Raw genomic sequence first — 56,889 nt, 5'->3', positions numbered from 1 at the left:
CGGAACAGCACGGGCCGCCCCATCGAGCACCGCACCGCGAGCGCCGCGACCAGAGCCAGCGGGCCGGTCGCCGCCGCAGCCGCCGCAGCCAGCGAGACGTCGACGGCGCGGCGCAGGCCGTCGCCGCCGCGGTAGTGGCCGACCGTCACGGTCATGCGACCTCCCAGCCCAACCCGCGGCGGCGAGCCACCGCGGCGTAGGTACGCAGCGACGAGGCGGCCACCTCCACCTGGTCGAACGCAGCCCGGGCCCGTTCCCCGGCGGCGGCGGCCAGCCGCTTGCGCAGCAGCGGGTCATCGAACAGCCGCGCCAACGCGGCCGTCAGTGCGCCGGCGTCCCGGGGTGGTGTGAGCAGGAGGTGCTCCTCGTGCGTGCCCAGCTCCCGGCAGCCGCGGATGTCGCTGAGCACCATCGGCAGCTCGCAGGCGGCCGCCTCCATCGCCGACCGCGAGAAGCCCTCGCGGTACGAGGGGAGGACGAAGACGTCGAGTGCCGAGTACACCGCCGGCATGTCCGTCCGCGCGGGGATCCAGCGGACGGCGGGGTCGTCGACCGTGACGGCGTCCGGCTTGTCGGGGTCGTCCGGACCGATCCACAGGAAGCGCGCCCGGTCGCTCAGGGCCCGCGCGGCCGCGGTGTACTCGGCGAATCCCTTCTCGCGCACCCTCCTCCCGACCGCGCCGACGACGAGCTCGTCGGCGCCGATGCCGAGCTCCGTGCGCACGCGGGCACCCCCGGCGGGATCGGGCCGGAAGCGCTCGAGGTCGATCCCGTTGCCGACCACCCTCGAGCGCGCCGGCCGCACGAAGGGACGCAACCGGTCACGGTCGGCCGCGTTCTGGTAGAGCTCGGCGTGCGAGGCCTGCGCGGCCACGGCCTCGGCGGCCAGGACGAGCGACCGGCGTCGCCACGGGTCGCCGGGGCCGGCCCACAACCCGTGGCAGGTGTTCACCACGACAGGGACGCCGGCGAGCCGCCCGGCCAGCCGCCCGAGCACCCCCGTCTTCGGGTTGTGCGTGTGCAGGACGTCCAGGCGCAGCCGGCGCAGCACCGACACGAGTTCCCGTCCGGCCCGCAGGTCCTGGCGTGGCTGCCAGGCGCGCGTGAGGCCGGCGATCGGGACGTGGGCCACGCCCAGCTCCTGGACCCTGCCCACGAACGGGCCCGGTGCGCTCAGCCCGAACGTCTCCAGGCCTGCTGACACGTCCGCCTGCAGCTCGCGCGACAGCAGCAGCGCCAGGCTCATGTCGACCGTGGTCAGGTGCCCGACCCGCAGCCGGCGCCCGCCGCGTCCGCGCAGCACCGGGAGGTCAGGCACGCAGGCCGCCCTGCTTGGCCGCCGCCACGATCCCTGCGTAGGCGCGCTCCGGACCGAGCGAGCCACGGAGCTTGGCCCGGAAGAAGCCGATCGGATCGGTACGGCGTACCGGCACCCGCCGCAGGCGGGCGAGGTCCGCGCCGGGGAGGTTGCGGCCGAGCCGGCCGGTGCTGGCCGAGCGGTAACGGCGACGCAGCTCGTCCTCGACGCGCGGGACGGGGATCCCCCACGGATAGGTGAAGTGCCGGGGGCGTGCCCCCAGGGCCGCCTCGATGGCCACGTCGCACTGCTCGAGCTCCCCGAGGGTGAGCCGCTCGGGCCGCACGTGGGAGTGCGTGTGGGCGCCGACGGTGGCCAGTCCGGACGCGGCCATCTCCTCGATCTGGTGCCAGCTCAGTGCTGGGCCGGCGGCCCTGGCGGTCGACCCGTCCCAGTGCATGGTGCCGCCGACGAACGCCGTCGCGAGGTACACCGTGAACGGCAGCCCCGCCGACTCCAGCCGCGGCCAGGCGTGCTCGTGGACGTCCCGGAAGCCGTCGTCGAAGGTCAGCACGACCGACGGACTGGCGTCGCCGCGCTCCAGCCGGTCCAGGGCGTCGTCCAGACCGAGCACCTCGTGCCGGGCCAGCTCGTCGAGCTGCGCCTCGAAGTCAGGGATGGCCACGTCCCGCTCGTCCGTGGACCCACCGCCCACCCGGTGGTAGATGAGCACCGTGCACCCCCGGGCCGGTCGCCCGGACAGGCAGGCCAGCACGTCCTTGAGGGCTCTCCGCACGCGGGCACGGTAGCCGCGGCCCGGTTCGTCGGTGCACCCTTTCGTGCGCCGTCGAGCAATCCGCCGTCGGACGACTGACGAAATGCCACCACTCGCTCACCCGGAGTGGTCGAGCGTTTTCGCGCGGCTCAGGACCTTGGCGTCGGAGGGGCCCGTCGATACAGTGCGCCGCGGAGTGCAGGAATGCACGGAGAAATGGCCGGAATCCCGAGCTCCGGATCACTCGGGCCGACCGATTCCACGTTTGTGTCGGACTGTGCGATCGCCAGGTGCGCCTGGCCCTCATCGCTTCGCCGGACGGGGGGTGGGTGTGCCGGTCTACGAATACCTCGACCCTGCTTGGCGGGCGAAGGCCGCCGGGATCCGGCCACGGCTGGCTGTCGTCCGCTCGGGCGCGTTCTCCGGCACGGCGATCTCCCTCCTCGCCGAGTTCGCCGACTCGTGGACTCCCGGCGCTGTGATCGACGTGGACGTCCAGCGCCTGGCGAGGCGGGTCGGGCTCCATCCGCACCGTGCGCTCGCGCTTCTCGAGGCCCGGGCGCATCGATCCACGACGTGGGCGAAGACGGGGGCGTGGGTCGGGGGACTCCAGCGGATGTTCGCGCGGGACGGGCTCTACGACTGCGAGGCGATGGTCTACGTCCAGACGATCGTCGCGGCGCATCCGCCCTCCGACGTCCCCTACGTCGTGATCACCGATCGGGTCGGCCTGGAGGGCGCAGCGCAGGGGTGGGACGCCTCGGCCGCCACGCCTCGGTGGCTGGCCCGGGAACGCAGGCTCCTGCGGGGGGCGAGAGCCGTTTTCGTCCTCGGCCGCTCGACGCGTGACTGGCTGGTCCAGCGGTACGGGGTGGATCCCGACCGGATCGTCGTCACCGGGGCGGCCCCCAACATGGAGATCCCCGTCCGGGAAGGGCCCGTGCGGCGCTGCCGGGACCTCCTTTTCGTGGGGGTGGAGTGGGAGCGCAAGGGGGGACCGGAGCTGTTCGACGTGTTCCCGTCGGTGAGGGAGCGCCACCCCGAGCTGACGTTGACCGTGGTGGGGAGCTCTCCGGGGACGCCCGCTCCGGACGGTGTCACGGTCCTGGGGAGGCTGCCCCATCACGAGATGGGGCGGGTGTACGCGGCCGCGGACGCCCTGGTCCTCCCGACGCGCAACGAGGCCTTCGGCATCGCCTACGTGGAGGCGCTCACGGCGGGCCTTCCGTGCCTGGGCACCGACGTCGGCAACGTGCCCGAGATCATCGGGGAGGCGGGTGTCGTCGTCAGGGCCGACGACCGCGAGTCCCTCGCATCCGGACTCCTGCGGCTCGTCGAGGACTTCGACCACCTCGCCCGCGAGGCATGGCGGCGCTCCGCCGAGCTGCGATCGGCGCGTGTCTGGGCGACGATCGCCCGTCGTTCCACTGAGGTGCTCCACCCGGCACCGGCACGTCGAGCGGCCGACCGGGCGGGGTGAGCGCCGCATGGTCGCCGACCAGATGCGACCAGCCGGCCCTGGCTCCCCCGGGTCGTGCCGCCACGCAGGGCCGAGGCGGGCCGCGGTCCCACGGTGGGGTCCACCGCTCCGCGAGCACCGGTAGGGGTGCCGCATGAGAGTCGTGGCGGTCATCGTGACGTTCGAGGAGTTCGGGTTCACGGCCCGCCTCGGCCGTGGTGGCTGACAGATGCGGGTCCTGCTCGAGCAGGACGTCGACCGGGCACACCTCGGGGCCGGCACGTCCGGCCGGGGTGCGCCACCGTGGCGGGCGGTGGCGGACCTGCCGCATGGCGATCCGAGAGGTCAGCGGGCCGCATGCGGTTGCTCGGGCCGGCACGGGCTCAGGGGGCGGACGGGCAGGACGATCGACCCGCCGCCCTCGTCGGGCCCTGCTGCCGCGACCCACGGCACGACTGCCGCCGGTCCGCCCTGACCGTCCTCCGCCGGGCGGCCCGGGGGACCGCGGAGGCAGAGCCGGCGCGCGGGCGGGACGGCCGCAGGCGAGCGCGCCGCCGGCCTTCGCCGTCCCACAATTGGCCGGCACCCGAGTTCGGGAACTGATCTGTCTATCACGAACGAATAACGCCTTGCAGATGTCTCCTGACCCAGAGTGGTGGAGGAATGTTTCAACTCTCATGGAGGAATACGACCAACGGCCAATTGCGTTAACCATGGGTGGTGGCTAACCCGCAATTTCGTGACGGAAAGGCTTGGCCCGGACTGGCGTCGTCGCTACAGTCCCCCGGCGTCGCATAGATGTGATTCCACGAAAGTGCCCAAGCAGCGGGGTCGTCGAAAGCAGGGCGTCCCCAAGGGGGACTCATGGCCCTGCTCAGGAAGCGGCAGCCTGCCGATGATGCGTTCCCCGTGACGCTCGTCGGTCGACTGGCGAGCATCCGCCCCGCCGTGGTCCTGGTGCTGCAGGACGCGGTCCTCCTCTCCGCGGCGATGGCCCTCGCGCTGCTGTTCCGTTACGACGGGAAGGTCGTGGAGGGAGCATGGGAGGGGCTGCTGACCTTCCTCCCGATCGCCTGCACGATCTTCGTCACCGTCAACGCCGTCACGGGTGTCTACGGACAGCTGTGGCGCTACGCGGGCGTCGTCGAGGCCCGCCGCGTGCTTGGCGCGGGCTGCCTGTCGACCACCCTCGTGGTGCTGCTCGACCTGGTCCACCGGTTCGTGCCCCTGACCGTCGCCCTGGTGGCCGGGCTGATCGCCACCATGTTCGTCGGACTGGCCCGTTTCCAGACCCGCCTCATCTCCTTCCGCCGGCGGACCGACAGCCGCGAGCGGGGGTCCGGCCTCCACGTCGTCGTCGTGGGAGCCGGCCGCTCCGGTGCCGAGCTGGTCCGGCAGATGGAGCTGCACGAGCAGGGCGGACTGGTGCCCGTGGGCGTGATCGACGACGACCCGCGCACGTGGGGGCGGTCGCTGCACGGCGTCCGGGTGCTGGGCGGGATCGCCGACCTCCCCGCCGCCCTGACCGAGCTCGACGCCCACCAGATCGTGCTCGCCGATGCCGACGCATCCCCGATGGTCGTCGCGCGCATCGCCGGCATCGCGGACCGGGCCGGGGTCCCGCTGCGCGTCCTGCCCGCGGGCGACGACCTCGTCCGCTCCGGCCTGCGGCTGCAGGACGTGCGTGACCTCCAGATCGACGACCTGCTCGGCCGGGAGCCCGTCGGTGCCGACGCCGCGCAGATCGCGTCGCTGCTCCAGGGACGTCGCGTGCTGGTGACGGGGGCCGGGGGGTCGATCGGGGCCGAGATCAGCCGCCAGGTCGCCATGTGCGCCCCCGAGGTCCTGGTGCTGCTCGACCACGACGAGACGCACCTGCACGACGTGCTGGCCACCCTCCCGTACGCGGCGGTGCCCGAGCTGGTCGACATCCGCGACGCCGCGAGGCTGGGCCGGATCTTCGCGCGGCACCGGCCCGAGGTCGTCTTCCACGCGGCCGCGCACAAGCACGTCCCGATGCTGGAGGCGGCCCCCGGCGAGGCGGTGCTCACCAACGTGGTGGGCACGGCGAACGTCGTCGAGGCCGCCGACGAGGTGGGGGTCGCCAACCTGGTGCTCATCTCCACCGACAAGGCGGTCCACCCCAGCAGCGTCATGGGCGCCTCGAAGAGCGTGGCCGAGCAGGTCGTGCTGACCAGCAGCCGGGCGTCCGGTCGCGCCTGGTGCGGAGTGCGCTTCGGCAACGTCCTGGGCTCGCGCGGGAGCGTGATCCCCACCTTCGCCCGGCAGATCCAGGCCGGCGGCCCGGTCACCGTCACCGACCCGCGGATGACCCGCTACTTCATGACGATCCCGGAGGCCGTGCAACTCGTCCTCCAGGCAGCGGCGATGAGCCGGGGCGGGGAGCTCTTCATGCTGGAGATGGGTCAACCGGTGCGGATCCTCGATCTCGCGCACCGGATGATCCGGCTGTCGGGGCGCCGGCCGGGCACCGACGTGGAGATCCGGATCTCCGGCATGCGTCCCGGCGAGAAGCTGCACGAGGAGCTCCGGCTGCCCGAGGAGGGCGTCCGCGAGACCGAGCACCCGAGCATCCTCAGCGTCGAGCCGGTGCTGCCCAGCGCTCCCGAGCTGGCGGCGCGGATCGCGCGGCTCCGCCATCTCGCCGAGGTCGACGACGCAGACGCGCTGCGCGCGGCTCTCGTGGTCCCCGAGGGCACCGTCCCGTGCGATCCCGCCCTGCCGGGCGAGCCGACCGGTCATGGCTGGGCCGACGCGTCGGTCGTCCTGCGCGCGCCCGCGCCCGCGGGCCCGGCCACGGAGGCAGCGCGGCCATGAGGACGCAGCACCTGCAGCGCCGGATCGCGCGGCACGAGGCCGTGGTCGGCGTCGTCGGGCAGGGGTACGTCGGCCTGTCGCTCGCCTCGGCCGCGGCGGTGGAGGGGCTCACCGTGCACGCGGTCGACGTCGACGCGGACCGGATCGGGCACCTCGCCGCCGGCCGCAACGTCGTCCCCGGCGTGGACGACGGGACCTTCGTCGCCGCTGTCGACTCCGGGCACCTGTCGTTCGGCGTCGACCCCGGCGTCCTCGGTGCCTGCGACGTCGTGGTCATCTGCGTCCCGACGCCCGTGGTCGAGCACCGGCCGGACCTGCGCGCCGTCGAGGCCGCCGGGCGGGACGTGGCGTCCCATCTCCGGCGGGGCAGCCTGGTGGTGCTGGAGTCCACGACCTACCCCGGCACGACCGAGCAGGTCCTCCGCCCCCTCCTGGAGCACGGCGGGCTGCGTGCCGGCCGTGACTTCCTCCTGGCCTACTCCCCGGAGCGGATCGACCCCGGGAACCTGAAGTACGGCCTGCGCAACACCCCGCGGGTCGTCGGCGGCATCGACGAGGCCTCGACCCGCACGGCGGCCCTCTTCTACGCGCAGCTGGTGGACGACGTCGAGACGGTGGCCAGCTGCCGCGCCGCCGAGATGGCGAAGCTGCTCGAGAACACCTTCCGGATGGTCAACATCGCGCTGGTCAACGAGCTGGCGACGCTCTGCGCCGAGCAGCGGATCGACGTCTGGGAGGTCATCCGGGCTGCCGCGAGCAAGCCGTTCGGGTTCATGCCGTTCTACCCGGGGCCCGGCGTGGGCGGTCACTGCATCCCGCTGGACCCCACCTACCTGGCCTGGCAGTCACGCCGCGACACCGGGCGCCCGTTCCGCCTCGTGGAGACGGCGCAGGACATCAACGCCCACATGCCGACCTACGTCACCGAGCGGGTCGTCGGGGCGCTCAGCGACCACGGGAAGCCGGTGCGCGGCGCCCGGGTGCTCGCCCTGGGGGTCACGTACAAACCGGACGTGGGCGACCTCCGGGAGTCCGCGGCCGTGGAGGTGCTGGTCCGGCTGGCCGGCCGGGGCGCCCGCATCAGCTACCACGACCCCTTCGTCCCCGAGATCCGGCAGCACGGGCTGAGGCTGCGGCGGTCGGCGCTGTCCGCGGCGGCCCTGCGGTCGGCCGACGTCGTCCTCCTGCTGACCCCGCACTCCGCGTACGACATCGAGTGGGTCGCCGAGCAGGCAGGGCTCCTCTTCGATGCCCGGAACGCCACGGGCGGACGGCCGCGCGCGAAGGTCGTGACCCTGTGACCGCGCCGGTGTCCGAGGAGGTCCTGACCGCCGTCGTGGCGGTGGGGCTGCCGGGCTCGCTGTGCGAGCCCCCTCGGGACGAACTGTCCGAGCAGGAGGCGGCGGCGCTGGTGGCGATCGCGCGACGGCACCGGATCGCCGGGATGGTGCTGGCCTCGGTCAGGGCAGGGGGCCTGCGCCTGCCGCCGGCCGCGGTGCGAGCGCTCCTCGCGCTGCACGGTCCCGAGGTCGCGGGCTCCCGGCGGCTGGAGTCCGAGCTCGTCTGGGTGGCGGGGGTCCTGGACGGGGTCGGGATCGGGTCCCGCGTGCTCGGCGACGTGGCCCTGGTCCGCCTCGACTACCGGGACAGCGCGCTGCGGGCGGTCGCCGCGATCGAGCTGCTCGTGCGGCCCGCCGACATCAACCAGGCCATCCAGGTGCTCCGGGGCAGGGGGTGGCAGGCCCACCCCGACCGGCACGGCGGCGCGATGCTGGACAGTCCCGCCGGACTGCGGCTGGAGTGCCACACCACGGTGCACCCGATGCCGCCCGGGGTCACCGTGGACGGGCAGGCGCTGTGGGGCGACCGGCGCGAGCTGCGCATCGGCGACCGCAAGCTGGTGGCGCTGGGGGAGGAGCAGCGGCTCCTGCACGCCTGCTGCCGCGCCGCGGGCGACGATCCCGGGCCGGCCCGCCTGCTGCGGCAACGCGACGTCGCCGAGGCGGTCCTCTTCGGCGCCTGGGACCGCGCGCGGCTGATGAGACTGGCCGTCTCGTGGAATGCCGAGGAGGTCCTCGCGCACGCCGTTCGGACGGCGTGGCAGCGGCTGGCGATCGCGGACGTGACCGGCCTCTCGGTGTGGGCGGGCGCGGGCCACCAGTGGGCCGACGGACAGCCGCGCCGCGACGGCACTCCCGCGGGGGCCCGTGCCCGCTCGCCGGTCCCGCCGACGTGGCGGCGGAAGCTCCAGGCACGGCCCTCGTGACCCGCACCGGACGACGCTGGGAGGAGCCATGAGCACACCGATCGGCTTGGCGGTGATCGGGGCCGGCTACTGGGGACCCAACCTGGTCCGCAACGCCCAGGCCATCCCGCAGCTGCGGCTCGAGTACCTCTGCGACCTCGACGTCCGGCGCGCCCGCGAGGTCCTGGGCGGCTACAGCACCGTGCGCGTCAGCGACGACCTCGGCGCCGTCCTCGGCGATCCGCGCGTGGAGGCGATCGCGATCGCGACCCCCGCGGCGACGCACGTCGGCATCGCCATGGCCGCGCTGGGAGCGGGCAAGCACGTGCTGGTGGAGAAGCCGCTGGCGTCGACGCTCAGCGACGGTGCCAAGGTCGTCCGCGCCGCCGAGGACGCCGACCGGGTGCTCATGCTCGACCACACCTACTGCTACACGCCGGCGGTCACGCACCTGCGGCAGCTGGTGCGCAGCGGCGAGATCGGCGCCCTGCAGTACCTCGACTCGGTGCGGATCAACCTGGGCCTGGTCCAGTCCGACGTCGACGTCGTCTGGGACCTCGCCCCCCACGACCTCTCGATCCTGGACACGCTGCTGCCGGACGACGTCGTCCCCGTCAGCGTGTCGGCCCACGGATCGGACCCGCTGGAGTGCGGACAGGTCTGCGTCGCGCACCTGACCATCGAGCTGTCGAACGGGGCGATCGCGCACGTGCACGTGAACTGGCTCTCGCCGACGAAGGTCCGCACCACCATCGTCGGCGGCTCCCGCCGCACCGTGGTCTGGGACGACCTGAACCCCTCCCAGCGGCTGGCCGTCTACGACCGGGGCATCGAGCCCCGCGATCCGGCCGCCCTCGGCATCGAGGCCCGGAACCAGACCCGGGTCTCCTACCGGATCGGCGACATGGTCGCGCCCGCCCTCCCCGAGCGGGAGGCCCTGCGCTCGATGATGTCCGAGTTCGCCGCCGCCATCTCGGAGCGGCGGCCACCCCTGACCGACGGGGCGTCGGGCCTGCGCGTCCTCGCGCTCCTGGAGGCCGCCAGCACCAGCCTGCGCCGGCACGGGCTGTCCGTCCCGGTCGAGGCGGCCGCGGCGTGAGCGCGGCCGTGGAGATCGCCGGGAGCCGCGCGCTGGTCACCGGCGGCGCCGGCACCATCGGCTCGCACGTGGTGGACCACCTCGTGGCGGCCGGCGCCGCTGAGGTCGTCGTCCTGGACAACCTCGTCCGCGGACGGGTCTCGAACCTCGAGGCGGCTGTCCAGCGGGCCCCGGACGTCGTGCGCCTGGTGGAGGGGGACATCCGCGACCGCGCGCTGCTGGGGCAGCTGACCCGCGGCAGGGACCTGGTCTTCCACCTGGCGGCGCTGCGGATCACCCAGTGCGCCGAGCAGCCGCGGCTGGCGCTGGAGTCCCTCGTCGACGGCACCTTCGACGTCCTCGAGGCGGCGGTCGAGCACGACGTCGGCAAGGTGATCGCCTCGTCGTCGGCGTCGGTCTACGGCCTGGCCGAGCAGTTCCCCACCCCGGAGCGGCACCACCCGTACAACAACGACACCTTCTACGGCGCGGCCAAGGCCTTCAACGAGGGCATGCTGCGCAGCTTCCACGCGATGTACGGCCTGGACTACGTCGCGCTGCGCTACTTCAACGTCTACGGCCCGCGGATGGACGTCCACGGCCTGTACACCGAGGTCCTCATCCGCTGGATGGAGCGCATCGCCACCGGGCAGCCGCCGCTGATCCTCGGCGACGGACGGCAGACGATGGACTTCGTCCACGTCGCCGACATCGCCCGCGCCAACGTCCTGGCCGCCCGGGCCGACGTCACGGACGCGGTCTTCAACATCGCGTCCGGCGAGGAGACCAGCCTGCTGGAGCTGGCCCACCGGCTGCTGCACGCGATGGGGTCGGAGCTGACGCCGGTGCACGGGGAGGCCCGGCGGGTCAACGCGGTGACCCGGCGGCTGGCCGACGTGTCGGCGGCCCGGGAACGGCTGGGCTGGCAGGCCGGGATCGGCCTCGACGAGGGGCTGCGCGGCCTCGTCGAGTGGTGGCTGGGCGAGCGGGCGCCGGCGGCGCCGAGCGTCGCGTGAGCAGCGGCGCGGGCGGGGGAGGCGCGGTGTGACGACGCTCGGGGCGCCGCCCACCATCCCGGTGACCAAGCCGTGGCTCGGCAAGGAGGAGGCCGCGGCCGCGGCCGACGCCGTCGCCTCCGGCTGGGTCGCCCAGGGTCCGCGGGTCCGGGCCTTCGAGGAGGAGTTCGCCCGCCGGGTCGAGGCTCCCGAGGCCGTCGCCGTCTCGAACTGCACCACGGCGCTCCAGATGGCGCTCCACATGCTCGGGATCGGTGCCGGGGACGACGTGGTGGTGCCGTCGTTCTCCTTCATCGCGACGGCGAACGCCGCACGCGCGGGAGGAGCGGAGCCCGTGTTGGCCGACGTGGACCTCGTCACCGGCAACGTCACGGCCGCGACTGTGGAGGCGGTCCTCACCGAGCGGACCCGCGCGGTGATCGTCGTCCACCAGGCCGGCGTCCCGGCCGACACCCGGCCGCTGTACGCCCTGCTCGAACCGCTGGACATCCCGGTCGTCGAGGACGCCGCCTGCGCCATCGGCAGCACGCTGTACGGCCGGCCGGTCGGCGCGGACGTCGACCTCGCGGCCTTCTCCTTCCACCCGCGGAAGCTGGTGACGACAGGAGAGGGCGGCATGCTGGTGACCCGTCGCCCGGAGTGGGCGGCGCGCGCGCGGAGGCTCCGCGAGCACGGGATGAGCATCAGCGCGGCCGACCGGCACGCCGGCGGGATCGTGGCGCCCGAGCAGTACCTGGAGCCCGGCTTCAACTTCCGGATGACCGATGTCCAGGCGGCCATCGGGCGCGTGCAGCTGACCCGCCTGGACGCGATGGTGGCCCGGCGTCGCGAGTTCGCCGGGCGGTACCGGGCGCTGCTGGCCGACCTCCCCGGGCTCCGGATGGTCGCGGACCCGCCGTGGGGGACGACGAACTACCAGTCGTGCTGGGTGCTGCTGCCCGAGGACTCACGAGTGGGCCGCGACGCCCTGCTCGAGCGCCTCTCCGAGGCCGGGATCTCCGCCCGGCGCGGCATCATGGCCGCCCACCTGGAGCCCGCCTACCGCGACCGGCCACGGGTCAGCCTGCCGGCGACCGAGCGCCTCACCGCCGACAGCCTCGTCCTCCCGCTGTACCACCAGATGACGGACGCCGACCAGGACCGGGTCGTCGCGGTGCTGCACGAGGCCCTGCGGTGACGCTCCGTCCCGGTCGGCTGGTGCGGCTGATGCACCGGGCCGTCGACCGGTGCCGCCTCGACCTGACCGGCCGGCGTGTCCTGACCGAGGCGGCGACCGGCGCCTACGTGTCGACGGCGGTCCTGGCCGCCCTCGCAGGGGCTCAGGTCACGGCGCTGACCCGCGGGACGAAATACGGAACGGTCGACGAGGTGCGGGAGTGGACCGACCGGGTCGCCGCCGCCGCCGGGGTCACCGGCGCGATCGAGGTCGTCGAGGAGCTCTCCCCGGCGATCATCGGCCGCGCCGACGTCGTCACCAACAGCGGACACCTGCGTCCGCTGGACGCGGCCTTCGTCCAGCGGCTCAGCCCGCGGGCCGTCGTCCCGCTGATGATGGAGGCCTGGGAGATCGGTGCCGGCCGGGTCGACGTCGACCTGACCGCGCTGCGTCGTCGCGGGATCGCCTTCGCCGGCACCAACGAGCGGGAACCGGCCGTCGGGGTCTTCGCGTACCTGGGTGTCATGGCCGTGAAGCTGCTGGTGGACGGCGGGATCGCCGTCCACGGCAGCGACGTCCTCCTGCTCTGCGACAACCCCTTCGCGGAGCACGTAGCCGGAACGCTGCGCGCCTGCGGGGCGAACGTCACGGTGGCCCCGTCGACGAGGGCACTCCGGCGCTGCGAGCCGGTCGACGCGGTCCTGGTGGCTCTGACGCCGGCCGAGGTCCCGCGCGTGACGGCGGAGGACCTGGCGGCGGTCGCCGAGCGCATGCCCGACGCCGTCGTCGCGCAGTTCTTCGGCGACGTCGACCGGACCGCCGCGGAGGCACTCGACGTCAACTGCTGGCCGGACCGGCCGCCGCCACACGGCCACATGGGCGTCCTCCCGCACGAGATCGGGCCCGAGCCCGTCGTCCGCCTGCAGTCCGGCGGCCTCAAGGTCGCCCAGGTGCTGCTGACTCCGGAGGACGACCGGACCGACGCGGACCGGGGGTACCTCGATGTCCTGTGACCGGCGTGCCCGCGTCCTGCTGGTCGGCCAGGGGCCGACGGCCGCCGCGGCCCTGCGGTCCCTGCTGGCCGCCCACGAGGTGGTGGCGCTCGTCCGGGAGGCGCCCCCCACCGACGCCGCGGTCGCCGAGGCCGCCCGGGCCGGCGTCCCGGTGCACGCGGCGGCGTCGGTGGAGGGCGTGCGGGCGCTGGTGACCGACGAGCGACCGGACTGCGTCGTCGTGTCCTCGTTCGACCGGGTCCTGCCGCCGGACCTCCTGCGGTCCTGTCCGTTCGTCAACGTCCACTACTCGCCGCTGCCCCGGTACCGGGGCCGGGCGAACGTGAACTGGGCGGTCATCAACGGGGACGCCGAGGCGGCGATCACGATCCACGAGCTCGTGCCGGACCTCGATGCCGGCGGCGTCCTCCACCAGGAGGCGGTGCCGATCGCCCCGCGGACCACGGTCACGGACCTGTACGCCCGGCTCGACGACCTGCAGGAGCGCGCGCTCGGCCGGGCGGTGTCCCGCCTGCTCGGCGGACAGCGCGGCGCGCCGCAGGACGAGGCGGCGGCCACCTACGGCTGCGCCCGGGTGCCGGACGACGGCGAGCTGGACTGGTCCCGGCCGACCGAGGTGCTCGACCGCCTCGTCCGGGGCCTCACCGCTCCGGCGCCGGGCGCGTACACCTTCCTGGGCCTGCGGCGGCTGTGGGTGGACCGCGCCGAGCCGGTGCCCGACGCGCCGCGCTACGAGGGCCGCGTCCCCGGCCGCGTCGTCCGGAGATCCGTGTCGGAGGGCTGGGTCGACGTGCTCACCGGTGACGGCATGTTCCGCCTGCACCAGGTCCGGGTCGAGGAGGGGCAGGCCGTGCCGGCGGCCGAGGCGGTGCGGTCGGTCCGGGCGACGCTGGGCCTGCGGACCGCCGACCTCGTCCGGGAGATCGTCCAGCTCCGGGCCCAGCTGGCCGTCGCTGCGGCGGGGGCGGACGGACCGCCGGAGCCGGGCCCGGCGTCCCCGCCCGCTGCCCGGCTGCGGGCCACGCTCCCGGTTCCCCGGCCGCACGAGGGCTCCTGGTGACCGCCGTCGAGACGGCCCTGGCACGGGTTCCGCTCGTGGACCTCGGGATCCAGCGCGACCGCGTCGCCGACGAGGTGGCCGAGGGCTTCGCCCGCGTGCTGGCCACCACCGCGTTCGTGCACGGCCCGGACGTGGCGGCGTTCGAGGAGGAGTTCGCCGCGGCCAGCGGGCGCAGGCACTGCGTGGGGGTGGGCAACGGCACGGACGCGCTCGAGTTCGCGCTGCGCGCCGCCGGGGTGAGGCCGGGGGACGGTGTGGCCCTGCCCGCCAACACGTTCATCGCCTCGGCGGAGGCCGTGCTGCGGGCCGGTGGCCGCCCGGTGGTGGTCGACGTCGACGACGAGCACCTGCTGCTGGACCCGGCCGCCCTGGCGGAGGTGGCCGCGCGGTGCCGCGCCGTCCTGCCGGTGCACCTGTTCGGGCAGATGGCACCCATGGAGCGGATCGCGGCGGTCGCCGCGCGGCACGGCCTGCTGGTCGTCGAGGACGCCGCCCAGTCGCACGGCGCCACGCACCGGGGCGCTTCCATGGGCGGGTGGGGGCTGGCCGCAGGCACCAGCTTCTACCCGGGCAAGAACCTGGGTGCCTACGGGGACGCCGGCGCCGTCTGCACCGATGATCCCGAGGTGGCCCGGCGGGTACGGCAGCTGGCCAACCACGGCAGCGAGGTGAAGTACCAGCACCCGGTGCTCGGGTTCAACTCCCGGCTGGACACCCTCCAGGCGGTGGTGCTCCGGGCCAAGCTGCGCCGGCTCCCGGACTGGAACGCCGAGCGGGTCGGGGCGGCGGAGCGCTACGCCGCGCTGCTGCGCGACGTGCCGGGGGTCCGGCTGCCGGCGGTGGCGCCGGACAACGAGCACGTGTGGCACCTCTTCGTGGTGCGGGTCCCCGCCCGCGACGCCGTCCTGGCCGACCTCGGCGCCGCGGGGATCGGAGCCGGGATCCACTACCCGGTGCCGGTCCACCTCACCGGGGCGTTGGCGGACTGCGGACACCGCCCCGGGGACTTCCCCGTCGCGGAGCGGGCGGCGGGGGAGATCCTGTCGCTGCCGCTGTTCCCGGGCATCACCGCCGCCCAGCAGGAGCGGGTCGCCGAGGTCCTGGCCGCGGCGGTGGGCCGTCATGGGTGAGCCGGCCGGCGTGCAGGTCCACCCGCTGGGTCTCTGCGAGAGCGACACCGTGGGGCCCGGGACCCGCATCTGGGCCTGGGCACACGTCCTGCCCGGCGCGCGGGTCGGGGCCGGCTGCAACATCTGCGACCACGCCTTCGTCGAGGGCGGCGCCCGGCTCGGGGACCGGGTGACGGTGAAGAACGCCGTCCTCGTCTTCGACGGCGTGACCGTCGGGAACGACGTCTTCCTGGGGCCGAACGTGGTGTTCACCAACGACCTGCGGCCGCGGGCCCACGTGCGGAAGGGGCCCGCGGAGCTGCTGCCCACGGTGGTCGAGGAGGGGGTGACGCTCGGCGCGGGCACCGTGGTCGTGTGCGGTACCCGGATCGGCCGGCACGCGTTCGCCGCCGCCGGCTCGGTGGTCACCCGCGACGTCGCGCCGCACTCCTTCGTGGCCGGCAACCCCGCACGCCACCGCGGCTGGGTCTGTGAGTGCGGGGAGCGGCTGCCCGAGGACCTGCGGTGCGCCTGCGGGCGGGCGTACGAGCACGCCGGCACGGGCCTGACGCCGGTGCCGGCGGTCGCCCCGGCGGGGAGGGAGGCCTCGGCGGGATGACGACGCGCCGCCGCCCCCGGCCGCTCAGCCGTCCGGTCCCGATCGCCTCCCCACCAGCGAAGGGCGGTTCACGTGCGTGTCCTCGTCTACCCGCACGACATGGAGCTGGGCGGCAGCTCCATCAACGCGGTCGACCTCGCCGCCTCGGTCCGCGAGCACGGGCACGAGCCGGTCCTCGTCGCACGGCCGGGACCCTTGGCGGAACGGGTCGCCAGCTACGGTCTGCCGCTGGTCACCGTGCACGTCCCGGTTCGGCCGCGACCGTGGCCGGGAGCGATCCGGGCGATCCGTGAGGTGTCGTCGGCGTACCGGGTCGACCTCGTCCACACGTACGAGTTCTGGCCGAGCGTCGAGGGCTTCCTCGCCGTCGGCGGACTCGGCAGCACCCCGGTCCTCGGCACGATCATGACCATGGGGCTCGACCCCTACGTCCCCCGGTCCATCCCCCTCACCCTCGGCTACGGCGACCTGTACGACGAGGCCGCGGCCCGGCAGCGTTCCCCGGTGCACCTGGTGGAGCCCCCGGTGGACACCGCCGCGGACCACCCGGGGATCGACACCACCGAGCTCGTGCTCGAGCACCGGCTGGCGCCCGGCGTGCTGACCGTCGTCATCGTCTCGCGGGTCGCCCAGCACATGAAGCGGGAGGGCATCGAACGGACCGTCGACGCCGTCGAGCGGCTGGGCGCGGAGCTCCCGGTCCAGCTGCTCGTCGTCGGCGACGGCAGCGCGCTCCCGGAACTGCGGGCACGGGGTGCGGAGGTCGATCGGCGTCTCGGCCGGCGGGCGGTCGTCTTCACCGGTGCCCTGGCGGATCCCCGGCCGGCGTACCAGGTCGCCGACGTGGTGGTCGGGATGGGCAGCTCGGCGCTGCGGGCCATGGCCTTCGCCAAGCCGGTCGTCGTCGTGGGCGTCCAGGGCTTCTCGGCGACGGTCGAGCCGGCGGCGATGCCCACCTTCGAGCGGACCGGCTTCTACGGCGTCGGCACCGGCCGGGTGGCGCCCGCCGAGGACCCCCTGGCGGCGCAGCTCGGGGCCCTCCTCTCCGACGCGGACCGACGGCGGGAACTCGGCGAGTACGGCAGGCGCGTCGTCCTGGACCGGTTCAGCCTGCCGGCCACCGCCGCCAAGCTCGACCGCATCTACCGACGGGTGGTCGACGACCGCGTGGGGAGAGTGGCCAGCACGATGGACGCCGTGTCGACCGTGGGTCGCGTGCTCGGCTACAAGGCCCGGGACGGCGGGCTCGTGCGCCGGGTGCTCCCTCGGAGGACCTAGAAGAGCTCGACGTCCCCCAGGGTCAGGCGGAGGGCCTCGGTGGGCGGCGGGTCCCCGGCGATCGCCCGCACCGTCAGGCGGGGTCCCACGAGGGGGACGGGCACACCGGTGGCGCCGGTCCCGTCCGGAACGCTGAGGACGTGCGTGGCCTGCGCCGATCGGGCGACCTCGCGCATCAGCCGCATCCGGGCCGGGCGGGACGGGCCGTGGGAGTCGAGGACCACCGCTTCGACCGCGGCGCCCCGGCGACGGACGCGGAACACGCACACGCCCTCGCTCGCGTCCCGGCCCAGGGTCAGCACCCGGTAGCGCAGCTCCGGCAGCCCCGAGTACCGCCAGCGCAGGTAGGCCGACGACCGACGGGTGGCGATCCCCGCCCGCGGCCGACCCAGCAGGCGCACCACGTCGTCGTCCAGCGCCTCGACCGCCGGCCGCCCGGCCTCCGACGGCAGGGACTCGAGTGCGGCCGGCACGCGGCTGCGCGCCATCAGCAGCCAGTCGCTCGGTCCGGATGCCCAGGCCGAGACCGGCACGCGGCCCCGGGCCTCCCAGCCCATCGACAGGTACCCCGGTCGGGACTGGTCGTTGGGCGTGTTGAACACGAACCCGACGTCGTCGGCGGCCAGGTCGGTGAGCGCCTGGAGGGTCAGACGACGGAACAGGCCCCGGCCGCGGTACGCGCGGGCCGTGACCGTGTCGACGGCCCGGACGGCGCGGTGGCTGCCGCCGTCGGAGGACTCGAACTCCCAGCGCATCAGGATGCGCGCCGCGACGACCCGGCCCCGGTCCTCGGCCACCCACCTCGGTGACGGACCGAACGGGTTCCGCTCGTGCTTCCACTCCCACAGCCGTTCGGCGGTGCGGTCCTCGCCCCAGCCCATCTCGGCGGCGACGAGCCGGCGGATCCCCTCGTCGTCCTGCGGGAGCGCCGGCCGGAGCACCAGCCCGTCGTCGCCACCACTCACCCGAGGACCCCCTTCTGCTCGGCGAGCCACGACTGGAGCACCAGCACGCTCCACAGCCGGTAGGTCCGGTCGGCGCGACCGCTCAGGTGGTCGCGCCAGGCCTGCCGGACGGGTCCGGCGTCCAGCAGCCCGGAGGCGGTCAGCGCGCCCGGGGACAGCCGCTCCTCCGCCCAGGGACGCAGCGGCCCGCGCAGCCACCTGCCCAGCGGCGGGTCGAAGCCGGCCTTCGGCCGGTCGACCAGGGAACGCGGCAGGTGCCGCTCCAGCACCTGGCGCAGGACCCACTTGCCCCGGCCGTCGCGTACCAGGGCCTCCGTAGGGAGACGCCAGGACCACTCCACGAGGCGGTGGTCGAGGAGGGGGACCCGTGCCTCGAGGGCGACCGACATCGTCGCCCGGTCCACCTTGGTCAGCATGTCGGCCGGCAGGGTCACCTCCTGGTCCCGCTGCATCAACCCGCGGACGTCCGGCCGGGGAGGGCGGGGAGGCCGGGCGGCGGTGCCGAGCACGGGAGGCTCGGGCCAGACCGATGCCAGGCGCAGCCACGCCTCTCCCAGGTCCCGGCTCCCGAACACGTCCGCCGCCCGGTGGACCTTCTCCGCCAGCTGGGGCACGTCCCACCGGTCCCGCAGCCGCGCCACCCGCGCGGCGGTCGCCCACGTCCGCAGGGGGATCCGGGCAGCGGCCCGCGCGGCGGCGGTGCGGACGCCGGGCGGGAACCGGCGCCCCAGCCGCAGCACCCGCTCCGCGGCCGCGTACCGGTTGTAGCCCCCGAACAGCTCGTCGCCCCCGTCGCCGCTCAACGCGACGGTGACGAACTCCCGGGTCGCCCGGGACAGCGCCAGGACGGCGACGGCGGACGGGTCGGCGAACGGTTCGTCGTACACGCGGCCCACGTCCTGGACCGCGGCCAGGACGTCGTCGGAGCGCAGGGGGATCGTCGTGTGCTCCGTGCCGAGACGCCGGGCGACGAGGGCCGCCGCCTGCGACTCGTCGAGGTCCCCGTCGCCCTCCATCGCGACCGTGAAGGTCCGCAGCGACGGCGCCGCCCCCGCCGCGAGGGCGGTCACCAGCGCCGAGTCGACCCCGCCCGACAGGAAGGTGCCCAGCGGCACGTCCGACTCCAGGCGCAGGCGGACGGCGTCGCGCAGCAGCTCCTCCGTCCGGTCGACCAGGTCCGTGCCGGAGCCCCGGAACGGCTCGGACCGGCCCGCCGTGACCGCGGCGGAGATGCTCCAGTAGGTCTCGACCGTCGGCTCGGGATCCCCGTAGCCGAGCGTCAGCACCTCCCCGGCCCCGAGCTGGCGCACGTCCTTCCAGACGGATCTGCCCGGGGGGACGAAGGAGAACCGCAGCATCTCCGCGAGGACGTCCCGGTCGAGCTCGCGCGGCACGCTCGGCACCTCGGCGAGGACCCGGGACTCGGAGCCGAAGGCCAGCAGCCCCTCGCGATGGGTCCAGTAGAGCGGCTTCTCGCCGAGGCGGTCCCGGGCCAGGGTGAGGGTGCGCTCCCGGCGATCCCACACGGCCAGGGCGAACATGCCGTTGAGCCGGTCGAGCGTCCCCCTCGCGCCCCAGCGGACCCAGCCCTCGAGCAGTACCTCGGTGTCCGAGTGCCCCCGGAACGGGACCCCCGCGGCCGTCAGCTCCGCCCTCAGGAGGCGGTGGTTGTAGACCATGCCGTTGAAGGCGAGGACAAAACGCCGGTCCCGGGACATCATCGGCTGGTGCCCGGCGGGGGAGAGGTCCACGATCGCCAGCCGGCGGTGCCCGAGCCCGACCGCGACCTGCGGGTCGACGAAGACGCCCGCGTCGTCCGGGCCCCGGTGGTCGACCACAGCAGTCATGGCGCCGAGGTGGTGCCGCAGGCTCTCCCGAGTGCACAGCCCGGCGGAGTCGACCAGCCCCACGATCCCGCACATCCGGCGCCCCTCGTCGTCGCCACCCCCGCCGAGACCGTCGACGCCGCGCCGGGCGCCCGGTCGAGGTCCCGGGATCGTATCCGCGTGCTGTGGGCGATCAAGGGGCTCGGCGCCGGCGGCGCCGAGCGTCTGCTGGTGTCGCTGGCCAGGGTGGCCGACCGGCAGCAGTTCGAGTTCGAGGTCGCCTACGTGCTCCCGCACAAGACCGCCTTCGTGCCGATGCTGGCCGACGCGGGCGTGGTGAGCCACTGCCTGACCCCGGCCGCCCCTGCCAGGGCACTCGGGCGCCTGGCCTGGATCGGCGGGCTCCGTCGGCTCATGGCCGTCGGGGGGTACGACGTGGTGCACACCCACTCGCCGCTCGTGGCCGGGGTCGCCCGGCTCGTCCGGCTGACGATCCCCGCGCGCCGGAGGCCGGCTGCGGTCTCCACCGAGCACAACAGCTGGAGCTCCTACCGGCCGGGGACCCGCTGGCTCAACGCCGTCCTGCACCGGCGGGACTCCCTCCGCTTCGCCGTCTCGGCCGAGGTCCGCGACTCGATGTGGCGGCCCTGGCGGAAGGGGGTCGAGGTGCTGGCCCACGGGGTCGTCCTCGACGACTACGCGTCGGCCCGGTCCAGGCGCGAGGAGGTCCGGCGGCGGCTGGGCATCGCCCCGGGGACGGTCGTCGTCCTCACCGTGGCGAACCTGCGCCGGGAGAAGGGCTATCCCGAGCTCCTCGAGGCCGCGTCGACCATCCTCCGATCGGGGCGGGACGTCCTGTTCCTCGCGGCCGGGCAGGGGGCGCTGGCCGACGCGTTCCGGCGTCGCCACGGCGAGCTGCACCTGGGCGACCGCTTCCGCTTCCTGGGCCAGGTCGACGACGTGGCGGGGCTCCTGGCCGCGGCCGACGTCTTCACGCTGCCCTCGCGGTTCGAGGGCAAGCCGGTCGCCCTCATGGAGGCGCTGTGCGTGGGGCTGCCCGTCGTCGCCACGCGGGTCGGCGGGATCCCCGAGCAGGTGACGGACGGCGTCGAGGGGCTGCTGGTGCCGCCCGGGGACCCCGAAGCGCTGGTCGCCGCGCTCGTGGCGCTCATCGAGGACGGCGGCCTGCGGCGGCGCTTGGGTGCAGCGGCCCTCCGACGCGGCCGGGACTTCGACATCCGGAGGGCCGGGCGGCGACTCGAGCGGGGGTACGCCCGGGTGGCGGGGAGCCGGAGGGGCCCGGGCTGACCGGGAGGCCACGCTGATCCCCGCCGTCGCACGGGGAATGCGCGCGATCGCAGACGCTCCCCATTCCCCACATGGCGTTGCGTCACTCGGCCGTCTCAGAAATCTCCACTCGTACTCCTTTGTCCGCGCACGGTGACCACCCTTCTGCGGACCGTCACCGGACGCGACCGCACGTCGGGAATTTGCCATTACCGCGACCATTCCGTCGCGCCTCGAGAGTTTGCACATCGGCGCCGGAGGGGCTGACGCGGCTGGACAGGTGCCGTACGTTCCTGATTCGGAAAACCCGCCATTGCAGCCAGGGAACGCAGCGGGCCCGCCACGTCGCCTGCCGTGTGCTCAGCCTCAGCACGATCGGACGGTACCGAGGACATGGAATCCACCGATTACCTGAGGATCCTGCGGCGTCGATGGGCGGTCATCGTCGTGGCCGGCGTCCTGGGCGCGCTCGCCATGCTGGTGGTCTCCCCGTTCGACACCTCGGACCTCGGCGCGGACCGGTACCAGGCCACCGCGACCCTGGCCCAGGGACCGGAGGCGCCGCGGTCGCCGGCGTTCACCGCGTTGCTCGTGACGACGGGTCGGGTCCCCGAACAGGTCGCCGCTCGGCTGCGGCTGGAAGGCGATCCCGCCTCCGCGAGCGACCTCGTGGAGGTCGTGTGGGACGACGAGACGGGCGCGGTGACCGTCTCGGCCACGTCCAGCGATCCCGACGAGGCGGCGCGGATCGTCAACACGTTCGCCGAGGAGACGGTGACCGAGGTAGAGCGGAGGGCGGCACCGTTCCCAGCCTGGGTGGAGCTGCTGGGGCGCGGGAACCCGGTCCCAGCCGACGACGGCAGCGTGCTCGAGGGCCCCACGAGCCAGAGCGGCCGGCTCGTCCTGGGCATCGTCGTGGGACTCGTCCTCGGCGGCGCGCTGGCGCTGGTCCTCGAGCGCTTCGACACGAGCGTCCGCGACCGCATCGACGTCCAGCGTGCCTACCGCGTGCCGGTCCTGGCCGAGATCCCGCGGCTCTCCCGCGCCAAGCGCTCCGCTCACCACGTCATCGTCACGGCTCGGCCGTCCTCGGCCGTGGCCGACGCCTACCGGTCCCTCGCCTCGTCGGTGCTGCTCATCCCCAGCCGGATCCTCCGGCCGGCCGGCGCAGCGGAGGACCTGGCCGACGGGATGGTCGACCGGCCGCCGCCACAGGTCTTCCTCATCACCAGCGCCCGGTCCGGCGAGGGCAAGACCACGACGGCCGTCAACCTCGCGGCGGCCCTGGCCACGAGCGGTCGGCGGGTGCTCGTGCTCGACTGCGACCTCCGCCGTCCCGAGGCACACGCGTTCCTCGACGTGCCCAACGGCCCGGGGCTGTCCGACCTCATCCACGCCGAGGCGGACGAGCACCACCTGCCGGCGCTCGTCCGGCCCACAGCCGTCGAGGGCGTCCGACTCGTCACCGCGGGCACCATGACCGACGAGCCGCCTGCGCTGCCGACCAGGGTCGCGGGGCTCCTGGCCGACGCCCGGGAGCTGGCCGACGTGGTCATCGTGGACAGCTCGCCGATGCTCGTCGGCAACGAGGCCATGGACCTCATGCCCTACGTCGACACCGTGCTGCTGGCCTGCCGGAGCGGTCGGCTGACCCACGACCAGGCCGAGCGCACCGCCGACCTCCTCGCGCGCCTGCGCGCCCCGGTCGTCGGCGCGGCGTTCATCGGGAGCCGGTCGGCCGCCATCGACTCGAACCCGTTCGGCGTCCACCGCGGCTCCGACGGCAACTCCGAGCGCCGGCGCAGCGGCGGGACGTCGGTCCGGGCGGGCGTGGGCCGGTGAGTCCTGGCCGCGAGCCGGCGACCCGGCGGGACAGGAATACCCGCCCACTCGGTCATCGTCCGGCCCGGAACGCCTCGTGACGAGTCGGGGCCGACGCACGTCGTCGTGGTCGCCCGGGGGGCGGCTCCACGCGGCGCGGTCCCTCGGCAGGGTCGCGGGGAGAGCGGCGGGCCTGGTGGCGATCGGGGCGTACGTCGGCGTGCTCGCGCTGGGGATGGAGCGGACCAGCTACGACGTCTGGGGCGCGATGGTCGTCGCCCCCGGCCTCTTGCTGATCAGCTGGCCGCTGCTCGCTGCCGCTTTCCGCCGGGAGGACGACGGTTGGGTGCGCCGGCTCATCGGCATCGCCTTCGCGCTCAAGGTCCTCGGGGCCCTCGCGCGCTGGGCCGTGGCGTTCGTCCTCTACGACGGAACGGCCGACGCGTCGAGTTACGACGCCCGAGGTGCCGAGATCGCCGAGCAGTTCCGGTCCGGGATCTTCGGCGTCGACCTGGGCATGGAGGTGGTCGGCACCGGCTTCCTCATCATCTTGACCGGAGTCGTCTACACGGCGATCGGACCGACGTTGCTCGGTGGCTACCTGTTCTTCGCCTGGCTGGGCTTCTGGGGCCTCTACTTCCTGTACCGGGCGTTCTGCATCGCCGTCCCGGGCGGCCACCACCGGCGCTACGCACTGCTGGTGTTCCTGTTCCCCTCGATGGTCTTCTGGTCGTCGGGGATGGGGAAGGAAGCGTTCCTGACCTTCTGCATCGGGCTCGCGACCCTGGGAGCCGCGCGCCTGCTGACCGGAACGCGTGGGGCGGCCCTGCCGCTGGCGCTGGGGTTGCTCGGCTCCGCGATGGTGCGGCCACACATGACCGCGATCGCCTTCGTCGCCGTGGTCGCGGGCTTCCTGTTCCGCCGGGACCTCCACCGCACCGCGCTCACCCCACTGGCGCGGACGGTCACCCTGGTCGTACTGGTGGTCGCCGGCGTCGCGATCGCCGGACAGGCCCAGGAGTTCCTCGGGGTGGAGGACGTCTCCCTCCAGTCCGTGGACGAGGTGCGGAGCGAGACGGAGCGCAACGCCAACGCCGACGGCGCCGGGTCGGACTTCGAGCCCCAGGTGGTGAACTCGCCGGCAGACTTCCCCGCCGCCGCCCTGACGGTGCTGTTCCGACCGTTCCCCTGGGAGGCCGGGAACCTCCAGGCCCTGGCCGCCGCCGCGGAGGGGCTGGTGCTGCTGGGTCTCGTCGTCGCGTCGTGGCGGCGCCTGCAGATGGTCTGGCGGTTCCGCCGGGGCCGGCCCTACGTCGTCCTCTGCCTGGCCTACCTGCTGCTGTTCGTCTACGCCTTCTCGACCTTCGGCAACTTCGGCCTGCTCGCCCGGCAGCGCTCGCTGGTCTACCCGTTCCTGATGGCGCTGGTGTGCCTGCCGACGGTCGCGGAGCTGCGCCGGCGCTCCCGTCCCCGCACCCCTCGCCCCCCACCTGCTCGAGAGGCGTCGCTGCGATGACCCCAGCCCCACCCGCCGCCGTGGGCGGCACCCCGGCCTTCCCCGACGGCCTCCCGCTGGTCCGCCCCACGATCCCGGACGTCCCGGCACTGACCCGCCGGCTCGGGGACGTGCTGGCGAGCGGGATGCTGACCAACGGGCCCCTGGTCCGCGAACTCGAGGAGCGCGTCGCCGAGCGGTGCGGCGTCCCGCACGTGGTCGCCGTCGCCAGCTGCACGACCGGGCTGATGCTGACGTACCAGGCCCTCGGCGTCACCGGGCGCGTGCTCATGCCGAGCTTCACCTTCGCCGCCAGCGCGCACGCGGTGGTGTGGGCCGGCGCCGAGCCGCTGTTCGCCGAGGTGGACGCCGACACGATGACACTCGACCCCGCGGCCGCCGTGGGCCTCGTCGGCGACGCCGCCGCGATCTCGGCCACCCACGTCTACGGCCGGCCCTGCGAGGTGGAGGCGCTGGAGGAGCTGGCCGGCCGCGCCGGGCTGCCGCTGGTGTACGACGCCGCGCACGCCCTGGGCAGCCGGCGGCGCGGCCGGCCGGTCGGCGGGTTCGGGACGGCGGAGGTCTTCAGCCTCAGCCCGACGAAGGTCGCGGTCGCCGGCGAGGGCGGGCTGGTCACGACGCACGACGCCGCGCTCGCCGAGGCGGTCCGCCTCGGGCGGGACTACGGCAACCCCGGCGACTACGACTGCCGGTTCCCCGGGTTGAACGCGCGGATGTCGGAGCTGCACGCCGCCGTGGCCCTCGCCTCGCTGGACGGCCTCGACGAGCGGATCGCCCACCGCAACGATCTCGTGGCGACCTTCCGGGCGGCCACCGCCGGCCTGCCCGGCCTCTCCTTCCAGCAGGTCGACGACAGGGACGTCTCGACCTACAAGGACCTCACCCTCGTCGTCGACCCGGAGCGGTTCGGCCTCGACGCCGCGTCGCTGGGCCGGGCGCTGCGGCTGGAGGGCGCCGACACCCGGCGCTACTACTGGCCGCCGATCCACCGGCAGCAGGCGTACGCGTCCGTGCCCCTCGGGCGGGAGCTGCCGATCACCGACCGGCTCGCCGCGCGCGTGCTCACACCACCGCTCTACTCGCACATGACGACCGACCAGGTCGAACGGCTGGCGGACGCCGTGGTGCGCATCCAGGCACATGCCGGGGACCCGCGGCTGGATGCGGCCGTGCGACAGCCGGCCGCGATCGCGTCGTGACCCTCTACGTGGTCGGTGCCGGCGGTCTGGGACGCGAGACCCTGGACGCCGCGATGGCGTGCGGCGTCCCGGTCACGGCCTTCCTCGACGACGCGCTCGCCGGCCGGACGGTGCGCGGGTTGCCGGTGCTCGCCCCGGACGACGCCGAGCGGTGCGCGTCGTACGTCGTCGGCATCGCCGACCCGGCGGCCCGGTCCAAGCTGACCGGACAGCTGGACGGCCGGGGGCTGCACCCGCTCACACTCGTGCACCCCCGGGCGGTGATCGCCCCGGACACCACGCTCGCGCACGGCTGCCTCGTGCTCGCCAACGCGCACGTCTCCAGCAGCGTCGCGCTGGGCTCCCACTCCCAGGTCCACTACAACGCGACGGTCGGCCACGACGCCGTCCTCGGCGACCGGGTGACCGTCTACCCCGGCGCCAACGTCTCCGGCTCGGTGACGTTGGCCGAGGACGTGACCGTCGGCAGCAACGCCGTCGTCCTCCAGGGCCGGACCGTCGGACCGGGTGCCTTCGTCGGCGCCGGCGCCGTGGTCACCCGCGACGTCCCACCCGGCGCGGTCGTCGTGGGGTCACCCGCCCGTCCGCTCCCGCGGTGATCCTGGCGGCGCCCCCACGGTGGCACGCGCCGTGGCCGCCCCCGTGCCGACCCCGAGCACGAGCGCGGCCGTCATGACCACGACCGGGAAGTCGAGCACGTAGTCCACGGACGCCTGCACGGCGAGGGACGCCATCGCGGTGGCGGCCAGGACCCCGGCGCCGACCGACCGCCCCGCGGTCAGCAGCGGCCGGGCAACGGCCCAGAGGAGCAGTCCGAGGAGGGCGGCCGCGCCCGGCCACCCGGTCTCCGCCGCCATCTGCAGGGTCGCGGAGTGCGCCTGGCGCGTGTCGGGGTCACTGCGGGCGGTGGGGCTGGCCGTCGGGAAGGTGTACGGCCCGGCGCCGGTCACCGGGTGCCGCGCCGCGATGACCACGGCGTCGCTCCACAGGTCGAGCCGCCGCTCGCTCAGTGCGGCGCCCGCGACCTCGTGGACGGGGGAGAGCGGGTCGGGCGGCCGGTGCGTCGCCGCCAGCCCGACGACCGCGAGCTGGGTCACCAGGACCAGCCCCACCCCGGCGAGGAGGACCGTGCGCCTGGCCGGCCGTCCCACCGTGAGGGTGCCGGCGAGGACGGCCAGCACGGCCAGGGCGCTCACGAGGCCGGCCACGGAGCCGGTCAGCCCGGTGACGAGCACGAGGGCCACCACGAGCAGCACCGCGCCCGTCTGCCACCGGTCACCCGCCGCCGTGACCGCCGCGATCGCCGCCAGGCCGGCCAGGAGCGCGTACAGCGCCGCATCGGCGTTCCCGTAGCCCAGGGGCGGAGCCACCGCGCTCCCCGACAGCGCTGCCGGGCTGACGGCGACCACGAGCGCTGTCGCGCCCACGGCCACGCCGACCACGAGCGGCACCGCCGGCGCCAGCACCCGGCCGGCCACGTACAGCAGCACGGCGGCGGCGAGCGTCGCGAGCGCCGGCCACGGCTCTCCGGCGCCCTCGACCTGCGCGGAGAGCGTGACCGAGCCGGCGAGCAGGAGCGCCAGCCCGGCCCCGACGGCATCGGCGAGTCGCGACCTGATCACCGGGACGGCTCCACCGGCGCCACCGCAGCCATGCCTGCCTCCAGGGACCGGGGAGGCCCACGGTATTGACGTCCGCCCTGGTCCGACAGGGACGAGGCGCTCCTGATCAGGCGGTCCCAGCGGCAGGGGTCGCGCCCCTCCGGCGTGGAACACTCCGCTGACAGCCGGGACGACCGCTTCCCGTGGCCAGGCCCGGTGCGCCCCCGAGAGGTGGAGCATGGTCGACCAGGGACAGGCGGCGGCACCGGGACGGCGCCGCCGCGGATCCGCGCGCGACCTGCCGGGGCTGCTGAGGGCGGCCGCCCGGCTCACGTGGACGGCGAGCCCGGGCCGCCTCCTCGTCCTCCTCGCCGTGCAGCTGTTCAGCTCCTTCTCGTTCTACGTCCAGGTCCTGCTGATCGACCAGGTCCTGTCGGCCGTGCTCGACATCGGCCGGACCGGGGGATCCGTCGGTCCGGCAGTCCTCCCCGTCGTGCTGCTCGGCCTCTTCACGGCAGCGATGACGATCGCGACGGCCCTCGCCAACCTGCAGCAGCGGATGCTGGGGGAGCTGGTCTCACGGGAGGTCTGGCGCCGGCTGCTCGACGTCTCCCAGGCCGTCGACCTCGAGTCCTACGAGGACCCCGACTTCTACGACCAGGCCCAGCGGGCCCAGACCAACGCGGCGCAGCAGACCCGCCTGGTCGTCCAGGGGCTGCTCCTGGTCGTGGGCGGCTCGCTGGGCGTGGTCGCGGGAGCGGTCGCGGTGCTCACGCTCGCCCCGTCCCTCCTGCCGCTCCTCCTGCTGTCGGGCGTGCCGCTCCTGCTGACCTCCCGCACCGCCGGGCGGCACGAGTTCGACTTCGCGGTGGCGCAGTCGGCGAGGCTGCGCGTGCGGGCCTACCTGCAGACCGTGCTGACCCGGCGGGAGGAGGCCGAGGAGGTCCGGGCCTTCGCGCTGCCCGCGGCCCTGCGGCGGCGATGGGAGGCCCACTCCGCCGACTACCTCGCCGCCCTCGGGCGCCACCTGCGCCGCCGGCGCAGGCTCGCGCTGCTGGGCACCACGGTGTCGGCCGTGCTGACCGTCGGCACCCTGCTGCTCGCCCTCCTGCTGGTGGACCGCGGCCTCCTCGACCCCGCCTCGGCGGGGGCCGCCCTGATCGCGATCCGGCTGCTCGGCACCCGGGTCAGCGGAACCGTGACGGGGGCCGGCACGGTCTTCGAGTCGGCGCTCTTCCTCCGCGACCTGGCCGCCTTCCTGGAGCGGCTGCCGGCCCGGGACCGGGGCCGGGCGCGACCGGCCGCCCCCGACCGGTTCGACCGGATCGTCGTCTCCGGCGTCACGTTCCGGTACCCGCGAGCCGCGCGGCCCGCCCTGGACGGCGTCACCGTCGAGCTGGGGGAGGGCGAGGTCGTCGCTCTCGTCGGGGAGAACGGCAGCGGCAAGACGACACTCGCCAAGCTGCTGGCCGGCCTCTACGAACCCGAGGCCGGTGCCGTGTCCTGGGACGGTGTGGACCTCCGGACACTGGACCCGGAGAGCGTCCGCCGGCGGATCGCCGTCGTCTTCCAGGACTTCGTGCGCTACAAGCTCAGCGCCCGGGACAACATCGGCGTCGGGCGCGTCGACGAGGCCGACGAGGAGGCGGTGCGGGCGGCGGCGCGGCAGGCCGGTGCCGACGGGTTCCTCTCGGCACTGCCGGCGGGCTACGACACGCCGCTGAGCAAGGAGTACGTGGGCGGGACGGACCTGTCCCTGGGGCAGTGGCAGCGAGTGGCCCTCGCGCGCGCCTTCGTGCGCGACGCCCCGCTCGTCATCCTCGACGAACCGGCCGCCGCGCTGGACGCGCGTGCCGAGCACGAGCTGTTCGAGCGCATCCGCCGGCTGTTCGCGGGCAGGACCGTGCTGGTGATCTCCCACCGTCTGTCGACCGTCCGCACCGCCGACCGCATCTACGTGCTGTCCGGCGGGCGGGTCGTCGAGCACGGTGACCACACGTCGCTCATGGCGGCGCACGGGCTCTACGCCGACCTCTTCGAGCTGCAGGCACGGGCGTATCTGGACGCCGGCGACGCGGTGCCGACGGCGGGGCAGCCGCCGCCGGACGGAGACGAGGCCGTGACGGCGGGTCATTCCACGCCGTCCCCGGCCTCCCGCTCGGGCGGCCGCACGCCGTAGCGCCTACCGCCGGTCCGCGGTGACCCGGTTCGATGACCCGTCGCGTCGTCTCCCAGACACCCGGGAGGAGGACACCATGGAGTACACGACACCGCAGTTCCGGGACCTCGGGTCCCTGTCGTACCTGACGCTGGGGCAGAACGGCAGCAGCCCCGACGGCGGAAGCCACGACAACCAGAACAACAACGGGCCGCCGAGCGACAACAACGGCGGGCAGGGAGTGGGCAACCCCAACGGCACCGGGCGCCCCTGAATCGGTGGCTGCGTCAGGCCTCGGCCTGACGCAGCCAGCGATCGGTCTCCACGGCGCGTGCGAGGGGCAGGGCCGCCGAGGGCCGCTTCTCGCGCGCGCCGTGCACGACGTCCTGGAAGTGCTCCAGGTCGAGCCAGCCCCGGGCGACCAGCGGCCCCGTCGTGACGCGCCGCAGGACGTCGTGGGTGAGGGCCTGCGGCCAGAACACCTCCGAGAACTCGGCTTTGGTCCGCCGTTCCCGCACGGGCCGGGGCAGGCGGTCGCCGAACGCGGCCACCTGGAGCGCCCGGAGCTGCCCATCCCGGAGCGGCAACTCGGGATCCAGCCCGTAGAGCCCCTCGATCACGCGCGGATCCAGGAGCGGATGGCTGTTCCGGTGCGCCGTGAGCCCGGTGACCAGCGCCCGCAGCTCGAGGAGGAAGGCCGTGTGGCCGGTCGTCAGGTTGACGGCGCGCTGGTCGACGGCCGCCACGCCCGTCACGCGTGGCGGCCGGGTGAACAGCTCCGCCAGGCCGTGCTCGTGGACCGCGCGCTCGGTGACGTAGCGCGGCGGCCTCGGGCGTCCGCGGGGTGAGAGCCGGGCCAGCGTCGGCCGCCAGGTCCGGCGCCACGATCCCCGCGGATCGCGCCACGAGTCCTGCAGCAGGGGACGGAGCACGTCCCACCGGCGCTGCTGCGCGGCGCTCACCACCCTGCTGGCGGGGGACATCGGGCGGAAGACGTCGTCCCCACCCAGCCCGGTCAGCGACCGGGCGCGCCCGGCCCCGGTCAGGGCCCGCTGCAGCGAGACGAACATGGTGAAGTTCGCGTCGGGGACGGGACGGCGCCACCGGGCGGTCAGGGCGTCGAGCTCGTCCTGTCCCGGGACCCACGGCGCCACCGACACGTCCGCCAGCCCCCAGTGGTCGATGACGGCCTGCGAGAACCCGCGCTCGTCCGCGGTGCGCCCCTCGAAGAGCAGCCGTCCCACCAGCGGCGGGGAGCCGAGCCCGACCATCGCCCCGACCACACTCGAGGAGTCCAGCCCGCCGCTGAGCTCGGCGCCGACCGGATCCGGGACGCGGAGGCGGCAGCGCACCGCCTCGTCCACCAGCTCCCGGCACCGGTGCACCGCCTCCTCCCAGGAGAGCCGGGGGCGGAGGGGGATCCGCCAGGTGTGGTGCCGCCGCACGGCGCTCGCGCCGGCGGTGGACGACCACGTGCACCCCGGCGCCAGCGTGGTGATGCCGCGGTGCAGCGTCGGCCCCTGACTGCGGGAGACGAACGCCAGGTAGGCGAGCGCCGCCGCCTCGTCCACGGCCGTGTCGACCCAGGGGAGAGCGCACAGCGTCGCCTCGTCCCCCGCTCCTGAGTGCCGGCGCCCGCAGGAGGCCTGGTACCAGGGCCGGACGCCCACGGGGTCACGGCAGACGAGCAGGCGGCGCCGCGCGCGGTCGAGGACCACGGCCACGAAGTCCCCGAGCAGGCCGACCGCCACGTCCGCGCCGAGCTTGCGGTAGCGCTCCAGCAGGAGCGCCGCCTGGGAGCGCTCCGCGTCGAACAGGTCGTGCAGGTGCCCGTCGAGCACCACGAGGACCGTGCCGTCGTCCCGGCTGCTCACGAAGCGGTCACGGGTGTCCCAGCCGACCGCGAGGTCACCGTGCTCGACCCAGCCGACCTCCCCGCGCTCGATGCGGCGGGTGAGGAGACGCCGCAGGTCGGCCACGGCCTCGAGCCCCGTGGCCACGGCCGCGGTCGGGGTCGGGGTCACGAGAACCTCGGCATCAGCCGCTCCACCTCGCCCGCCCCGAGCTCGCTGTAGGTGCCGACCAGAGCCGGGTCGTCGTTCACGACCTCGCCGGCCACCTGCACCCACGCGTGCGCCTCGATGCCGCCCGCGCCGGGGCGCACCCCGATGTGCAGCACCGCCCCCCGCCCGGTGCGGTGCAGCTCCCGCAGCAGGGTCAGCGACCGCCGCAGGCAGGTCGGGGCCACCGGCAGGACCGCGAGGCCGGCGTCCACCGCAGCGGCCACCCGCCGGGCGTCGCCGGGATCGGCCTGCGGCAGGTCCGACCGGTCCCGGAGCAGCGGGCGCACCCCCTGCCGTTCCAGCACGGCGGCGACGAGCGCGCCGTCGACCACCGCGCGGAGGGCACTGACGCGCTCCCGGCTCTGCAGCGCGGCGGCGAGGTCGGTGAGTGCCGCCCGGGTCACCGGCCGGCGCGCGACGTGGCGGACGGCGCGCCCGAGGAGCCGCGGCCGGGTCACGCCGTGACCTCCCGGCGGAGCAGCCGCTCGGCGTCCGCCAGACCGGACCGCCCCCGCGGGACCTCGAGCCGGCCGACGCCGACGGACTCCGCCACCCGCCCCAGTCGGTCCACCACGCTCCGGAGCACCGGCCCCCGGCCCAGGTGGGCGGCGAGGGTGCAGCCGAAGAGGGCGGCGTGGGCGTCCACCCCGGCCAGCGCGGTGTAGCGGGCGGGCCGCCCACCGGGGAGGCGCTCCAGCGCGACGGCCCGCACCAACCGGACCGGCCCCGCCAGGAGGGGACGGCCGGTGCCGACGGTCCGCAGCCGTCGCTTGCCGACCGACGCCGCGCCCTGGTCCGCGGGGATCCCGAGCAGGGCGGCGGCCTCGGCGGTCAGCCGGACGGTCGGGCAGGTGGGCTCGACCTCGACGCGGTCCGCGTGGAGCCGCAGGACCGCGCCGTCGTCCCCGCCGAGGGTCCACCCCCGCTGCCAGGCGTACGCCGACAGCGTCGACTTCCCGGCGCCGGACGCGCCCAGGAGGACGGCGGCCCGGTCGCCCAGCGCGACGACGGCGGCGTGCAGGACGAGCTCCCCCCGGCGGGCCAGCAGGAGCGGCCGCAGGTGGTCCAGCAGGAGGTGGGCCTCCAGGTCGGGCGGGAGGGTCCGGTCGACGGTGACGGTCCCGTCGTCGGCCGCCTCGAGGGCCGCGAGGCCGGGGAAGTCGACCACCAGCCGGCCGGGCAGCGACCAGACCCGCCGCCACACCGCCCCGTCCGGCGCGCGTGCCTCGGCCGCCGCGGCCGTCGGCAGGGTCACAGGGGCCACGCCCCGCACCCGCAGCCGGCCGGGGGCCGCCGCTCCGGCCGTCCCGGTCACCGGACCGGCGACCCGATCACGGAGCGGTCCGCCGGAGGAGGCCGGCGGCCAGGAGCTCGTCCACCAGGTGCTGGACGTCCCGGCGCAGCACCTCCGGGGCGACCTCGTAGTCGCGGCACAGCTCGGCCAGCGCGTCGTCGTGCGGCAGCCGGGTGAGCCGGCCGACGATGTCGGCGGCGATCCGGTCGAGGCCGTAGTAGTGCTCCCGCGCGAGGTCGAGGAGGACCAGTTCCCCGGAGACCTCCCGGGTGAGGACGGTCTCCGGGAAGGCGAAGGACGGCGCTGCGGCGCCGCTCGTTACCACGTCGGCCGTGCCGGAGGCGTCGCGCGGTGGCGCATGCCGGGCAACGTACTCGCCGGGACACGGGTGACACAGGCCCAGCGGCCCGGGAACCGGGCCCGGCGACCGGTCCGGACCCACGGCGCCTCACAGCGCCTCGAGCGCCTCGACGACCCGGGCCGGCACGGTCGGGTCGAACGGCGGGCCCCAGGGCAGGTCCACCGCGGCGACCGGGACGATCTCCGCGAGGTCACCGGCGAGGGCGAACTGCCGGGCGGAGGTCGGGCCGTCGGACCAGCCGACCACGCGCGGGCACCGCAGCAGCGCGAGCATCCTCCCGACGGCGGGCAGCGGCTCGAGTGCGACCCCGCCGCCCCGGTGCATCGGGCGGGGGACGAGGCACGCGCGCAGGGGCAGGGTCGCCGCGGCGGTCACGGGGAGGCCGACCGCGATCCGGCCGTCGCCCGTGGTCGCTGCCCTCACGCCCTCGGCCAGCGAGGCCGCGCGCTCCCGCAGCCGGAGCCCCAGCCCGCCGCGATGGGCGACCGCGCCTCCCCGACCGCGGGGATCGACCCGCAGCACGTCGTCGGTGACGAGGGGGTGACCGGCCCGGCCGAAGAGGGCGGCCACGGTCGACTTGCCCGCCCCGGCGCCGCCGACGAACGCGACCGCCGCGCCCTGCACCTCGACCGCGCTGGCGTGCAGGACGAGCCGGCCGTGCAGCAGCAGGTGCACGCTCACCACCGCGCCCGCCACCAGGACGGCGACGAGGTCGTCGTCGACACCCGGCTCGTGGTCGACCAGCACCCGGCGCACCTGCTGGTCGGCCCGCATGCGGCAGATGCCCGGCCACCGCAGATCGACCCCGCCGGGGGTCCTCGTGAAGGAGGAGAACACCCGTCCTCCGGGGTCGCGGGTCTCGGCGAGCCGGGTGCTGCCCGCCTCGTCCGCATCGGGGACGGTGCGGTCCTCGCCGCGGACGACGACGAGGTCCGGCGGCGCCGTGCCCGGAGCGGGGAGCATCGGCAGGGGGTAGTCGGACCGGATGGTCAGGCCGTGGGCGCGGTACAGCTCCGGAGAGGCAGGCCTCACGCGGGCGTTCCCGCGCCGGCGTGCGGCCGGCCGAGCGAGCGTTGCTCCTCGAACCAGTCCACCGTCCTCGCCAGGCCGACGCGGAGGGGGACCGGTGAGCGGCCGGGGAACAGCGCGGCCAGGCGGGTGCCGTCGGCCTGCGAGTGCGGTACGTCGCCCGGGCGGGGAGGCCGGTGCTCGACCTCCAGCTCCCGCCCCAGGACCTCGCCGAGCAGGGCGATCGTCTGCCGGAGCGTGACCCGGGTGCCGAACGCCAGGTTCACCGGCTCGGTCGCCGTGACCCGCGACAGGACCGCCGCGCAGAGGACGCCCGCGACGCTCTCCACGTAGGTGAAGTCGCGGCTCTGCGTCCCGTCGCCGTGCAGCGGGAGCGGCCGGCCCGAGAGCGCGGCGTCGATGAACGCGGGGACGACCGCGGCGTACGCGTGCCCTGCCGCCTGGAGCGGACCGAACACGTTGAAGAAGCGGAACGCCAGCACGTCGAGGGAGAAGCAGGCGGCATGGGCCAGCGCATAGCTCTCCGCGGCCAGCTTGCTCGCCGCGTAGGGGCTCATCGGCTCGCAGCGCAGGCCCTCGTGCTTCGGCAGGGCCGGGTTGCGGCCGTACACCGACGACGAGGAGGCCAGCACGACGTGGACGCCTCCGGCACGGCGAGCGGCCTCGAGGACCTCGAGCGTGCCCGTGGCGTTCACGGCGTGGCTGGTCATCGGGTCGGCGATGGACCTCGGTACCGACGGCACCGCCGCGAGGTGCACGATCGACGACGACCCGGCCACGACCTCCCGGAGGAGGTCGCGGTCCAGGATGCTCCCCTCCACCAAGGTGGCCCCGACGCCCTCGAGGTTGGCGCGGGAGCCGGTCGACAGGTCGTCGAGCACGAGCGTCTCGACTCCGCGCTGCTCCGCGAGCACGCGGCAGAGGTTGGCCCCGATGAACCCGGCGCCTCCGGTGACGACGACCTTCATGACCACCTCCGGCTCGGGCGGCCCACAGTAGGGGCCCGGACCGGCGGCGCGGCAGCCCCGCGCGCTCCTCCCCGCCGGGTCCCGACGGGCCGCCGGCGCCCGGCGCGCGGGCCGCCGCGTGGTGCCGGGACGGCGAGCCGGGCGACCACGCCGGCGTGGTCGGAGCTCCACAGCGGCGGCGGGGCGGACCGGAACGGCCGGTCGGCGGTGCGCGCCACCCAGCGCACCGCCAGCGCCCCGTCGGCGAGCACCAGGTCCACCCGCGCCGCCTCCTGGGGGACCGGGTCGGCCAGCGACGGCGACCGGCAGCACGTCGGGCCGGGGTCGGCCGGGCGCACCGCCGTCCACGCGTCCCGCAGCCGCGCCGTCAGCACCCCGTAGGTGGCCGGCGCCGGAGCGCCGGGCGGGGCGTTGAAGTCGCCGAGCGCGATCACCGGGTGGGGGCTGTCGGCGAGCAGCGCCACCAGCTCGGCCGCCTGCGCCTCCTGGGTGGTGCCGGTGACCGGGTCGCCCACCTCCAGGTGGGTGCCGACGATCCGCAGCGTCGTCCCCGGGCCGGCCCGGTAGTCGACGGAGGTCCAGCCGCGGGTGGAGGCCACGAGCGGCCCGGTCGCGAACGGCTCGGCGAACTGCGCGGCGTAGTGGCCGTCGCGCGCGTCGCCGGCCCGGTCGGCCACGTCGGCGCGCACGAGCAGGACGTCGCGGTCGGTGAGCCGCACGTCGACCGGGCCCGCGGCCGGGTCCAGCCGCGGGAACTCGACGTCGGCGTTGGCCGAGGTGGCCACCGGGGTGTAGGGGACGCCGCGGGCGCGCAGCGCGTCCCGGAGCACCGCCAGGGAGTCCAGGGCGACGTCGCCGGCGTCGGGCTCCGGCCGGGCCAGGACGTCGCCGGGGATCTCCTCCCGCCACAGCGACGCCTCCTGCAGGGCCAGGACGTCGGGCCGGATCCGCGCGAGCTCGTCGGCCAGCGCCGCCGCCCGTGCGGGCAGGTCGGCGGCGAGCACGTCGGCCCACGCGCGGGTCCCGGCGGCCACCAGCTCCGCCTCCGACGCCGCCCCGAAGACCGCGGCCAGCGGCGCCCCGACGTACAGGTTCTGGGTCATGACGGTGACCTCCGCGACGCCGCCGGCGCCGTCCCCGCCGGTGGCCGCGGTCATGGCGGCGGTCGCGGCGGCGGTCGTGGCGGCCACGCCGGGCACCAGCGCGGCCAGCAGCACCTCGACGGCGAGCAGCGACCGCGCGCGCAGCCGGCGGGCTCGGTCCGACGTCATGGCGACCTCCGGGTTCCCCCGTCAGTGTCGGCGCGCGGAGCGGGAATCCCCTCGGCCCGCGTGCGTTTGACATGATCGGGGCACGACCCCGGGGTCGGGGGCCGGTCGGCCGACGACGATCCCCGCCCTGCCGAGGTCGCCCAGCACATCTGCCGGCGGCTCCCCGTTCCCGCCCGCGGGACCTGCCGCAGCACGCGGCGCCGGTCCCCGGGAGCGGCAGGCCGGCCAGCGCCCGGAGCACCGGGCGCGCCCACCGGGGCGTCCGCGCCCCGTCCGGAGGCCCGTGCGGCATGCTCGCCGCCGCCGGGCCGCCGGGCACCCAGAGGAGGAACTCGTGGCTCGACCAGGCCAGCGCTCGACGGGCGCTCGCCGCTCCGCCCCGCGGCACCAACGGCGCGCCCGCCCCACCGGCGACGTCGTCGCCGTGCTGGCGCGCACCGCCCGGGAGGTGGAGGCGGCGGCCCAGCGCGGCCGGGTGACGCCCGCCGTCCGGGCGAAGTTCCAGGCCGTGGCGCTGCTGCTGCGCGAGGAGCGCGCCCGCGTCCGCGCGGCGGCCGGCGGCGACGGCGCCCGCGACGAGCAGCTCAAGCGCCTGGACGGCGTCGCGACCGTGCTCGCCACCACCGCGGTCCGCGACGCCCGGCTGCTGGCGCTGCTGGCCGACGACGCCGTCGTCTCCGCGGAGGCCCGGTCGCTCAGCCGCGAGCTCCTCGAGGCCGCCGGCATCACCCCGGCCGTCGAGGAGGCCCCGGCGGCGGAGGTCCCCGCCGCGCCCGTCGCCCCCGAGAAGCGGGTCGTGCCGCAGTCGGTGATCTCCCGCCAGCTGGCCAACCCGTTCCTCGCCCCCGACTTCTCCGCCGCGCCCGCGCCGGTGGCCCGCCCGCGCCGGCTGGCCGGCTGGGAGCTGCTCGGCCCGCTGCTCAGCTCGTTCGAGCGCGCCGGCAGCGGCGACTCCGCCTGCCTGGCGCTGCCCTTCCCGACGAGCCGCTTCACGCCGCCGGGCCTGGAGCTCATGCCGCACCAGGGGCAGACGGTCGCCGCGGCCGCCGCCGGCCACCGCACGTTCCTGCTCGCCGACGAGCCCGGGCTGGGGAAGACGGCGCAGGCCCTGCTGTCCGCCGAGGCGGCCGACGCCTACCCGCTGCTCGTCGTCGTGCCCAACGTGGTGAAGACCAACTGGGCGCGCGAGGCCGGCCGCTGGACGCCGCAGCGCCCGGTCACCGTCGTGCAGGGCAACGGGGACACCGTGGACGGCTTCGCCGACATCGTCGTCGTCAACTACGAGGTGCTCGACCGGCACGTGGGCTGGCTGGGCGACTTCGGCTTCCGCGGCATGGTCGTCGACGAGGCGCACTTCATCAAGAACACGTCGTCCCAGCGCTCGCAGCACGTGCTCGAGCTGTCCGAGCGGATCCGGTCGCGCACCCCGCGGCCTCTGCTGATGGCGCTCACCGGCACCCCGCTGATCAACGACATCGACGACTTCCGGGCGATCTGGCGGTTCCTCGGCTGGATCGACGAGTCCAAGCCGCTGGGTGAGCTGATGGAGGCGCTGGAGGCCACCGGCCTGACGCCGGCCGACCCCGGCTTCTACGCCGCCGCCCGCCGCAGCGTGATCGACCTGGGCATCGTCCGGCGCCGCAAGGTGGACGTGGCCGCCGACATCCCCGCCCGCCGCATCGCCGACCTCCCGGTCGAGCTCGACGGCGCCGCCGGGCGGTCGATCCGGGCGGCCGAGCGGGAGCTCGCGCGCCGGATGGTGGCTCGCTACGAGAGTGCGCTGGCGGCCCGGTCCGGCGACGGCGGGGTCGAGGGGATCGACCGCGAGCTGGTCCGCCGGGTGGCGCGGACGGAGCTGAAGGACGCGACCACGACCGCCGGCGAGAACGTGTTCACGATGATGCGCCGCATCGGCCAGGCGAAGGCCGGCCTCGCCGCGGACTACGCCGCGCAGCTGGCGCGCAGCGCCGGCAAGGTCGTGTTCTTCGCCAAGCACGTCGACGTCATGGACGCCGCGGAGGAGACCTTCACCCGCCAGGGCGTGCGCTTCTCCTCGATCCGCGGGGACCAGACCCCCGCGGTGCGGCAGCGGAACATCGACGCGTTCGTGAACGACCCGGACGTCGCCGTCGTCGTCTGCTCGCTGACCGCCGCCGGCGTGGGGCTCAACCTGCAGGTCGCCTCCAACATCGTGCTGGCCGAGCTCTCCTGGACCGACGCGGAGCAGACCCAGGCCATCGACCGCAGCCACCGCATCGGCCAGACCGAGCCGGTCACCGCCTGGCGGATCATCGCCGCGCAGACCATCGACGCCCGCATCGCCGAGCTGATCGACAGCAAGGCGGGGCTGGCCGCGCGGGCGCTGGACGGCTCGGACGAGGAGGTCGTCTCCTCGGCGGACGTGCAGCTGGAGGCGCTGGTCGCGCTCCTGACCGACGCCCTGTCCGCCGCCGACCCGGTGGCCGGGGCGCCGGCCGGCGCCTGACCTGGTCTCAGGTCAGCAGCAGGACCAGCAGGACGGCATCCAGGGTCAGGATCACCGCGGCGACCACGACGGCGACCGCGGTCGTCCGGGGCCGGTTGACCAGCTCGCCCATCAGGTCCCGGCGCCGGGTGAGCAGCAGCAGGGGGACCAGCGCGAACGGGATGCCGAAGGACAGCACCACCTGGGACACGACCAGCGCCCAGGTCACGTCGGCGCCCAGCGCCAGCACGACCAGGGCGGGCAGCATCGTGAGCGCCCGGCGCAGGAACAGGGGGATCCGGCGCTCCAGGAACCCCTCCATGATCACCTGGCCGGCGTAGGTGCCCACGCTCGAGGAGGCCAGGCCCGACGCGAGCAGCGCCAGCGCGAACACCATCGCGGCCGTGCTGAGCGTGCCGAAGCCCTCGTAGGCGCCGCGGAGGGTGTCGTCGCCGAGCGAGGTGCCGGCGAACAGCGCCGCCGCGACCAGCAGCATCGCCACGTTCACCAGCCCGGCCAGGCTCATGGCCGTGGTGACGTCGACGCGTTGCGCGCGCAGCGCCCGCCGCTTCAGGGCGACCGTCGTGGCCGCCCGGCTCTCGGTGGTCTCGGTAACCAGCGCCGAGTGCAGGTAGATGGCGTGCGGCATGACCGTGGCGCCGAGGATGCCCGCGGCCAGGAGCAGGCTGCCCTGGTCGTCCAGGCCGGGCACGAGCCCGCCGGCCGCGGCGGGCACGTCGATGTCGGCCTCGAGGACGAGCACGAGGAACGCGAAGGCGATCATCACGAAGTAGGCGGCGACGGCGTGGATGTAGCGGCGGTCCTCGGGGGCCTGGACCGCCACCAGCAGGAACGCCCACGCGCCGGTGATCAGCCCGCCGGCGAACAGGTCCGTGCCGAAGAGCAGGTTGAGCGCGAGCGCGCCGCCGACGATCTCGGCGAGGTCGGTCGCCATGGCCACGAGCTCGGCCTGCACCCACAGCCCCCGCACGACCGGGCGGGGGTAGTGCCGCCGGCACAGCTGCGGCAGGGACATCCCGGTGGCCAGCCCGAGCTTGGCCGACAGGTCCTGGACGAACATCGCCATCAGGTTGGCCAGGACGATGACCCACAGCAGCAGGTAGCCGTACTCGGCGCCGGCGGAGAAGTTCGTCGCGAAGTTGCCGGGGTCCACGTAGGCGATCGCCGCGACGAAGGCGGGGCCGACGAGCGCGACGCGGCGCCGGCGCGCGGCCCGGTCCCGCCAGCGCTGCTGCAGCACGATGCACCTCCCCGGTTCCCCGGTGTGCATGGTGCGGAGCGGGACGCCGCCGGCCCAACCCCCAAAGCGAGGGTCAGCCGGGCGGGGGACCCGGCCGCCGGCCGGTCAGCGGCGGCGGCCGACGGCCACGAAGAACGGCGCGAAGGTGGTCGGGCGCACCGGGGCGGTGTCGCTGCGCTCGAAGGCCGCCGCCCAGCGGCGGACGTCGTCGTCGGTCGCCAGGCCGTCGGCGCGCAGGGCGTCGCGGGCCGCCCACGACGGGGGACGGACGTCGGGCGGCAGCGCGCCGATCAGGTAGCGGCCCTCGTGCAGCTCCACCCGGAGGCCGGCGGCCTCGAGCAGCTGGCGCAGCCGGAGCCCGATCCGGAGGTCGTTGCCGCGCCGGCGGTGCAGCTCGGCGTACCGCTCGTCCAGGTCGGCCAGCTCCGGGTCGAGGTCGATGACCCGCAGCGCGGTCGCGTCGACGTCGACGAGGTAGACGGCCCCGCCCGGGCGGACGAGCGAGGCGAGGTGGTCGACGATCGCCTGCTCCCGGCCGCCGTTGTGGGCCAGGACGTGCCGCATCAGGGCGACGTCCACCGAGCCCGGCGCGAGCCCGCTGTCGGTGCCGGTGCCCTCGCGCAGCTCCACGTTGCGGGCGCCGGAGCCGGCGACGAGCTGCCGCGCGGCCGCCCGCGCCGCCGGGTCGGGTTCCACGCCGACGACCCGGCCGGCCGGCCCGACCACCTCGGCCACGAGGACGGCGATCGCGGCTGGGCCGCACCCCACGTCGGCCACGGTGGCGCCGGGCACGATGCCGGCGGCGCGCCAGAAGGCGGCCTCCTCGGTCCGTGCCCGGTCGGCCATCATCCGGTACCGCCGGATCTCCTCCGGGGTGACGGCGAGCGCGTAGTCGGTCATGGGCCCTCCCTCCGGGGATCGTGGGCCGGGCGCGGCGGCCGCGGCTCACCCGCCGGGGAGGAGTCCCGCGCCCCGGTGCCCCCGTCCGTGGGCCGGCTCGTCTGCGACGGGTGACGCGCGCCGCCCCCGACCCGGCCAGCCTGGGTCCATGCGCACAGCCGCCCAGGACGGGCTCCGGAGGACCGCTGTCGAGGACGCCGGCCGGGCGGGGGACCGGCCGCCGCGCCGCGGCCTGGTGATCGGCGCCGGGGGCGCGGTCGGCGGCGCCTGGGCCCTGGGGGTCCTCCGGGCGCTGGAGGCCTCCGGGAGCTGGACGCCGTCGTCGTGCGAGGTGGTCGTCGGGACGTCGGCGGGCTCGGTGCTCGCCGCGCTCATCGGCTCCCGGGTGGCCCCGGAGGTGATGGTGCAGACGCTGACCGGCGCCTCCCGGCCCGGCGGCGACGGCATCGCGCCGGACGGCGTGCCCGACCACGTGCACCGGGCGCTCACCGGCATCCCGCGGCCGCTCCCGCTGCCGGGCAACCTGCGGCTGGCCGCGCGGGCCCTGGCCCGGCCGGGGCGCCGGTCGGTCCGGACCGCCGCCGCGGCGCTGGCCCCCCGCGGCCGGGGCGACCTCACCCCCGTCGGGACGCTGGTCTCCGGCTTCTGCGGCGACCCCGGCTGGCCGGTCGCCCCGCGCACCTGGCTGGTCGCGATGGACTTCGACTCCGGCCGGCGGGTCGTGTTCGGCGCGGAGGGGGAGCCGGTGGCGTCGGTCGCCGAGGCGGCGACGGCCTCCTGCTCGGTGCCGGGCCTGTTCCCGCCGGTGGTCATCGGCGGCCGCCGCTACGTCGACGGGGGCGCCGTCTCGGTGTCCAACGCCGACCTCCTGGTCGCCGAGCACCTCGACGAGGTCGTGGTCGTGGCCCCCATGGCGACGGCGCAGCCCGATCCCCGCCGGTCCGCCGCGGCCCTGCTCGACGCCCGGGTGCGCCACCACCTGACCGCGCGGCTGCGGTGGGAGGTGGCGCGGCTCGCGGCGGACGGGACCGCGGTCCGCGTGTTCGCCCCGACCGGGGAGGACCTCGTGGCGATGGGCACCAGCCCGTTCGACGCCTCGCGGCGGTGGACGGTGTACGAGACCGCGGTGCGCACCACGACCGCGGTGCTGGCGGCCGGCGACGCCGGCGCGCGGGTGCGCGGCGGCGCCGCCTGACCGCCCCCGGGGCGGGCGGGTCAGCTGTAGCGGGCGGGCACGATCCGCCCGCCGGCCGGGCGGGCGGCGTGGGAGCGGAACAGGTCGCGGACGACGAACGAGCGGACGACGAAGCGCTGGGTGCCGTCGTAGGTCGGCCGGAAGGCCGACCGGCCGTGGATGGCCCGGTGGTTGTCCAGCAGCAGCAGGTCACCCGGCTCGAGCACGTGGCTGCGGCGGTGCGCGCAGTAGAGGTCGATGACCTCCTCCAGCAGGGCCTGCGCCTCCGGGGTGGTGCCGCGCTGGAGGTCCTGGTCGAACAGGAAGGTGGGGTCCTCGGCGGGGCCGGCGAGGACGGGGAAGGGCCCGCGGACGTCGCCCTCGACGAACGCGTCGCCGCGCAGCCGGAAGCTCTGGTCCACGGCGAAGGTCCACAGCGGCCGGCGCAGCAGCTCCTCCTGCGCGGCGGACAGGTGCGGCAGCAGGTCGGTGGCCGGGAAGACGTAGGTCGCCGCCGCCGGGTCGCCGCGCAGGCACATCAGGGAGACGACGTCGGGGCCCAGCGCGCTGAAGCTCTGCTCGGTGTGCGCCTCGAGCACCACCCGGGAGCTCTGCGAGGTCTGGGTGTCGGCCATCGCGGGGGAGGGGACCATGTCCTGGAACAGCCGGCCGCCCGCCTCGGCCTCGTAGCCGATCATGTGCCCCAGGCAGCTGTTGACCACGGCCTGCACGCGGGCCGCCTCGGTGGTCGCCCCGACGTGGGAGCCGTTGTCGGCCGGGGTGGGGGGCACGTCCCGGACCGGGAGGCCGCGCAGCACCAGGATGCCGCTCGCGCTGCCGTACAGGTCGAAGCAGTGCAGCACCTCCCAGAGCGACTCGGGCACGCGCCGGGCGGCCCGCGCGGCCTGGGCGGTGAAGCCGGCCGGGTCGGCGCCGGGGTCGGCGGTCACGCCGGCCGCCAGCTCCAGCAGTGTCGCGATCTCGGTGGTGCTCAGGTCGTGGCTGTCGGGGGCGACCGTGCGGCCGGTCATCCGTTCCTCCGGGTCTGCTCCTCGGACCGATCCCGGAACGGTAACCGCCCGCGGACGGCGGGGCGACGACTCCGCGCGCGGCCGTGTCGCGGCGGTGGTCAGACCCAGGCCGTGCGCCGCAGCGGCGGGGGCGCCCCACCGGGCCGCTGCACGAGCACCTGGTTCACGCCCGTCGTGCCCGCCTCGAAGGCGAGCGCGCAGCCGGCCAGGTAGAGGCGCCACACCCGCGCCCGGCCCTCGCCGCCGGCGGCCACGGCGGCGTCCCACTGCTGCTCCAGGCGGCCGACCCACGCCCGCAGGGTGAGCCCGTAGTGCCGGCGCAGCGCCTCCACGTCGAGCACCTCCAGGCCCGCGGACTCCAGCGCCGCCACGGTCTCCGACAGCGGCAGCAGCTCGCCGTCGGGGAACACGTACCGGGTGATGAAGGTGTCGCCGTCCGCCCCGGTGTCGCCGCCGGCGTTCCAGGAGATGGCGTGGTTGAGCAGCCGGCCGCCGGGCGCCAGCAGGCCGGACAGGTGGGCGGCGTAGCCGGGCAGCTGCGCGCGACCGACGTGCTCGGCCATGCCGATCGACGCGATCGCGTCGAACGGGCCGTCGGTGACGTCGCGGTAGTCCTGCAACCGGATGTCCACCCGGCCGGCCAGCCCGGCCGCGGCGACCCGCTCGCGGGCCAGCGCGGCCTGCTGCGCGGACAGGGTGATCCCGACGACGTCCGCCCCGCACCGCTGCGCGGCGTGCAGCGCCAGGCTGCCCCACCCGCAGCCGACGTCCAGCAGCCGCGCGCCCGGCCGGAGGCCGAGCTTGCGGCAGACCAGGTCGAGCTTGGCCTCCTGCGCGGCGTCCAGCCCGGTGTGCTCGTCGTCCCAGACGGCGCAGGAGTAGACCATCGAGGGGCCCAGCACCAGCGCGTGGAAGTCGTTGCCGACGTCGTAGTGGGCGGAGACGGCGGCGGCGTCCCGGCGGCGGGTGTGCCGCCGCCCGTGCCGGGCCAGGTCGATCTCCTCCGGCGGCGGGGGCGGCGGCGGGCCGACCGCGCCCAGCCGGACGGCGACCCGCAGCAGTTCCAGCCGGTCGCGCACGGAGGGGCCCGCGGTGCTGCCGGGCACGCGCAGCCGGCCGACCCCGCCCAGCGCCGCGAGGGGGGCGAGGACGTCCCCCTCGACGTCGAGGTCCCCAGCCACGTAGGCGCGCGCCAGGCCCAGCTGGCCGGGCGCCCACGCCAGCCGGCGCAGGGCGCGCCGCGAGCGGACCACGACGACCGGCGCGCCGGCGGGCCCGGCCTCGCTGCCGTCCCACGCGCGCACGCGGACCGGGACCTCCGCGGTGCCGAGGACGAGGCCGAGCGCGCGGACCAGCCGCGCCGCGGTGGAGCCGGTCCTCGTCATGTCGGCTCTCCTCCGCCGGGCCCGGGGGGCGCGCCGGCCGCGCCCGCCGACGCATCCTGCCCGGTCAGCGGCGTGTCGAGGAGTACGTGCCGCGCGCGGGGGCCCGGTCCTGCCGGGGCCCGGCCGCGCGGGCCAGGCCGGCCCTCCGCGGATCGGCCGGATCCGGACCGCCGGGAGGCGCGCATGTCCCAGCACCACGGCCCGTCGGCCGGCGCGGCGGAGGGCAGCGTCGCGACCACCGGCAGCAGCGCCGTGGTCGGCAGCGCCGCCAGGGCGTCGAGCACCGGCGTCGTGGGCAGCGCCGCGACGGCGGCCTCGGCCCGCGTCGCCGGCAGCGCGGCCACCGTGGCGAGCGCCGGCGTCGCGACGAGCGCCGGCGTGGCCGGCAGCAGCGGGGTGGTGGCCGCGGCCGGCGCTGGGCCGCGGTCCCTCGGGACAGGAGGGGACCTCCGGCCGTATCAGCCGCTCCGGCGGCGCTCCTAGCGTCGGCGCCGCAGTCCGTGCGCCCCCGGACTGCGGGGGCGCGCCCACCGAGTCTGGACGAGGGAGCAGCCATGACCCAGGCCCTGTCGACCCTGGCCGATCGCGTGGCGGGGGTGGTGATCCGCCCGGGGCACCCCGAGTACGAGGAGGCGAGGCGGGTCTACAACGGCATGGTCGACGCCCGGCCGGCCGCCGTCGTCCGCTGCGCGACGGAGGACGACGTCGTCGCCGTGGTGCGCCTGGCGGCCGAGCAGCGGATGGACCTCGCCGTCCGCGGCGGCGGGCACAGCGTCCCCGGGTTCGGCACCGCGGACGGCGCGCTGGTCGCCGACCTCTCGCCGATGCAGGCGGTGTCCGTCGACGACGACCGGCGCACCGCGAGCGCCGGCGGCGGGTGCACGTGGGGCCGGTTCAACGACGTCACCGGCGCGCACGGGCTGGCGACCACCGGCGGGATCATCTCGACCACCGGCATCGGCGGGCTGACCCTGGGTGGCGGCATCGGCTACCTCGGCCGGGCGTACGGCCTGTCCTGCGACAACCTGCTGGCGGCGCGGGTGGTCACCGCGGACGGCTCCCGGCTCGTCGCCAGCGAGGAGGAGAACCCCGACCTGTTCTGGGCGCTGCGCGGCGGCGGCGGCAACTTCGGCGTCGTCACCGAGTTCACCTACCGGCTGCACCCGGTCACCGACGTGCTCGTCGGCCTGATGTTCTTCGAGCTGCGCGACGGCCCGGCCGTCTGGCGGTTCTTCGACCAGATGCTCGACGACGCCCCGCGCGAGTACGGCGGGTACCCGGCGATCCACCTGGGCCCGCCGCTGCCGTTCATCCCCGAGGACCGGGTGGGGGACCCGTTCGCGGTCGTCGTCTCCTCCTGGACCGGCGACCCCGAGGAGGGCGAGCGGTTCTACGACCGCTTCCGGCAGGTGGCCGCCCCGGCCGCCGAGATGGTGGCCTCGATGCCCTATCCGGCGCTGAACGCGCTGTTCGACCCGCTGCTGCCGCCGGGCCTGCAGCACTACTGGAAGAACGCCTTCCTCACCGAGCTGACCGACGACGCGATCGCCGCGCACATGGAGATGGGCGCCCGGATGCCGGAGATCACCTGCGCCATGCACATGTACACGCTGGACGCCGCGGTGCAGGAGGTGCCCTCGGACGCCACGGCGTTCGGCCACCGCGACGCCCGGTACGTCGCCAACATCGCCGGCATGTGGCCCGACCCGGCGGGGAACGAGGCCAACATCGCCTGGGTGCGCGACTACTACGCGGCGATCGCGCCGCACTCGGAGCCGGGCGGCTACATCAACTTCGCCTCCGCCGACGACCAGCCCAAGGCGCCGGACAACTACGGCGCCAACCACCGGCGGCTGACCGAGGTCAAGCGCCGCTACGACCCCGGCAACCTGTTCCACCTCAACCAGAACATCGAGCCCTCGCCGGTGCCGCCGCCGCGGGCCACCTCGGGCTGAGCGCCCGGCGCGGCCCGGGCCCCTGATTCATGCCCCCGCCGCCGGCTCCGCGGCGGCGGGGGCCAGCAGCGGCGCGACCATGCGGCCGACGTGGACGGCGAGCACGTCCAGGTCGGCCGCGGCGATCGCCCGCGTGCCGATCTGCGTGCGCAGCGAGGAGACGCCGGTGAGCAGGGCCGCGACCAGCTCGGCGCGCAGCTCCCGGTCGTGCCCGCCGAGGCGGGCCGCCAGCTGGGTGGTGTAGCCGGCGTCGATCCGCTGCCGGGCGATGCCGCGGACGACGTCCATCCCGGCGCCGGCGACCAGGGTCGACATGCTGCTCGCGCGCGCCTCCACCGGGGCATCGGGGTCGAACGCCCGCCGCAGCAGCTCGCCGGCGAGGTCGGGCAGCGGGGTGTCGGCGATGGTCCGGTCCGGCTCGGTCGGCGCGAGCGCCTCGACGAGCAGGGCCTCCTTCGAGCCGAAGTAGCGGTAGACCAGGGTCTGGTTGGCGCCGGCCGCCGCGGCGATGTCCCGCGTGCTGACCTGAGCGATGCCGTCCCGGGCGATCAGCCGCCGGGCCGCGGCGAGCAGGGCGGCGCGGGTGGCGGCGGCGTCGCGGCGTCGCGGTCCCGCACCGGCGCCGGGGGTCGCGTCGGGGGGCCCGTTGCGGGGTGGGGGAGCGCCGGCATCCGCCGGTCCGTCGTCGGTCACCGGATCGCCGCCCTCGGGAGTCGTCACCTGGCGACACGACCCCAGCCGCTCCGTCCCCCGTGCCCGCGCCGCGGCGACGAGCATGTAGTCGGCCGTCGACCTGCGTCCGGCCTGCGCCGGCAGGCCGCCCGGGGGGCCCGGGGCGCGGCGCCCGCGCCGGGCTCAGCCGCGGGCCGCGCCGGCGCGGGCGCGCTCGGCGAGCGCCCCGCCCCAGGAGCGGGCGCGGGCCACCTCGCCGTCGGCCAGCGGGCCCTCCGTGCCCAGCACGAGGAAGTGCTCGGCCGGGGCGACGACCCGCGCGCCCAGCCGGCCGAGCAGCGTCTCCTCGGTCCGGGCCGCGTGGTCCATCGCGGTCAGCACCGGGTGGCCGGCCAGGCGGGTGTCGAAGGCCGCCGCCGGCAGTCCCGGCGTGCCGACCCGGACCGCCTCCAGCCACTCGTGCAGGCCCACGTGGGTGTCCGGGATCTCCGCCCCCTGCTGGTCGATCGCGCCCTGGCGGGTGCGCGGCCGGGGCATGCCGAAGGCGTGGGTGGGACCGCCCACCACCAGCAGGCCGACGTCCGGCCCGACCTCGCGCGGGGCGTCGGCCGCGGCCACCACGTCCACCGGGAGCGCCGCCGACAGGCCCTCCCCGATGGCGCGGGCGATCGCCCGGGCGTCGCCGAAGAGCGACTCGTAGACCACCAGGGCGCGGGTCATGGGGCGCTCCCTCCTCGTCCGCGGCGTCCGCCGGCTCGATGGTGGCGCGGACCGGGCCGCCGCGGCGACGGGCCGGAGGACCCGCGGACCGGGACCTCCGGCCCGGATCGGGACCTTCGGCCTGGGCCGGGGACGGCCCCTCGGCCCTAGCCTGGCGGGACGCCAGAGGTTCCCCGGCCGCTGCGCGGCCGCGCAGGACGGAGCACGCCCGTGGACGACGGTCGGGACACCATCCGGGTCTTCCTCCTCGACGACCACGAGGTCGTCCGCCGCGGCGTCGCGGACGTGCTGAGCAGCGATCCGGGCATCACGGTCGTCGGCGAGGCGCGCAACGCCGCCGAGGCGCTGGCCCGGGTCCCGGCGCTGCGTCCGGACGTGGCGGTCCTGGACGTGCGGCTGCCCGACGGCGACGGCGTCGCCGTCTGCCGGGTGCTGCGGTCGAGGATGCCCGGGCTGCGGGTGATCATCCTGACCAGCTACAGCGACGACGAGGCGCTGTTCGAGGCGATCCTGGCCGGCGCGTCGGGCTACCTGCTCAAGCAGATCGTCGGCCAGGACCTGGTCAGCGGGGTGCGCACGGTGGCCGCCGGCGGGTCCCTGCTCGACCCGGCCGCGACCACCGCGGTGCTGGAGCGGATGCGCCGCTCGGCCGAGCCACGCGGGCCGCTCGCCCGGCTGAGCGACCAGGAGCGGACGGTCCTGGAGCTGATCGGCGAGGGCCTCACCAACCGGCAGATCGGGGAGCGGATGTTCCTCGCCGAGAAGACGGTGAAGAACTACGTCTCGCACCTGCTCGCCAAGCTCGGGCTGGAGCGCCGGACGCAGGCGGCGGTGCTGGCCACCGAGCTGCGGGCCGGCACGGCGCGGTCCCGGTCGATCCGCTGACCTGGCCGTCCCCCCGCTGACGGGCGGCTCAGCCCAGCGGCGCCGGCCGGCGCGGCCGGGTGCCGCCCTCGGGCGGCGCCTCGGCGGTGGTGCCGCCGCCGGCCCCGGGGGCCGCCGGGACGTCCGCGCCCCCGCCCAGCCGCCGGCCGCTGATCCGCGCGATCCGGATGGCGACCACGCAGGTGTCCGGGCCCGGCGTCCCGGGGGCGGGCCCGGACGGCCCGCCGGGCCCGGCGGCCTCGGCGTCGGCGAGCACCCGGGAGGGGCCGACGACCGTGACGCTCCGGACGGTCCCCGTGGCGGCGTCGAGGTCGTCGATCTCGAAGGCGACGACCGCACCGCGGCTGGCCGCCTCCACCTCGCCGCCGCGCCGGGTGGGAACCAGGACCTCGTCGCCGCGGACGGTGAAGTGCACGGGCTGGATCGTCGGCAGCGCCCCGATCGTGAACGCCAGGCGCCCCAGCGAGACCGAGGTCAGCAGCCGCCGGCACTCGTCGGGGGAGAGCACGTCGGGGGCGGGGTCCTCGGGGGGCGGCATCGATGCGGCGTCCTCACCGGTCCGGGCGCAGGGGGACCGCGAGGGGGTCCGCGGCCTGCGGCCGTCCCCGTGCCCGGTCCGGCGGCCGGGCGGCCGCCAGGCCCGCCGCGACGGCGTCCGCGCAGGCGCGCACCAGCGACCAGTCCCGCGCGTCGCCCGCGGGGGCCCGCATCGCGGTGACGACGGCGCGCTCGGCGGTGGTGAGCAGCCGCGGCTCGAGCCGGCCGGGCAGCACCCAGCAGCCGCGCGGGGCCAGGAGGTCGCGCAGCGTGGGGACGTCGTAGGGCTCGGCGTCGGGGTACGGCGGGGCGCCGATCGGGCCGCTGGACAGCAGCCACAGCGGGCGGGACCGGAGCGCGGCCGCGTGCGCGGTGGCGAAGGCGCGGGCGGCCGGCAGCCAGGCGCCGCCGTAGACGGCGCTGCCGAGGACGACGGCGTCCCAGCTCCCCGGGTCCGGGCGGTTCTCGACCGGCAGGGCGGCGGCCACGAGGTCCAGCCCGGGCGCGGCGGGGTTGCCGGTGAGGTCGCGGGCCAGGGCGGCCGCGATCTCGCGGGTCGCGCCGTGGCGGCTGGCGACCGCCACGAGCACCCGGACCGGGCTCACCGGGGGCCGCCCCGGATCGACGTCTCCGGTCCGGCGGGAACGACCTCGCGGGTCGTGACGTCCTCGACCTGCACGGCTCCTCCTGGACGGGGTGGCGGCACGAGGCTAGACAGGGGAGCGGGGACTCCCCAGGGTCGCCGGACCGGCCGGGGAGGGACCTCCGGCCCTCGCGGTGCGGGTCACCGGTACGGCCCGGGTGCGTCGACGGGGACCGGCGGCCCGGCGGCCAGGCGCCGCTCGGCGCGCTCCCGGATGCCGTGCAGCATCCGCCGGGTCATGACCAGGGTGATCGGCTCCATGGCGCGGGTCGCGGCCCGGAGGGCGGGCCCGCGGGGCCGCTGCGTGCGGGAGCGGGAGACCAGCCGGCACCGGCCCGGGTCGTGCGGGAGGAGGTGGAAGGACCAGACGGAGTTCCACGGGTGCTCGGGAGGGGCCTGGCGCAGCACGAGGGCCCGCCCGGGGAGGACCGCCGCCACGGGGAAGGAGTAGCCCTGCGGCATCGGCCCGTAGCCCTCGGGGACCACGACGACCCGGTCGCCGGGGGACAGGTGCTGCCACTCCGCGCGGATCTCGTCGGTGGAGTGGATGTCCAGGCCGACGAGGTTCTCCAGGCGGTCGTAGCTGTACATGCCGCCGCGTCCGCGGCCGATCTGCACCAGCCACGGCCAGACCGCCTCGGCCGGCGCCTCGACCGTGACGGCCAGCGTGGTCTGCTCGGCCGGGCCGGGCACCAGCTCGTCGCCGGGCAGGGGCATCGCCGCCTCCGCCCGGGTGGCGCCCCAGTTCCGGGTGACGTGCAGCAGTTGCCCGCTCAGGGCCGCGGCCCCGGCCGCGGCGGCGAGTGCCCTGATCACCGGTCCACCCTCCCCGTGCCCGGAGCCCGCGACGGGCTCGCCGGGGACGGTAGGGGCGCCGGCGCCCGGTCGGCACGGGCCGAAGGTCCCGCCGGGCGCACACGCCCGGCCGGGGGACCGGCCCTCACCGGTGCTCGGCGGCCCGCTCCACGGAGGCGCCGAGGGCGGCGGGCAGCCAGAACGTCAGGACCCGGGCGGCCAGGACGGCGGCGCAGGCCGGTGCCGCCGGTGCGCCCAGCGCGGTGAGCAGCAGCAGGAGCCCGGCCTCGGCCAGCCCGGGGAGGCCGGTGACCGGCAGCGCCGACCACACAGCGCGCAGCGCCGCGTACCCGGCGGCCACGGCGACGGGGTCGGGCTGCCCGCCGGCGACCTCCGCCGCGCAGACCAGCACCCCGGCCTCCAGCCCGACGCAGAGCGCCGACCAGGCGACCGCGGCGACCTCCCGGCCCACCGGCACCCGCGGCCCCCCACCGGGACGGCCCTCCGGCGGGGGACCGCCCAGCCGGGCCAGCACCTGACCGGCCGCGACCAGGCACGCGGCTCCGAGCCCGACCAGCACCGGGCGCAGCACGCCCTCGGGCACCCGGGCCTCGCCGAGCCGGCCGCCGGCCAGCGCGAGCGCCGCCGCCACCACGAGGACGACGCCGGCCCCGGCCAGCGTCCCGAGGTCGGCGCGCACCGCCGCGCGGGCGGCCGCGCCGGGCAGCATCCCGGCGCGCTCCAGGTAGCGGCCCCCGGCCCGCCGCCGGCCGGCGCGCCCGTGCAGCAGCGAGGCGGCGTCGCCGCTGGCCGTGAGGGCCAGCGCCCGCCCGACCGCGAGCCGGCGGTCGAGCAGCGGGACGACGGAGGCCGCCGCCGCGGCACGGGCCAGGGCCGCGAGCACGACGGCCCCGCCGAGCCAGCGCCACCCGCCGTCCTCCACCGTGTCGAGCACGGCGGTCCCGGCCTGGACGAGGAGCCCGACGAGGACGACGGCCGTGCCGGCGGCCGCGGCCGCCACGGCCGCGCGCCCCGGTGCCGGCCAGGCCGGCCGCGCCGGGTCCGGCAGGTCGAGCCGCGCGCGCACCGCGGCGCGCAGCGCCGGCAGCCGGCCGGACTCGGCGCGCAGCCGCAGCCGGGTCTCGGCGGAGAGCGTGAGCGGGGCGAGCGAGGGCAGCGCGGCGCCGACCGGTGGGCCGCCGAGGACGGCGACCGCGGCGTCGGCGACCAGCCGGGGGTCCAGGCACACGGCCAACGAGGCGAGCAGCTCGGCGACGTCGTCGGCCAGGTCGTCGTCGGAGGCGCCGGTCCGGGCGTTGCCGAAGTCGACGACCCACGGCCGGCCGGCGTCGTCCACCAGGACGCTGGAGGCGACCAGGTCGCGGTGCGCCACGCGGGCGGCGTGCAGCAGGTCCACCTGTTCCCACACCGCGCGCAGCAGGTCGGGGCCGATCTCGTCGGGGTCCAGGGCGTCCAGCGGCCGGCCGGTCACGTGCTCCTGGACGACGACGGCGTCCCGGTCCCCGCCGCGCGCCACCACCACCTCCGGCACACGGACGCCGCGGGCGTGGGCGGTCATCGCCGCGACCGCCTCGTGCTCGGCCTGCTGCCCCAGCGGCGCCAGCGCGTCGGCGTCCTTGACGTCACCGGCCACGAGCAGCCGCCACACCCGGTGCAGCCAGTCGCGCTCGGCGCGGTCGGGCTCGAGGTACTTCACGTAGAGCCTGCGGCCGTTCCCGTCGACGGCGGTGAACGGGTGGCTGCTGCGCGCGTGGACCGGGGCCGGCAGCGCCCGGGCGCCGGGCAGGCCGACCGTCGCCAGGAGCGCCTCCACCCGGCCCGGCCGCACCGTCCGCCGCGGGATGCCGAAGGCCCAGTGCACCAACGACCCGATGGCCCAGCCCAGCGCCAGCCCGCCCACGACGTCGAGCGGGAGGTGGGCGCCGGCGTAGATCCGGGCCAGCCCCACCGCCCAGGCCAGGCCCCACGCGACCCGGCGGGCGCGGCGCGGGAGGTACGGGGCGGCCGCCGTGGCGAGCGCCGCGGCGACCGCCGAGTGCCCGGAGACGAAGCCGAGGCCGCCGATCGGGCCCTCGTGCAGCACGGCACCCACCGGCAGGCCGCCGGGCCGCTCCCGCCCGACCACCGACTTCACCAGGTCCGCGGCGACGTAGGCGAGCAGGCCGGAGACCAGCAGGTCCCGGGCCGCGCGCAGCCGCCGGGCCAGGGCGGCGACGCCGGCGAGCACGGGGACCGCGACGACGTTGCCCAGCTGCATGACCGCCCAGACCACCGGCAGGACGGCCGACGGGAGGTCGTTCACCACGCGGAAGAGGTCGCGCTCGATCGCCGACAGCTCGCCGCGCCGCGCCACCAGCGAGCCGATGCCCAGCACGGCGAGGCCGAGGCCCGCGCGCACCAGGTCGGTGCTCCGGCGGACGACGGCGGCCGGGCCGGCCGCCGCCGGGCCGGGACCTCCCGGGCCCCCGGGCGCGCCGGCCGGCGGGTGGGCCGGGAACGGCCGGGGCAGGACGGACATCGGACCTCCGGGACGCGGTCGCCGCCCAGCCTCGGCGGCGTCCGGGCCCTCCGGCAGGGACCTCGGTCCCGGTCCGCGGAGTTCGGCGACCCCGGCCTCACGCAGGGTCACCGGCCGCAGGTGACCCGGGCGGGGGACCGGTCGCCCGCTCGGGCGATGGACCGGGCGGTTCCGCATCGCCATCCTGGCCGGGTGCGGTTCACGGCGCGGGTCGCCCTGCCCCGGCCCGACGAGGGCCGGGCCCTCGCCGTGCTCCGGGGCGAGTTGCGCGACCAGGCCGCCGCGCACTGGCGGGTGCCCGACTGGGGCACGCTGGAGATCGACGGACCCGTCGAGGTCGTCGGCGCCTCGGGGCGGGCCTGGTACCGGTGGGCGGCCGCCGTGGAGGCCCAGGAGCTGTCCGCCCGCCGTCCGCCGGCCTGAGCGCGGGGGAGCGCCGACGGGGAGATGACCGCGCCAGACGGAGCGGCCCGGGCCCACGGGGGATGGTCCGGGACGTCCGCTGACGCGGCCATCTCGCTCCTGTCATCGCCGGCGGACGCCGGAGGGGTGCGCCCTCGTCCCATCGGTCCCGTGCGCCCCACCCGTCCCGGCGGCAGGCGCGGACGGCCGAGGAGGGAGCGCAACCGGCGTCAGCGCACCGGCGGGGGGACGCCGCGGGCGCTCGCGGCGAGGCCCGGTTCCCAGTCGCAGGCGCCGCACGAGCCCAGCACGACCGACCGAACGAAGGCCAGCGCCGTCCCGCGCGGGTCCGGGGACCGGCACACGTCGGCCCAGTCGAGCAGGAACTCCCCGAGGCCCTCGTCCCACCGCGCCTCGGCGGGCTCGAGCGGCAGCTGCGGGTAGCCGGGCGGCGCGGGGTGCGCGTAGCCGTAGAACGCGGCGTGCGGGTACCGCGCGTCCCCGGGCCACCAGCCGACGGCGATCTCCTGGGAGTCCATCGCGTTGCGCATGATGAAGTCGCCGGACGGCGGGTCGGCCGGCCGGCCCGAGAAGAGGTTCACGGCCAGGTCGAACGAGCCCCACCAGGCGTTCACCGGGGTCGACCGGCCGCGGTAGGGCGCCCGCACCTCGGCGAGCACCAGGGCCGCCCGGGTGGCCGCGGCGAGGTAGCCGGCCACGTGCTGCGGGTCGTACGTGGCGTGCTCCTCGTCCTCGTCGAGCGGCGTGGACCACGGCGTCTCCTGGGGCCGGGGGTCGATCCGCACCGGCCCTCCTGTCTCCCGCACGGCGGCGAGGACCTCCCGCGTCACCGCGCCCACCGACCGGTGGGGGACGAGCGGCACCTGCCGGCGGCGACCGTCGCTGTGCTCCAGGACGGCGGCGTGCTCGTGCAGGTCCAGGGCCAGCACGAGGGCGCCCGAGCCGTCCGGCGCGGGCAGCGGCCGGGTCTCCCAGCCGCGGGCGGTCAGCCGCAGCGCGGCGTGCTGGAGCTGCGGCTCCGGCGGCGCGAGGGCGGCCGACAGCTTGCCGAGCAGCTGGGTGTGGGCGTGCAGCGTGTCGCGGGTGGGCTGCCAGGCGTCGTACCGGAGCTCCGGCCAGGCCGTCATCGCCGCACGCCCGCCGGCCGGCGCGGCCGCTCCGCGCCGTCGACGACGATCTGCACCTTGGTCCTCCCTCGGACAGGAGCTAGCCTCAATCGTCGCCCTGACCGGTCGGGGAGCGACCCCGGCCACCGTAGCGGGCCGCTGGCTGTCGCCGATCGCTCCTCCGGCCCCGCTTCCCGCGTCGTCGAGCCGATCGGCCGCGATCCCGGGTGAGCCGTACGTCTGGGTGCCTCCTCCGTGACCATCCGGGGTCCGGACCACCGAGGAGTCCTCGTGCTCAACCTGCACGGACAGACCATCACCCGCCAGCACGTGCTCCGGCTGCTGCCGCTCATGCGGCTCAGCCCCGCGCAGGAGCGGCGGGTGCTCGCCCTCCGCTACCCCGTCGACTACCGGGTCGCCGCCGCCGTCTTCGAGTCCGTCGGCGTGGACATGGACAGCCTCATGGACCGGATGGGCGCCAGCCCCTGAGCGCGGCGGGGTCGGCCGAGCGCGGACGCCGGTGCCCGTGCAGCCACCGCACCTGCCGCGTGCGCGGCCGGCGGCGGCCCGCGGGGGTCCACGCCGCGCACGGCGCCGGCGCGACGGCGGCGGTGCCCACCGGCTCGGGCGCCGGAACCGCGGGGGCCGGCGCGGCGCGGTGGACCTCGTAGCCGGGGGAGCGGGGGAGGCGGTCGTCGACCACCAGCCGGATGCCCTCCGGCAGGCCGCTCCCCGGCGGCGGTGGCCACGCGCCGAGCCGGGCGCGCACCTCCGGGCGCACGTGGACGGCGACCGGCTGGGCCGCGCCGGGCCGCAGCGCGGCGGCGAGGATGTCGCCCCGGGTGTCCGGCGGCGACCAGTGCTGGCTCGTCATGACTCCGCCTCCCTGCATCCGGGCCGCCGTGCGGGTCCCTGCTCGCTCAGGCCCGGCGGCCACACGACGACGGTCGCGCGCGCGGCGGCCCGGCGGCAGCCGCGAACGGGGGGCGGGGACGCTCCCGAACTGGGGGTCCGGCAGTGTCATCGGGGCGGCGGGGAGGGACGCCGGCGGGACGTCCCGCGAGGCTCAGGCGGCGGTGGCGAGGCGGCGCCCACCTCCCGGCTGGATGCGCCGGCCCAGGAGGAGCACGGCCACGGCGGCCACGGAGACCACCGGCACCCACCGCAGCGCGGCGGCCAGGCCGAGCCGGTCGGCGAGGGCACCGGTGACCACCGGACCGGCGGCGAGGCCGATCAGGTTGTTGGCCATCGCGAGCACCCCCAGGGCGCTCGCCCGGAGCGACGCGGGCGTCAGCCCGGCCACCAGGGCACCGGCCGGGCCGGCGGTGCCGGCGGCGAAGAAGGCCCCGGCGCCGACCAGGGCCAGCTGCGCCGCCCCGGGTGGCAGGGAGAAGCCGGTGGCGAGCAGGACCAGGGAGGCGCCGGCGTAGCCGGCCGCGGTGGTCCAGCGGCGCGCCGGGTCGGTGCGGGCGAGCCGGTCGGTGAGCAGCCCGCAGACGACCATGCCCACGCCCATGAGCAGCAGCAGCGCCGCGGCCCGCGCGGCCGCGGTCCCCGCCGGGAGCCCGTGCGCCCGGTCGAGGTGGCTGGGCAGCCACGCGATCAGCGACCCGGCGACGAACAGCTGCAGCCCGTTGGCGAGGTAGGTGCACAGCACGGCCGGCGGGGACAGCACCGCGGACAGCCGCCCCGGCGCCGGCCCGCCGGGGCGGTCGTCGGCCGCCTCGGGCCGGGTGTGGCGGGCGAGCCGGCCCTCGGTGACCACCGCCCGGAAGACGACGAGCAGCACCACGCCGAGCACGGCCATGGCCGCCACGGCGGGCCGCCAGCCGAACCGGTCGGCCAGCGCGCCCCCGAGGGCGATGCCCAGCACGGCACCGGCGACGCCGCCGGCGGTGAACGCGGCGGCGAGCGTGGCCCGCCGGTGCGGCGGGAAGACCGACAGCACCAGCGCCAGGCCGACGCTGCCGTAGGCGGCCTCCCCGACGCCGACGAGCACGCGCGCGCCGAGCAGCTGCCCGTAGCCGGCGGCCAGGGCCGATCCGAGGGTCGCCAGGCTCCACAGCGCGGCCATCAGCAGGACGGCGCGGCGGCGGC

52 protein-coding genes (2 of these 52 cut by a window edge) are annotated in these 56,889 nt (G+C 76.3%); 26 read left to right on the top strand and 26 right to left on the bottom strand.

Annotated elements, in window-relative coordinates; genetic code table 11:
* The 3 genes in view from ACI79F_RS02835 to ACI79F_RS02825 are tightly spaced (each overlapping or abutting the next) and all read right to left on the bottom strand, a layout consistent with a single transcriptional unit that may run on beyond the window.
* Nucleotides 1-155, bottom strand: partial view of a sugar transferase gene (locus tag ACI79F_RS02835; protein WP_456543400.1) — the 5' portion only. Its footprint begins 514 nt before the window's first position; only the first 155 of its 669 coding nucleotides appear in the window; the start codon lies at nt 153-155; its stop codon lies beyond the left edge, outside the window.
* Nucleotides 152-1,318, bottom strand: a complete 1,167-nt coding sequence (locus tag ACI79F_RS02830) for a glycosyltransferase (RefSeq protein WP_456543401.1) — start codon at nt 1,316-1,318, stop codon at nt 152-154. The genes ACI79F_RS02835 and ACI79F_RS02830 overlap by 4 nt, the downstream gene beginning before the upstream one ends.
* Nucleotides 1,311-2,093, bottom strand: coding sequence for a polysaccharide deacetylase family protein (locus tag ACI79F_RS02825; protein WP_456543402.1), 783 nt, complete (start codon nt 2,091-2,093; stop codon nt 1,311-1,313). Before ACI79F_RS02825 ends, ACI79F_RS02830 begins: the two co-directional genes overlap by 8 nt.
* Before the next feature lie 310 nt (nt 2,094-2,403).
* On the opposite strand from ACI79F_RS02825, the gene ACI79F_RS02820 reads away from it, so the two are divergent.
* The 12 genes from ACI79F_RS02820 (at nt 2,404) to ACI79F_RS02765 (ending at nt 16,943) form a co-directional block, all read left to right on the top strand.
* On the top strand, nt 2,404-3,552 hold the full coding sequence (locus ACI79F_RS02820) for a glycosyltransferase family 4 protein (protein ID WP_456543403.1): 1,149 nt from the start codon (nt 2,404-2,406) through the stop codon (nt 3,550-3,552).
* Nucleotides 3,553-4,440: 888 nt separating this feature from the next.
* The gene (locus tag ACI79F_RS02815) at nt 4,441-6,369 is read left to right on the top strand and encodes a polysaccharide biosynthesis protein (RefSeq protein WP_456543404.1); all 1,929 of its coding nucleotides are present in this window, start codon (nt 4,441-4,443) and stop codon (nt 6,367-6,369) included.
* Nucleotides 6,366-7,670 (top strand): nucleotide sugar dehydrogenase, encoded by a 1,305-nt coding sequence (locus tag ACI79F_RS02810; RefSeq protein WP_456543405.1) that lies wholly within the window; start codon nt 6,366-6,368, stop codon nt 7,668-7,670. The genes ACI79F_RS02815 and ACI79F_RS02810 overlap by 4 nt, the downstream gene beginning before the upstream one ends.
* A complete protein-coding gene (locus ACI79F_RS02805; protein WP_456543406.1) occupies nt 7,667-8,635 on the top strand; it encodes a nucleotidyltransferase family protein in 969 nt (322 codons plus the stop codon). The genes ACI79F_RS02810 and ACI79F_RS02805 overlap by 4 nt, the downstream gene beginning before the upstream one ends.
* 28 nt (nt 8,636-8,663) lie before the next feature.
* Entirely contained in the window at nt 8,664-9,713 is a 1,050-nt protein-coding gene (locus ACI79F_RS02800; RefSeq protein WP_456543407.1) for a Gfo/Idh/MocA family protein, read from the top strand.
* Nucleotides 9,710-10,708 (top strand): NAD-dependent epimerase/dehydratase family protein, encoded by a 999-nt coding sequence (locus ACI79F_RS02795; RefSeq protein WP_456543408.1) that lies wholly within the window; start codon nt 9,710-9,712, stop codon nt 10,706-10,708. Before ACI79F_RS02800 ends, ACI79F_RS02795 begins: the two co-directional genes overlap by 4 nt.
* Before the next feature lie 28 nt (nt 10,709-10,736).
* On the top strand, nt 10,737-11,885 hold the full coding sequence (locus tag ACI79F_RS02790) for a DegT/DnrJ/EryC1/StrS family aminotransferase (RefSeq protein WP_456543409.1): 1,149 nt from the start codon (nt 10,737-10,739) through the stop codon (nt 11,883-11,885).
* On the top strand, nt 11,882-12,877 hold the full coding sequence (locus ACI79F_RS02785; RefSeq protein ID WP_456543410.1) for a hypothetical protein: 996 nt from the start codon (nt 11,882-11,884) through the stop codon (nt 12,875-12,877). The genes ACI79F_RS02790 and ACI79F_RS02785 overlap by 4 nt, the downstream gene beginning before the upstream one ends.
* Nucleotides 12,867-13,937, top strand: a complete 1,071-nt coding sequence (locus tag ACI79F_RS02780; protein ID WP_456543411.1) for a methionyl-tRNA formyltransferase — start codon at nt 12,867-12,869, stop codon at nt 13,935-13,937. Before ACI79F_RS02785 ends, ACI79F_RS02780 begins: the two co-directional genes overlap by 11 nt.
* Complete coding sequence (locus ACI79F_RS02775) at nt 13,934-15,067, top strand: DegT/DnrJ/EryC1/StrS family aminotransferase (RefSeq protein WP_456543412.1); 1,134 nt, start codon at nt 13,934-13,936, stop codon at nt 15,065-15,067. The genes ACI79F_RS02780 and ACI79F_RS02775 overlap by 4 nt, the downstream gene beginning before the upstream one ends.
* Nucleotides 15,060-15,665, top strand: coding sequence for an acyltransferase (locus ACI79F_RS02770; RefSeq protein WP_456543413.1), 606 nt, complete (start codon nt 15,060-15,062; stop codon nt 15,663-15,665). The genes ACI79F_RS02775 and ACI79F_RS02770 overlap by 8 nt, the downstream gene beginning before the upstream one ends.
* Before the next feature lie 72 nt (nt 15,666-15,737).
* A complete protein-coding gene (locus ACI79F_RS02765; RefSeq protein ID WP_456543414.1) occupies nt 15,738-16,943 on the top strand; it encodes a glycosyltransferase family 4 protein in 1,206 nt (401 codons plus the stop codon).
* Here the strand turns inward: ACI79F_RS02765 and ACI79F_RS02760 are convergent.
* Both ACI79F_RS02760 and asnB read right to left on the bottom strand, forming a co-directional pair.
* Complete coding sequence (locus tag ACI79F_RS02760; protein WP_456543415.1) at nt 16,940-17,908, bottom strand: GNAT family N-acetyltransferase; 969 nt, start codon at nt 17,906-17,908, stop codon at nt 16,940-16,942. The genes ACI79F_RS02765 and ACI79F_RS02760 overlap by 4 nt on opposite strands.
* Nucleotides 17,905-19,830: an asparagine synthase (glutamine-hydrolyzing) gene (gene asnB, locus ACI79F_RS02755; RefSeq protein WP_456543416.1), complete on the bottom strand. Its 1,926-nt coding sequence runs from the start codon at nt 19,828-19,830 to the stop codon at nt 17,905-17,907. Before asnB ends, ACI79F_RS02760 begins: the two co-directional genes overlap by 4 nt.
* An 84-nt stretch (nt 19,831-19,914) precedes the next feature.
* Between asnB and ACI79F_RS02750 the strand changes: the two genes are divergently transcribed.
* The 5 genes from ACI79F_RS02750 to ACI79F_RS02730 all read left to right on the top strand — a co-directional run bounded on the left by ACI79F_RS02750 (nt 19,915) and on the right by ACI79F_RS02730 (nt 26,156).
* Complete coding sequence (locus ACI79F_RS02750; RefSeq protein ID WP_456543417.1) at nt 19,915-21,042, top strand: glycosyltransferase; 1,128 nt, start codon at nt 19,915-19,917, stop codon at nt 21,040-21,042.
* Between the two features lie 372 nt (nt 21,043-21,414).
* Nucleotides 21,415-22,863 (top strand): nucleotide-binding protein, encoded by a 1,449-nt coding sequence (locus ACI79F_RS02745; protein WP_456543418.1) that lies wholly within the window; start codon nt 21,415-21,417, stop codon nt 22,861-22,863.
* 175 nt (nt 22,864-23,038) lie between these two features.
* Nucleotides 23,039-24,358, top strand: coding sequence for a hypothetical protein (locus tag ACI79F_RS02740; RefSeq protein WP_456543419.1), 1,320 nt, complete (start codon nt 23,039-23,041; stop codon nt 24,356-24,358).
* Nucleotides 24,355-25,557 carry a DegT/DnrJ/EryC1/StrS family aminotransferase gene (locus tag ACI79F_RS02735; protein WP_456543420.1) on the top strand — a complete coding sequence of 401 codons (1,203 nt, stop codon included), beginning with the start codon at nt 24,355-24,357 and terminating at the stop codon, nt 25,555-25,557. The genes ACI79F_RS02740 and ACI79F_RS02735 overlap by 4 nt, the downstream gene beginning before the upstream one ends.
* Nucleotides 25,554-26,156 (top strand): acetyltransferase, encoded by a 603-nt coding sequence (locus ACI79F_RS02730; RefSeq protein WP_456543421.1) that lies wholly within the window; start codon nt 25,554-25,556, stop codon nt 26,154-26,156. Before ACI79F_RS02735 ends, ACI79F_RS02730 begins: the two co-directional genes overlap by 4 nt.
* Here ACI79F_RS02730 and ACI79F_RS02725 read toward each other — a convergent pair.
* On the bottom strand, nt 26,130-27,179 hold the full coding sequence (locus ACI79F_RS02725) for an O-antigen ligase family protein (protein ID WP_456543422.1): 1,050 nt from the start codon (nt 27,177-27,179) through the stop codon (nt 26,130-26,132). The two genes, ACI79F_RS02730 and ACI79F_RS02725, sit on opposite strands and share 27 nt — an antisense overlap.
* A 217-nt stretch (nt 27,180-27,396) precedes the next feature.
* On the opposite strand from ACI79F_RS02725, the gene ACI79F_RS02720 reads away from it, so the two are divergent.
* Nucleotides 27,397-29,337: an ABC transporter ATP-binding protein gene (locus ACI79F_RS02720; protein ID WP_456543423.1), complete on the top strand. Its 1,941-nt coding sequence runs from the start codon at nt 27,397-27,399 to the stop codon at nt 29,335-29,337.
* A 76-nt stretch (nt 29,338-29,413) separates the two neighbouring features.
* Nucleotides 29,414-29,590: a hypothetical protein gene (locus ACI79F_RS02715; protein ID WP_456543424.1), complete on the top strand. Its 177-nt coding sequence runs from the start codon at nt 29,414-29,416 to the stop codon at nt 29,588-29,590.
* 13 nt (nt 29,591-29,603) lie between these two features.
* Here ACI79F_RS02715 and ACI79F_RS02710 read toward each other — a convergent pair whose 3' ends face one another.
* From ACI79F_RS02710 to ACI79F_RS02680, 7 genes are all read right to left on the bottom strand, one after another.
* Nucleotides 29,604-31,340, bottom strand: a complete 1,737-nt coding sequence (locus ACI79F_RS02710) for an asparagine synthase-related protein (protein WP_456543425.1) — start codon at nt 31,338-31,340, stop codon at nt 29,604-29,606.
* Nucleotides 31,337-31,837, bottom strand: coding sequence for a lasso peptide biosynthesis B2 protein (locus tag ACI79F_RS02705; RefSeq protein WP_456543426.1), 501 nt, complete (start codon nt 31,835-31,837; stop codon nt 31,337-31,339). Before ACI79F_RS02705 ends, ACI79F_RS02710 begins: the two co-directional genes overlap by 4 nt.
* Nucleotides 31,834-32,643: a hypothetical protein gene (locus ACI79F_RS02700; protein ID WP_456543427.1), complete on the bottom strand. Its 810-nt coding sequence runs from the start codon at nt 32,641-32,643 to the stop codon at nt 31,834-31,836. The genes ACI79F_RS02705 and ACI79F_RS02700 overlap by 4 nt, the downstream gene beginning before the upstream one ends.
* 67 nt (nt 32,644-32,710) lie before the next feature.
* Nucleotides 32,711-32,998: a PqqD family protein gene (locus ACI79F_RS02695; RefSeq protein ID WP_456543428.1), complete on the bottom strand. Its 288-nt coding sequence runs from the start codon at nt 32,996-32,998 to the stop codon at nt 32,711-32,713.
* A 123-nt stretch (nt 32,999-33,121) separates the two neighbouring features.
* Nucleotides 33,122-34,066 (bottom strand): hypothetical protein, encoded by a 945-nt coding sequence (locus ACI79F_RS02690; RefSeq protein ID WP_456543429.1) that lies wholly within the window; start codon nt 34,064-34,066, stop codon nt 33,122-33,124.
* Nucleotides 34,063-35,031: an NAD-dependent epimerase/dehydratase family protein gene (locus tag ACI79F_RS02685; protein WP_456543430.1), complete on the bottom strand. Its 969-nt coding sequence runs from the start codon at nt 35,029-35,031 to the stop codon at nt 34,063-34,065. Before ACI79F_RS02685 ends, ACI79F_RS02690 begins: the two co-directional genes overlap by 4 nt.
* Entirely contained in the window at nt 35,028-36,302 is a 1,275-nt protein-coding gene (locus ACI79F_RS02680) for an endonuclease/exonuclease/phosphatase family protein (RefSeq protein ID WP_456543431.1), read from the bottom strand. The genes ACI79F_RS02685 and ACI79F_RS02680 overlap by 4 nt, the downstream gene beginning before the upstream one ends.
* Before the next feature lie 334 nt (nt 36,303-36,636).
* Between ACI79F_RS02680 and ACI79F_RS02675 the strand changes: the two genes are divergently transcribed.
* On the top strand, nt 36,637-38,787 hold the full coding sequence (locus ACI79F_RS02675) for a DEAD/DEAH box helicase (protein ID WP_456543432.1): 2,151 nt from the start codon (nt 36,637-36,639) through the stop codon (nt 38,785-38,787).
* A gap of 7 nt (nt 38,788-38,794) precedes the next feature.
* On the opposite strand, the gene ACI79F_RS02670 is transcribed toward ACI79F_RS02675, so the two are convergent.
* A complete protein-coding gene (locus ACI79F_RS02670) occupies nt 38,795-40,027 on the bottom strand; it encodes an Nramp family divalent metal transporter (protein ID WP_456543433.1) in 1,233 nt (410 codons plus the stop codon).
* A gap of 105 nt (nt 40,028-40,132) precedes the next feature.
* Nucleotides 40,133-40,927 (bottom strand): methyltransferase domain-containing protein, encoded by a 795-nt coding sequence (locus ACI79F_RS02665; protein ID WP_456543434.1) that lies wholly within the window; start codon nt 40,925-40,927, stop codon nt 40,133-40,135.
* A gap of 148 nt (nt 40,928-41,075) precedes the next feature.
* On the opposite strand from ACI79F_RS02665, the gene ACI79F_RS02660 reads away from it, so the two are divergent.
* The gene (locus tag ACI79F_RS02660; protein ID WP_456543435.1) at nt 41,076-42,122 is read left to right on the top strand and encodes a patatin-like phospholipase family protein; all 1,047 of its coding nucleotides are present in this window, start codon (nt 41,076-41,078) and stop codon (nt 42,120-42,122) included.
* A gap of 20 nt (nt 42,123-42,142) precedes the next feature.
* Here ACI79F_RS02660 and ACI79F_RS02655 read toward each other — a convergent pair whose 3' ends face one another.
* A complete protein-coding gene (locus ACI79F_RS02655) occupies nt 42,143-43,132 on the bottom strand; it encodes a TauD/TfdA family dioxygenase (protein ID WP_456543436.1) in 990 nt (329 codons plus the stop codon).
* Nucleotides 43,133-43,230: 98 nt separating this feature from the next.
* Nucleotides 43,231-44,517 (bottom strand): class I SAM-dependent methyltransferase, encoded by a 1,287-nt coding sequence (locus ACI79F_RS02650; RefSeq protein WP_456543437.1) that lies wholly within the window; start codon nt 44,515-44,517, stop codon nt 43,231-43,233.
* Between the two features lie 183 nt (nt 44,518-44,700).
* Here ACI79F_RS02650 and ACI79F_RS02645 point away from each other — a divergent pair, with 183 nt between their 5' ends.
* Together ACI79F_RS02645 and ACI79F_RS02640 are read left to right on the top strand one after the other, a co-directional pair.
* Nucleotides 44,701-45,000 carry a hypothetical protein gene (locus tag ACI79F_RS02645; RefSeq protein ID WP_456543438.1) on the top strand — a complete coding sequence of 100 codons (300 nt, stop codon included), beginning with the start codon at nt 44,701-44,703 and terminating at the stop codon, nt 44,998-45,000.
* 71 nt (nt 45,001-45,071) lie between these two features.
* Nucleotides 45,072-46,472, top strand: a complete 1,401-nt coding sequence (locus ACI79F_RS02640) for an FAD-binding oxidoreductase (protein WP_456543439.1) — start codon at nt 45,072-45,074, stop codon at nt 46,470-46,472.
* 27 nt (nt 46,473-46,499) lie between these two features.
* Here the strand turns inward: ACI79F_RS02640 and ACI79F_RS02635 are convergent, their stop codons facing one another.
* Both ACI79F_RS02635 and ACI79F_RS02630 read right to left on the bottom strand, forming a co-directional pair.
* Nucleotides 46,500-47,192, bottom strand: a complete 693-nt coding sequence (locus tag ACI79F_RS02635) for a TetR family transcriptional regulator (RefSeq protein ID WP_456543440.1) — start codon at nt 47,190-47,192, stop codon at nt 46,500-46,502.
* 135 nt (nt 47,193-47,327) lie between these two features.
* Nucleotides 47,328-47,864 (bottom strand): flavodoxin family protein, encoded by a 537-nt coding sequence (locus ACI79F_RS02630; RefSeq protein ID WP_456543441.1) that lies wholly within the window; start codon nt 47,862-47,864, stop codon nt 47,328-47,330.
* 210 nt (nt 47,865-48,074) lie between these two features.
* Between ACI79F_RS02630 and ACI79F_RS02625 the strand changes: the two genes are divergently transcribed.
* Nucleotides 48,075-48,749 (top strand): response regulator, encoded by a 675-nt coding sequence (locus tag ACI79F_RS02625; RefSeq protein ID WP_456543442.1) that lies wholly within the window; start codon nt 48,075-48,077, stop codon nt 48,747-48,749.
* Between the two features lie 28 nt (nt 48,750-48,777).
* On the opposite strand, the gene ACI79F_RS02620 is transcribed toward ACI79F_RS02625, so the two are convergent.
* The 4 genes from ACI79F_RS02620 to ACI79F_RS02605 all read right to left on the bottom strand — a co-directional run bounded on the left by ACI79F_RS02620 (nt 48,778) and on the right by ACI79F_RS02605 (nt 53,263).
* Nucleotides 48,778-49,287, bottom strand: coding sequence for a pyridoxamine 5'-phosphate oxidase family protein (locus ACI79F_RS02620; RefSeq protein WP_456543443.1), 510 nt, complete (start codon nt 49,285-49,287; stop codon nt 48,778-48,780).
* A gap of 13 nt (nt 49,288-49,300) precedes the next feature.
* Entirely contained in the window at nt 49,301-49,891 is a 591-nt protein-coding gene (locus ACI79F_RS02615; RefSeq protein ID WP_456543444.1) for a flavodoxin domain-containing protein, read from the bottom strand.
* Nucleotides 49,892-50,070: 179 nt separating this feature from the next.
* Complete coding sequence (locus ACI79F_RS02610; RefSeq protein ID WP_456543445.1) at nt 50,071-50,745, bottom strand: hypothetical protein; 675 nt, start codon at nt 50,743-50,745, stop codon at nt 50,071-50,073.
* A gap of 124 nt (nt 50,746-50,869) precedes the next feature.
* Nucleotides 50,870-53,263 carry a phosphatase PAP2 family protein gene (locus tag ACI79F_RS02605; RefSeq protein WP_456543446.1) on the bottom strand — a complete coding sequence of 798 codons (2,394 nt, stop codon included), beginning with the start codon at nt 53,261-53,263 and terminating at the stop codon, nt 50,870-50,872.
* 192 nt (nt 53,264-53,455) lie between these two features.
* On the opposite strand from ACI79F_RS02605, the gene ACI79F_RS02600 reads away from it, so the two are divergent.
* Nucleotides 53,456-53,686 (top strand): hypothetical protein, encoded by a 231-nt coding sequence (locus ACI79F_RS02600; protein ID WP_456543447.1) that lies wholly within the window; start codon nt 53,456-53,458, stop codon nt 53,684-53,686.
* 209 nt (nt 53,687-53,895) lie between these two features.
* Here the strand turns inward: ACI79F_RS02600 and ACI79F_RS02595 are convergent, their stop codons facing one another.
* Nucleotides 53,896-54,813 carry a DUF5996 family protein gene (locus ACI79F_RS02595; RefSeq protein WP_456543448.1) on the bottom strand — a complete coding sequence of 306 codons (918 nt, stop codon included), beginning with the start codon at nt 54,811-54,813 and terminating at the stop codon, nt 53,896-53,898.
* A 270-nt stretch (nt 54,814-55,083) separates the two neighbouring features.
* Between ACI79F_RS02595 and ACI79F_RS02590 the strand changes: the two genes are divergently transcribed.
* Nucleotides 55,084-55,281, top strand: coding sequence for a hypothetical protein (locus ACI79F_RS02590; protein ID WP_456543449.1), 198 nt, complete (start codon nt 55,084-55,086; stop codon nt 55,279-55,281).
* Here the strand turns inward: ACI79F_RS02590 and ACI79F_RS02585 are convergent.
* Together ACI79F_RS02585 and ACI79F_RS02580 are read right to left on the bottom strand one after the other, a co-directional pair.
* A complete protein-coding gene (locus ACI79F_RS02585; protein ID WP_456543450.1) occupies nt 55,253-55,666 on the bottom strand; it encodes a hypothetical protein in 414 nt (137 codons plus the stop codon). The two genes, ACI79F_RS02590 and ACI79F_RS02585, sit on opposite strands and share 29 nt — an antisense overlap.
* Nucleotides 55,667-55,858: 192 nt before the next feature.
* A protein-coding gene (locus tag ACI79F_RS02580) for an MFS transporter (RefSeq protein WP_456543451.1) crosses the window boundary here: on the bottom strand, nt 55,859-56,889 show its 3' portion. Its footprint extends 253 nt past the window's final position; the window shows 1,031 of its 1,284 coding nt (coding positions 254-1,284); the start codon falls outside the window, past its right edge; it ends in the stop codon at nt 55,859-55,861.

Source organism: Blastococcus sp. SYSU D00868, assembly GCF_054050575.1.
This window is presented reverse-complemented; position numbering and strand designations above follow the sequence as displayed.

Bases quoted from the DNA above. Each gene is read 5' to 3' on its own strand.
- ACI79F_RS02620 (WP_456543443.1), bottom strand. From the start codon at position 49,287: ATGCCGCCCCCCGAGGACCCCGCCCCCGACGTGCTCTCCCCCGACGAG.
- ACI79F_RS02780 (WP_456543411.1), top strand. From the start codon at position 12,867: ATGTCCTGTGACCGGCGTGCCCGCGTCCTGCTGGTCGGCCAGGGGCCG.
- ACI79F_RS02640 (WP_456543439.1), top strand. From the start codon at position 45,072: ATGACCCAGGCCCTGTCGACCCTGGCCGATCGCGTGGCGGGGGTGGTG.
- ACI79F_RS02685 (WP_456543430.1), bottom strand. From the start codon at position 35,031: ATGAAGGTCGTCGTCACCGGAGGCGCCGGGTTCATCGGGGCCAACCTC.
- ACI79F_RS02605 (WP_456543446.1), bottom strand. From the start codon at position 53,263: ATGTCCGTCCTGCCCCGGCCGTTCCCGGCCCACCCGCCGGCCGGCGCG.
- ACI79F_RS02680 (WP_456543431.1), bottom strand. From the start codon at position 36,302: ATGACGTCGGACCGAGCCCGCCGGCTGCGCGCGCGGTCGCTGCTCGCC.
- ACI79F_RS02720 (WP_456543423.1), top strand. From the start codon at position 27,397: ATGGTCGACCAGGGACAGGCGGCGGCACCGGGACGGCGCCGCCGCGGA.
- ACI79F_RS02655 (WP_456543436.1), bottom strand. From the start codon at position 43,132: ATGACCGGCCGCACGGTCGCCCCCGACAGCCACGACCTGAGCACCACC.
- ACI79F_RS02595 (WP_456543448.1), bottom strand. From the start codon at position 54,813: ATGACGGCCTGGCCGGAGCTCCGGTACGACGCCTGGCAGCCCACCCGC.
- ACI79F_RS02715 (WP_456543424.1), top strand. From the start codon at position 29,414: ATGGAGTACACGACACCGCAGTTCCGGGACCTCGGGTCCCTGTCGTAC.
- ACI79F_RS02645 (WP_456543438.1), top strand. From the start codon at position 44,701: ATGTCCCAGCACCACGGCCCGTCGGCCGGCGCGGCGGAGGGCAGCGTC.
- ACI79F_RS02735 (WP_456543420.1), top strand. From the start codon at position 24,355: ATGACCCCAGCCCCACCCGCCGCCGTGGGCGGCACCCCGGCCTTCCCC.
- ACI79F_RS02630 (WP_456543441.1), bottom strand. From the start codon at position 47,864: ATGACCCGCGCCCTGGTGGTCTACGAGTCGCTCTTCGGCGACGCCCGG.
- ACI79F_RS02810 (WP_456543405.1), top strand. From the start codon at position 6,366: ATGAGGACGCAGCACCTGCAGCGCCGGATCGCGCGGCACGAGGCCGTG.
- ACI79F_RS02665 (WP_456543434.1), bottom strand. From the start codon at position 40,927: ATGACCGACTACGCGCTCGCCGTCACCCCGGAGGAGATCCGGCGGTAC.
- ACI79F_RS02650 (WP_456543437.1), bottom strand. From the start codon at position 44,517: ATGACGAGGACCGGCTCCACCGCGGCGCGGCTGGTCCGCGCGCTCGGC.
- asnB (WP_456543416.1), bottom strand. From the start codon at position 19,830: ATGTGCGGGATCGTGGGGCTGGTCGACTCCGCCGGGCTGTGCACTCGG.
- ACI79F_RS02770 (WP_456543413.1), top strand. From the start codon at position 15,060: ATGGGTGAGCCGGCCGGCGTGCAGGTCCACCCGCTGGGTCTCTGCGAG.
- ACI79F_RS02800 (WP_456543407.1), top strand. From the start codon at position 8,664: ATGAGCACACCGATCGGCTTGGCGGTGATCGGGGCCGGCTACTGGGGA.
- ACI79F_RS02745 (WP_456543418.1), top strand. From the start codon at position 21,415: ATGGAATCCACCGATTACCTGAGGATCCTGCGGCGTCGATGGGCGGTC.
- ACI79F_RS02585 (WP_456543450.1), bottom strand. From the start codon at position 55,666: ATGACGAGCCAGCACTGGTCGCCGCCGGACACCCGGGGCGACATCCTC.
- ACI79F_RS02660 (WP_456543435.1), top strand. From the start codon at position 41,076: ATGCGCACAGCCGCCCAGGACGGGCTCCGGAGGACCGCTGTCGAGGAC.